The following is a 57,671-nucleotide window of genomic DNA, read 5'->3' on the forward strand; positions in this document are numbered from 1 at the left end:
CTACGTGCCCGAGGGGCCGTGGACGAACGTCCTCACCGGTGCCCGGATCACCGGCCCCCGCTGGGTCCGTGAGCGGTACGACTTCCACACCCTGCCGCTCCTCGCCCGCCCCGGCTCCGTCCTTCCGTTCGGCGCCGACGACCAGCACCCCGTCTCCGCCTGGGCGGACGGAGTCGAACTACGGGTGCACGCCTTCGCCGACGGCGCCGAGCGGACCGTCGTGATCCCGGCCGCCGACGGCCCCGGCGAGGCGGCCCGCTTCCACCTGTGCCGCCGGGGCGACCGCCTCCACGTGACCACCGGCAGCCGGCACCCGTGGCAGCTGCGCGCCGGCGGCCCGGGCGGCACCCTTCACGCCCGGCCCGCCGACACCCTGGAGGCAGTTCTCCCCTACGAGGACTGACCGTCGCGCTTGTCTGTACAAGCATGGCGGGGTCCGCCCGGCGGGCATCCCTACACCCGGTGGCCCATTTCCGATGCCGTGCGGTGGACCTCGAAGAGCTTCCGGCCGTCGCGGTTGATCCAGGTCGCCGTGAGGGTGGGGTTGCTGACGGTGGTGTCGGCGACCAGCTTGAGGAAGGTGTGCGGTTCGACGGCGCTGTGCACGAGGTGGGGGCTGGGGACGTTGAGGCTGGGGATCGTGCTGTTGTGCAGGGGGCTCACGATGTACTGCCAGAGGTCGTAGCCGACACGGGGGCCGTAGTTCAGCGCGCGGGAGACGTGGATGTCCCCGCCGATGAGGAAGCAGCCCGGGATGCGCTCGGCGGTGATGTAGTCGAGGATCGCGTCCCGCTCGTGCGCGTAGGTGCCCCAGTCGTCGGACTCGCTGTTCTGTTTGTCGTCCCAGATCATGCCGGTGGCCAGGGCCTTGAACGGGGCCGTGCTGGTCCGCAGGCCCTCGCGGAGCCAGTCCCACTGCACCCGGCCCAGACAGGTCGGCTCGGCGGGGTCGGCCCAGCTGGGTTCCGTGCGGCTGAACCAGCGGGGGTCGAGGAGGAAGACCTCGACGGGGCCGCGGCGGAAGGAGGTGTAGATGCCCTGGCCGGCCTCGCGGGTCGTCAGGAGGGTGCCGTCGGCCGCGTGGCCGAAGGTGGCGTTGGCGCGGTGGTCGACGAAGGCGGTGCGGTTGTTCGCCTTGCCGGTGTAGTCGCCGTGCTTGTCGTTGCCGCCGAAGTCGTGGTCGTCCCAGGTGGCCCAGACCGGCATGGAGCGGACGAGCCGCGAGATCTCCGGCTGGACGAGGAACTGGCGGTGCTTGCGGCGCGCGACGGCGAGGTCGGAGGTGTCCACGTACGGTGTGTCGCCGAGCATGACGAAGCTGTCGCAGCCCTCGTCCATGATGCGCGTCCAGACGCGGTCCGGGGTCGAGGGGGCGCACGAGCCCATGCCCATGGTGACGACGGCCGGCCGGCCGGGCGGGGGAGCGGTGGTGAACGAGCCGGTCAGCGGCGTGAATCCGGGCGCGGCACGGGTCGGTTCGAGGCTGAACTCGTACGTCGTGCCGGGGCGGAGGCCGTGCAGGTCGACCAGGAGGGTGTGGTCGTTGGCCGTGGACAGCTCGGCGTTGACGGTCCGCCGGGGCCGCAGCCCGGTGCGGAAGGTGCACAGCCAGCGCGGGTGGAGGGCGGGGTCGAGACCGGGGCGGGCCCAGATCCGCGCCTTGGTGGTCTCGACGTGCCCGACGAGCGGCCCGGCCGGGGCCTCGGGCGGCATGGGGGTGGGCGTGACGGCGGGCGCCGCCCCGGCTCGTACCAGGCGGACATAGCGGGCGAGCGCGGCGAAGAAGGCGGCGCTGTCCTCGACGGCCGCAGCCGGCTGCGTGACCGCGCCGGTGGCGTCGAAGCACTTGTCGACGGTGAGGCTGGAGACCAGGAACCGGCCGCTGCCGTGCCGTCCCTCTAGCAGTGCCGGCGGGAACCCGGTGGCGTCGCAGGCCATGAGCACCCGCATCGACCGCCACTCCTTGACGGTCTCCCAGCTGACCCGGACGGATGTGTTCCGGCCGGTGAACAGCAGACCGCCGCTGGTCCGAAGGCCGGCGACCAGCGGGTGGTCCGGCGCGGTGGGGTGGATGGTGTCGTAGTCGGAGTCGGTCCGTACGGCTCCGAGGGTCTCGGGCAGGTAGGCGACGGAGGCACCCAGCTGGTCGGACTGCGCCAGGTCGAGGACCACCCGGCCGTCGGCGGCGAACTCGCGCAGTGAGGTGCCGTGTTCCGCGACGTACGTACGGTAGGCCGCGTCGTTGTTGGTGAAGCTGCCGAACGCCATGAGGTCCACGGGCTCGGGCTGCCCGGTCGCCGGGCGGGTGAGGTCAAGCGGTACGACCGTGAACCCGGCCCGGCGCAGCAGCTCGGCGAGACCGGTGGCCCGGGTCCACTGGTCGGTGTACTCCAGGACGGCGGCGCGCAGCGGTGCCTCGCCGGCCGCCAGCGCGGACGCCGGGACGGCGGCGCTCAGTGCGACGGCGACGCCGCCCCCGAGCAACAGCCTTCTGTTGATGCCCTTTTCAGCCATCGGTGGTCTCCCTCGCTGAACGGTCGCGGAGTGCGTACGAGGGAAAGCTGGCAGTAGTTGTCATGGAGCGCAAGGGCTTGTATCTACAAGTTTCCGGGATGTTCATTCGCGTCGGACGGGCCCGGGAGCGCGGCGAACCGAGCCGGGTAAGGTCGCGGACATGGCAACCCCTCTGCACCAGTCCATCGCCGCCGAACTGCGCCGGCGCATCCGCCGCGGCGAGATCGAGGTGGGTCAGTCGCTGCCGTCGGAGGCCCAGCTCTGCGAGGAGTTCACCGCGTCGCGAGGACCCGTACGGCAGGCGCTCGCCGCGCTGCGCGACGAGGGCCTCATCGGCGGCGGCCAGGGCAGGCGGGCCACGGTGCTCGACGCGGTGCCCGCCCAGCCGTTCGAATCGTTCCTCTCCTTCACTCGACGCGCGGAGATGACGGGGTACGTGCCGGGGCAGCGGCTCCAGGAGATCGCCCTGCGGCGGCCCGAACCCGAGATCGCGGCGGCCCTGGAGATCGACGCCGACGACCTGGCCGTCCAGCTCCTGCGGCTGCGGCTGCTCGACGGACGCCCGGCGATGCTGGAACGCATGACCTACGTCGAGCCCATCGGGCGGCGGCTGATCGAAGCCGATCTGGACGCGGGCTCGATCTACGCGCTGCTCACGGAGCAGGGGGTGGATCTGCACTCGGCACGGCACACCTTCGACGCCGTGCCCGCCGACGCCACCGACGCCCAGCTGCTCGACGTACCCGAGGGATTTCCCCTGCTGAGGGAGCGTCGACTGACGACCGACTCGCACGGCGCGCCGATCGAATGGTCCGACGACCGCTACCGCTCCGACATCGCCACGGTGACGGTACGGAACACCCGGGGCTCCCGCACCGCCATGCTGTGACGCCTCCCGCCTCGTGCGGGCAGCGGGTAGCGGGGCAGCGGGCAGTGGGCGGCGGGCCTCGGGCAGCACGAAGCCCCGCTCCGGACTGGCGCGAGGCTCGTCCGGAGCGGGGAGTCCAGGCCCTGTGCGAGGGCAGAGGGCAGGGGGAGGGGGCAGGGGGAGGCGGGGGTTACTCGATCGACCAGCGCTGCAGCGGCCCGCCGGTGTCCGCCTGCTGTGTCACCCTGGCGCCGTCGGTGGCGGAGACGGCGGTGAGCAGGAGCCCGCTGGCCACGGAGACGATGCTGTACTCCTCGTCCCCGAGCGCGGTGACCCTCCACTGCTGGCCGGCCGCGTCCGTGCACGGCCGCTGGACGACGGCGGTACCGGCAGGGCCGGAGCCGTCGCCCGCGTCCGCGCACATCCCGGACGTCTTGTTGGCCATGGTGTAGACGCCTTCGGACCGGCGGGTGAACGTCCAGGTCTGGTTGCCGCCGCGGTTCGGCGCCCACATGACCATCGCGGTGCCGGCGCTGGTGGAGCCGCCCGGGTTGTCCAGTGCCTTGCCCCCGGTCTCGACGGTGTGCGCGCCCTCGACGACCTTGACCTTGCCTGGCCAGGGAACGCCCGGTGCGGGGTGGTAGCCGATCCCGGCCGCCGTCCAGCGCGGGCCGTGCTGGGCCAGGCGCTGGCGGAAACTGCTCCAGTCGCGGTCGGCCTGCGGTGTCCATCCGACCTCGGCGAGGGCGGGAAGACGGGGGAAGCTCATGTAGTCGGTGTAGGCGGAGGGCTCGGGCCAGCGGGTGGCCGGGGTCGGCAGGGCGTGGCTGCCCTCGTAGGCGCGGTCGGCCCACAGTGCGGCCTCGACGCCGGCGATCTGGCCGGCCGGGACGATCGAGCCGGTGCCGTCAGGCTTGGCGGTGCTGGTCTCGGGGTCCCACTCGTAGGACTTCCGCACCGGCACGTAGCCGGACCAGCTCAGCCCGTAGGGGGTGGACACGTCGTACTTCATGTCCGTGTAGGCGTGGTCGGACGGCGACATGACGAACCTGGCGCCCTGGGCCGCTCCGTTGCGGACGAAGCGTACGGTCTCGGTCTCCTTCGCCGTACCGATGCTCTGCCGGTCCTCCTCCTCGCCCCAGTACTGCATGATGCTGCCGGCCGGGATCGTGGCCTGGCCGAGCTGGTGCCAGCCCATCACGGTCTTGTTCCGCGCGGTGGCCTCCGAGGTCGCCGCCTCGACGTAGGCGGCGTACTGCTCGGGGGTGGCGTCCGGGGTCTCGTCGCCGCCGAGGTGGATGTACGGGCCGGGGCTGAGTTCGGCCACCGCCTTGATGACGGTGCTCAGGAAGCGGCTCGTCTCGGCCGTGTGCCGCTCGTCCTTCAGACAGTAGAGGCTGACGCCGACGTCGAAGCCGGAGTAGGGCGGCCTCGCCCTGTCGTCGCAGTTCAGCTCGGGCACCGAGGCCAGTGCGGACCAGGTGTGGCCGGGGCCGTCGATCTCCGGCACGACCGTGATGAACCGGGACTTCGCGTGGGCGACGATCTCCTTGTAGTCCGCCGCCGAGTAGAACCAGCCCTGGCCGCCGGTGAAGCCGCTCTGCGTGCTGGCGCCCACCTTGGTCAGGTTCGGGATCTCGTCGATGGCGATGCGCCAGCCCTGGTCGTCCGTCAGGTGCAGATGCAGGGTGTTGATCTTGTACGCGGCCGCCTGGTCGATGAACCGCTTGACCTGGTCCACGGGGTAGAAGCGGCGGGCGACGTCCAGCATCGCGCCGCGGTACGGGTAGCGGGGCGCGTCGGAGATCCGTACGGGGGCGACGGTCCAGGGACCCGTCTGCCGGGTGGGTGACTCCACTTCGGCCGGGAGGAGCTGGCGCAGTGTCTGCACACCGCGGAACAGGCCCTCGGCGCCGTGGGCCCGTACGACGACCCCGTTCTTGCCGGACGTCAGGGTGTACCCCTCGGCGCCGAGCGACTCCGGGCCGTTCGGGTCCAGGACGACGGCGTGCTTCACCGTCCGCGGCGCGGTGACGACGGGGAAGGAGAGGCCGGTGGCCGGGGCGAGCTGTCGGGCGAGGTAGGTGCCGACGCCCACCGCCGCCGGGTCCTTCGACAGGACGGCGATACGGGTGCGGTCGGTGAGCGTGAAGCCCTTGCCCTTGAGCGCCTCCTGGGAGACCGGCTGCGGTATGAGGGCCGAGGGGGCGCGGGCGGGCTCGGGGGGAGCGGCCGCCGCCTGCGAGGCCGCGGCCGGCAGGAGCGGAAGGGTGAGGACGGCTGCGGCGAGAGCGGCGAGGTGTCTGCTTCGTCGGTTCAACCAGCGCATGGTTGACTCCTTCGGACGGAAGGGCACAGGGCGGCGCACCCGGGGAGGGGCGGCCGACGGGGCGCGATGCGCGCGATATGTGCGTAAAGTTGCTTCAACTTCAGCTGTTGTGCGCAACTTCAATCAAAAGGTGGCAGGGGGTCGGGGGAGCGTCAAGACCTACCCGGCCGTAGTTTTGTGACCTTCGGTCACCATGTCCCGGGCCAGGAAGGCGGCCCCCACGCACGCCGCCATGTCCCCGAACCGCGCGAGCCTGAGGTCCGGCACGGTGGGGGAGGCGAGGCGGCGCGCGAGCGTCGCCCGGAGCGACGCGAGGCCCGACGTCCCCGCCTCGGCCGGCTCGCCGGCGATGACCACCCTTTCCGAGGCGTGACGGCGGACCTCCGTCGCCAGGGCGCCTACCAGCGCGTCCACGGCGTCCGTACAGATGACGCGGGCATGCGGATCCCCCGCGTCGGCCCGGTGGTACACCTCGCGGGCGGTGACTCCTCGCCAGCCGGTCATCCGCGCGTACCGCCGGGTGACGGCGGTGGTGGAGGCGACCGTCTCCAGGCATCCGTGACGACCGCAGTGGCAGGGGTCGCCGCCCTCCGGCCGGACCACGACGTGGCCGAACTCTCCCGCACGGGCGTCCTCGCCGGGGACGGCCCGGCCGGCGACGACGGGCGCCGCCGCGAAGTCGTCGCCCATCGAGACGTAGAGGAAGTTCCGGCAGTCGCCGCCGGCTCCCGCGCGCGCCTCGGCGAGTCCCCCCGTACGCCCGTCGTGGCCCACGGCGACGGGCAGGTCCAGGTGCTCGGCCACCCAGTCCCGGACCGGGATGCCGTGCCAGCCCAGGGCGGTGGCGCGGACCGCCCGCCCCGACGCCTCGTCGACGACACCGGGAAGGGCCACGCCCGCGGCGAGGGGCCGGCAGCGCTCGGCGAGCGAGGCGGCGGAGGCGAGGACGCTCTCGACGACGGCGTCCGGCCCCCGCTCGGGACGGGTGAACCAGCGTTCCGTGGCCCGGGGGGACCCGTCGGACCCCAGGACGCACCCCCGGATGAGGGTGCCTCCCACGTGCAGGGCGATCACGGTCCCGTGGTCCGCGCGCCGGCGTCGTACGGCTGGAGGACCCGGGCGGACCGCCGCCGCCGGCGGCTCCCGCTCCCCTCGAACTACCGTGTTCACGGCGCTACTTGACGGATCCGGCGGTGAGGCCGGAGACGACCTTCCGCTCGATGAGAGCGAACAGGATGACGACGGGCACGATGGCGATGACCGAACCGGCGAACAGGTAGTTCCACTGGACGGTGTAGTTGCCGATGAAGCTGTTGATGCCGACCGTCAGCGGCTGGCTCTCCGGAATCGTGGAGAGCGTGAGCCCCATGACGAACTCGTTCCACGCGGCGATGAAGGTGAAGATCATCGCGGTGACGACCCCCGGCATCGCGAGCGGCAGGGTGATCCGCAGCAGCGCCCCGCCCCGCCCGAGACCGTCGATCATCGCCGACTCCTCCAGCGCCTCGGGGATGGAGGCGAAGTATGCGGTGAGGATCCAGATCGCGAAGGCCAGGTTGAAGGCCGCGTTGCAGAGGATCAGGGTCCAGACGGAGTTGAGCATGTCCAGCTGGTAGAACTCGCGGTACAGACCGACGAGCAGCGAGGTCGGCTGGAACATCTGGGTGATGAGCACGAGCAGCAGGAACAGCTTCCGGCCCCGGAACCTCATCCGCGCCGTGTAGTACGCGGCGGGGACGGCGACGAGCAGGACGAGCAGGGTGGAGCCGGCGGCGACGAGCAGCGTGACCCGGAGGTTGGCCCCGAGGTGCGACTCGCGCCATACGTCGACGAAGTTCGCCCACTCGAAGGCGCTCGGCAGATAGGTCGCGTCCCGCAGTTCCTCCGCCGGCCGCAGCGCGGTGATCACCATCTCCGCGTACGGCATCAGGAACACGGCCGCGAGCAGCCAGGCGACGGCGGTGATCAGCAGGGTCCGCGGGCGCAGGGTGCGGGGGGGCCGGGGCGCGCCGGGCCGTGGCCCGCCCGCGCCGGGGCCGGGGGCCGGGGCCTTCCGGGTGGTCGTCCCCGCGGGGTCGAGGGTGTGCTGGGCCATCAGCTCTCCTCCTGGTTCCAGCGGCTGGCCTTGAGGAAGACGACGACCATGACCACGACGAGGGCGAAGTTCACGACGGACATCGCCGCGGACTGGCCGATGTCGGAGTTCTTGAGCTGGTACATGAACACGGTGGTGGTGGCGGTGTCGCTGTCCGGGCCGCCGCGGGTCATGCTCCAGATGATGGGGAACGAGTTGAAGACGTTGATCAGGTTGATGACGACACCGACGAGGAACGCCGGCCGCAGCAGCGGGAGGGTGATCCGCAGATACGTCTGCCAGGTGTTCGTGCCGTCCACCTTGGCCGCCTCGTAGATCTCGCCCGGGATCGTCTGCAATCCGGCGAGCAGGGTGTACGTGGTGAATGGCAGGGAGACGAAGACGGCGACGAACATCATCCAGGGCCAGGCAGTCGCGGGGTCGCCCAGCCAGTCCTTGGGACCGTCGACGAGCCCGAGGTCGGTCATCAGGGTGTTGAGGACGCCGGCGGTCTGGTTGAGCATCCACTTGAAGCCGATGGCGGTCATCACGACCGAGGCGGCCCAGGGCGCGATGAGCGCCCAGCGGGTGACGCGGCGGCCCGGGAACTGCTGGTTGAAGAGCTGGGCCAGGGCGAGCGAGATCACCATGGTGGCGGTGACCACGACCACCGTCCACACCACGGTCGACAGGACGACCGAGGGCAGTGACGGCTCTTCGAACAGCTGCTTGTACTTGTCGAAGCCGGCCGAGCCGCGGACGAAGCCGCTGCTGCTGATCTTCAGGAACGAGGTGCGGACCATCTCGTAGACCGGCCAGAGCACGACCAGGACGATGAGCAGGACGGCCGGGCCGATCCAGGGCAGCGGCCCCAGCCGGGCCAGGCCGCCCCGGCCCTTGCGGCGGGGGCCTTTGGTGGAGGAAGTGCTGGACACGAAGGGTGCCTTCCGTGACAGTGCGGTGCGCGGGGGCTACTGGTCGGAGACCGCGTCCTCTGCCTTCTTCTGGAGCTCGCCCAGGACCTTGGCGGGGTCGTTCACGGCTGTGCCGCCGCTCTTCTTGATCTCGGCGGAGACGGCGTCCCAGGAGGTGTCGCCCAGCGGGTAGAAGACCGCGTTCGGCAGCAGGGCGAAGAAGGGCTCCAGGTCCTTGTGCTTGCCGTTGCTCGTCATCTCCTTGAGGGTGTCCTCGGTGACCGGCATCAGGTTGTACGTCTCGTCGAACTTCAGCGTGTTCTCCTTGGAGTACGCGAAGTCGAGGAACGCGCGGACCTCTTCCTTGTGTCCGTTGTCCTTGAACGCCATCATCCAGTCGGCGACGCCGAGCGTGGACGTGAGCGCGCCCGTCTTCCCGGGGATCGGCGCGACCCCGTAGTCGACCTTGCCGTCCTTGGACATCTGGATCAGGGACGGGTGACCGTTGAGCATCGCGGTCTTGCCGGCCGCGAAGTCCGCGAACGCCGTCTTGCGGTCCGTCGTCGCCGGGTTGGCGTAGGTGAGGCCGGGGCCGACGAGGTTCGACTTCAGCCAGGTGAAGGACTCGATGTTGGCCTTGCTGTCCAGCGTGTACGCGCCCTTGGCGTCGGTGAAGCCACCGCCGTTGCCGAGCTCCCAGATCAGCGACTCGCCCTGGGCCTCCTCGGGACCGAGCGGCAGCGCGTAGGGGGTCACTCCGGGCACCTTGGCCTTGATCTTCGCGGCGGCGGCCTTGAGGTCGTCCCAGCTCTTCGGCGCCTCGGTGATGCCGGCCTTGGCGAAGATGGCCTTGTTGTAGAAGAAGGCCCGCGCCGAGGAGACGAACGGGATGCCGTACTGCGTGCCGTCGACCTCGCCGGCCTTGGCGAAGCTGTCGATCAGATTGGCGCGGGTCTTCTCCGACAGGACCTCGTCCGCCTTGTAGAGCAGGTCGTCGGCGACCTTGTCGGCGTAGCCGCCGGTCTGGAGGACGTCCGGGACGTTGCCGCTCTGGATCATCGTCTTGACCTGGGAGTCGATGTCGTTCCAGTTGATGACCTGGACATCGACCTTGATCTTCGGGTTGGCGGCGGTGAAGCGCTGCGCGACGTCCTTCCAGTAGGCCGTCGAGCTGTTCGACGCCTTGTCGCCGTAGTCGGCCGCGACCAGCTTCAGCGTCACGTCGCCGTTCTCCGACGCGCCTCCGCCGCTGCCGCAGGCCGTGAGGGTGAGGACGCCGAGAGCGCACGTACAGGCCGCCGTGATCATCCGCTTGTTCATCGTCAGAACCGCCTTGTCTCCTGACCGGTCGGAGGCGACGCGGCCGTGTGGCTGGGAACTGCAGCAGATCCGGAGCGTGTTCAAACCTGGCTTGTTTACCGTGGGTTCGCTCATTAACGAGCATCTGCTGTGGTCAGAGTAAACATGACGAAGGCGGCGCGAGACTAGGCCCGTTACGTAAAAGATGCATATGTGACCGCGTCGGCGAAGGATGCGGGCGCGGTGGGCTGCCACGGCATGCGCGAAAGGGCGCCCCCGCCGCGCGAACGGACGGGGGCGCCCTCAGTGGAACGCATGGTGAGTGGGCGGGTGGGACCTCGGACGGGGGGCCTCAGACGCTGATGACCTCGATGCCCGCCTCGGTGAGCCGCGCCGCCATGTCGGGCGCGAGGCCGGAGTCGGTGACGAGCACGTCGATCCGGTCGAGGCCGCAGATCCTGGCGAAGGCGCGCTTGCCCATCTTGGACGAGTCCGTCGCGAGGATCACCTGCCGGGCGCGCTCCGCCAGGAGCCTGCTGATGCCGGCCTCGTCCTCGTGATGGGTCATCACGCCGAGCCGCGGGTCCACGCCGTCGACGCCGAGTACGGCGACGTCGAGCACCACCTGGTTCAGGACTCCCTGGGTCAGCGGGCCCACCAGCTCGTACGTCTGGGGCCGTGCCACGCCACCGGTCACCACGATCTTGAACTGGGGCCGGACCGCCAGTTCGCTCGCGATGTTCAGGGCGTTGGTGACGACGGTGAACATCGGCCCGGTGGCGTTCTCCCCGCGCTCCGAAGGGCCGCCCGCCCGGAGGGTCAGGGCCCGCGCCACCTCCGTGGTGGTGGTCCCGCCGTTGAGACCCACGACGTCCCCCGGAGTCAGCAGGTCCGCCACCGCGCTCGCGATGCGCTGCTTCTCGGAGACCTGCCGTGAGGACTTGTACCGCAGCGGAAGCTCGTACGAGACGCCGTGCGCGATGGCCCCGCCGCGCGTACGGACGAGCAGCTGCTGCTCGGCGAGTTCGTCGAGGTCGCGCCGGATGGTCGCCGGTGACACGGCCAGCGTGGCGGCCGCGCCCTCGACCTCCAGCCTGCCGTCGACCGCGAGCAGCTCCAGCAGCTTGCTCCATCGCTCCTGCTTGGACATGCGCCGCTTCCCCTCCGTGCCCTGAAACTCCGATGCCGAGGGACATGGACCGTCTGCGCGACCGGTCGACCGGCCCCCTCGGGAGACATGCGCGGAGCTGATCGTAACGCCGAGGATCGCGCAGGCGCACGGGAGAGATCCGCGCACGCCGTCGAATTCGGGCCCCGGAGTCCTGGACGGAAAGGGCCCGGGCACGTGATACTCCAGTCACACAAGCTGCTGGAAGTTGCTCATTGCCACCGGATAATGAGCAGCTCCGATCATCGAGAGGGTTCGATACTCATGGATGCGCAGGGGTGCGTACTCGGCCTCGACGTCGGCGGCACCGGAATGAAGGGGGCCGTCCTCGACCACGGCCTGCGACCGCTGGAGACGGTGCGCCGACCGACGCCGCGCGCCGAAGGACCGCTCGCCGTCGTCGACGCCATCACCGACACCCTGCTCACCCTGAACGCCATGGCCGCCGAACGAGAACTGCCGGTGCACCACGCGGGCGTGGTGGTGCCGGGCATCGTCGACGATGAGCGGCAACGGGCCCTGTGGTCGGCGAACATCGGCTGGCGCGACCTCCCGCTCGCCGCTCTCCTGGAGGAACGCACCGGGATCCGCGTCACCTTGGGCCACGACGTGCGCGCGGGCGGCCTGGCCGAACGCGCCCTCGGGGCCGCCCGCGGCGCGCGCGACGTGCTCTTCGTGGCCATCGGCACCGGCATCGCGGCCGCCCTCGTCTGCGACGGCGAACCCATCAGCTCCGGCGGCTACGCGGGCGAACTCGGCCATGTCGCCGTCGAGCCCGGGGGACGACCGTGCGCGTGCGGCGGCACCGGCTGTCTGGAGACCGTGGCATCCGCCACCGCCGTCGCCGCCGCGTACACCGCGCGCGCCGGCCGGGCGGTGACCGGCGCCGCCGACGTCGCGGCCCTCGCCGTACGGGGCGACCCCGTCGCGCGAGCCGTCTGGCAGCGGGCGGCCGACGGCCTCGCGGACGCCCTCGCGACCGCCACCACCCTGCTCGCGCCTGAGTCGATCGTGCTCGGCGGCGGTCTCGCCGAAGCCGGCGACCTCCTGCTCGACCCCGTACGGGCCGGGCTCGGCCAACGGCTCACCTTCCAGCGCCCACCCGCACTCGTCCGGGCCGAACTGGGCGACTGGGCCGGGTGCCTCGGCGCCGGCCTCGCCGCCCTGCGGGCAGCGGGGCGCACCCCCACCACCCCGCGGACGGGAGTACCCACGCCATGATCCTCACCGTCACGCTCAACGCCGCCCTCGATGTCACCTGGGGCGTCGAGGGCCTGCGGCCCCGTACCTCCCACCGGGTCGACACCGTGCACGAACGAGCGGGCGGCAAGGGAGTGAACGTCGCCCGCGTCCTCACCACCCTCGGGTACGACCCCCTGGCGACGGGCCTCGTCGGCGGACCCACCGGCCGCCTGATCCGCGAGGAGCTGCGCGCCGCCCGCGTCCGCGAGGCGTTCCTCGACGTCGCAGGCGACTCCCGGCGCACCCTCGCCGTCGTCTCGCGCGACGACGGCGACGCCACCGTCTTCAACGGGCGGGGCCCGCACGTGGATCCCGCCGAATGGGAGCTCTTCGCCCGCCACTTCGCCTCGCTGCTCACCGGCGTACGCGTGGCCGTCCTGAGCGGCAGCCTCCCGCCCGGTCTGCCGACGGACGCGTACGCACGGCTGATCCGCACGGCCGCGGCGGCCGGAGCGCACACGGTGCTCGACGCGAGCGGCCCCGCCCTCGTCGAGGCGCTGAGAGCCCGCCCCGACGTCGTCAAGCCCAACGCCGACGAGATCGCGGCGGCGACCGGACGCGACGACCTCCCGGCGGCCGCCGCGGCCCTGCGGGACCGGGGCGCCCGGACGGTCGTCGCCTCCGCCGGCGCCGACGGCCTGTACGCGCTCACCCCCGCGGGCAGCTGGCGGGCGGCGCCCCCGGAGCGGCTCTCCGGCAATCCGACCGGCGCCGGTGACGCCTGCGTGGCCGCGATCGCGGCCGGCCTCGCGACCGGCTCCGCATGGCCGGACATCCTGCGGCAGGCGGTGGCCCTGTCCGCCGCCGCGGTTCCCTGCCCGGTCGCCGGTGACATCGACACCGCGGTCCACGACCGGCTTCTCCCAGCGGTCTCCGTGGTGGAGGAGCGCACGGCCGACCGCGTGTGAGACCCGACCTGACCTGACCCCCTTCCACGTCCCTCCGAACGTAAGGACCTCGCATGACCACCCACGAAACCTCCCTCACCTCCGTCGAGATCGCCTCCCAACCCGCGACCTGGAGGCGCGCGGCCGAGGCCGTCGCCTCGTACGCCGATGTCCTGCCCCGGCGCGGTGAACGCGTCGCGGTGGTCGGCTGCGGCACCTCCTGGTTCATGGCCCACGCCTACGCGCAGTTGCGCGAGAGCGGCGGCCACGGCGAGACCGACGCGTTCGCCGCCTCCGAGTTCCCGACCGGCCGCCGCTACGACCGGATCCTGGCCATCACCCGCTCCGGCACCACCACCGAGGTCCTGGACCTCCTTGCGAAGGTCAAGGGAACCGTCGCGACCTCCGCCCTCACCGCGGACCCGGCGACGCCCGTCATGACGGCCGCCGACGCCGTCGCCGTACTCGACTTCGCCGACGAGCAGTCGGTCGTGCAGACCCGGTTCGCGACCACGGCGCTCGTCCTGCTGCGCGCGCACCTGGAGGCCGAGCAGGCGCTGCCGGCCGGTGTACGGCCGCTCGCCCAGGCCGTAGAGGACGCTCAGCGCGCCCTCGACCTCCCCTTGGGCGCGGAGGTGACCGGCGCCGAACAGTTCACCTTCCTCGGCACCGGCTGGACCTACGGGCTCGCCCTGGAGGCGGGCCTGAAGATGCGCGAGGCCGCCGGAGCGTGGACGGAGGCGTACCCGGCCATGGAGTACCGGCACGGCCCCATCAGCATCACCGGCCCCGGCCGCGTCGCCTGGCTGTTCGGCCCGGCGCCCGACGGCCTCGCCGACGACATCGCACGCGTCGGCGGCCTCCTCGTCTCCCTCTCGGCAGACGGGCCGTCCCCCTCCACGGGCGAGGCCGCCGCACTCGACCCGCTCGCCGATCTGATCGTCGCCCAGCGCCTCGCCGTCCTCCTCGCCGAAGCTCGCGGCTACGACCCCGACCGGCCCCGCAACCTCAGCCGCTCCGTGATCCTCGCCACCGAATCCGCCTGAGCGACGCCGCCTTCGGCCCAAGAGCCGCAGGAAGCCCGCGCACCACCACCGTATTGGGGAAGACCTTCATGCCCTTGACCTCCACCGACGACATCGTCGGCCCCGCACACGCCGCCCGCCGCGGGGTCGGCGCGTTCAACGTCGTACAGATCGAACACGCCGAGGCCATCGTCGCCGGAGCCGAGCGGGCGGCGCTGCCCGTCATCCTCCAGATCAGCGAGAACACCGCCCGCTACCACGGCTCACTCGCCCCCATCGGGCTCGCCGCCCTCGCCCTCGCCCGCGCGGCCGCCGTGCCGGTGGCGGTCCACCTCGACCACGCCGAGTCCGCGGACCTCGTCACGGAGGCCGTCGCGCTCGGCTTCACGTCCGTCATGTTCGACGCGTCCAAGCTTCCCTACGACGAGAACGTCGCCGCGACACGGGTCGTCACCGAGCGGTGCCACCGCGCCGACGTCTGGGTCGAGGCCGAACTGGGCGAGGTCGGCGGCAAGGACGGGGCGCACGCCCCCGGCGTCCGCACCGACCCCGACGAGGCCCGCGCGTTCGCCGCGACGACGGCCGTCGACGCGCTCGCCGTCGCCGTCGGCAGCTCGCACGCCATGCTCAGCAGGGACGCCGTCCTCGACTTCGACCTCATCGCCCGGCTGCGGGGCGCGCTCGACGTGCCCCTCGTGCTGCACGGCTCTTCGGGCGTCGACGACGCCGACCTCGCCAAGGCCGTCGCGGCGGGCATGACGAAGGTCAACATCTCCACCCACCTCAACAAGCTCTTCACCCGGACCGTGCGCGAACGCCTGGCGGCGTCCCCCGAGGTGGCCGACCCGCGCAGGTACCTCGGCCCCGCCCGCGACGCGGTGGCAGCCGAGGTGGCCCGTCTGCTCACGGTTCTCGCGGGCCCCTGACCGGACGCCTGACCGGACGGCTGATCGGCCGCCGCCGACGGCCGGGGCGGGGGCGACTCACGGGAGGGGCGTTGGTGCGGGCCGCGGCTATCGGCTATGACTGCCCTGACCCGCACCTCGCACGGCTGGAACGCGTCTCGTGACACTCGACCTGCACCGCTTGTGGATCTTCCTGCACGTCATCGAGCAGCAGGGGTTCTCCGCCGCCGCCCAGAAGCTGTACATGAGCCAGCCGTCCGTGTCGAACCAGGTGCGGAAGCTGGAGGAGTCCCTGCGGATCACCCTCATCGACCGTTCGACCGCCCGGATCAGGCCCACGGCCGAGGGGGAGCTCCTCGCCGAGTACGCGGCCCGCGTCTTCCTCCTCGCCGACGAGGCGGTCTCCGCCGTCCAGCAGCTCAGCGGCCTGCAGACGGGACGGCTCGTGGTGGGCGGCTCGACGACCGTGGGCACCTATCTGCTGCCGGACCTGCTGGCGGAGTACCGCAGGCGGCATCCCGGCATCGAGAGCCATGTCCTCGTCGGCAACAACTCGACCGTGACGCAGCACCTGGTGAACGGGGACGTGGGCGTCGCGGTCGTGGCCGGCGCCCCGGGGGAACCGCGCCTGATCGGCGAGCCCGTCCTCCAGGACCGGATGGTGCTCGTCGCCCCGCCGGGCCACCCCCTCGACGGCCGGGGCCCCGTCACGGGAGAGATGCTCGCCGGTGAACGGATCGTCTTCCGGGAGCCCGGTTCCCAGACCCGTGAGGTGCAGGAGCTCACCCTGGCCCGGTGGGGGGTCGAAGCCCCGCCCCACACCGACGCGTGGGGCCCGGAAGTCCTCAAGCGGTGCGTACGGGCCGGGCTCGGCATCACCCTGATCTCCGAGCACGCGGTCGCCGACGAACGACGGGCGGGCACCCTCGTCGTCCTGCCGACGGAGCAGCCGACGGAACCCCGCGTCATCTCGCTCGTACGCCGCCGGGACCGCATCCTCTCCCCGGCCGAGAACGCCTTCATGGAGCTGGTCCGGGAGCAGCAGAGCTGGCCCGGTGCCACCCCGCCCCACGGCTGAGCTGCGACTTCGCGGCGTCGTGCGTACAGGCAGCGTGCCGAATAGTCCTCATAGCCGAAACGGGGGTTCCCCCTCCGCGACCGGCCCCGCAGGCTCGTTGCCGGGAACCACCCGAGCGACGCACCGAGGAGCACGCGTGACCGCAGAGACGTTCGCAGTCAACGGCAGGACCTACACCAGGCCCTCCGCCCCCGTGGTGGTGATCTGCATCGACGGCAGCGAGCCCGACTACCACCTGGAGGCCATGGCGGCCGGGAAGATGCCCTGGCTGAGCAAGGTCCTGGACGGCGAGGGGACGTCGTGGCCCGCGCACTGCGCCATGCCCGCCCTGACCAACCCCAACAACGTGTCGATCGCGACGGGCCGGCCGCCCAGCGTGCACGGCATCAGCGGCAACTACATCTTCGACACCGGACTCGGCGAGGAGGTGCTGATGAACGACAAGCGCTTCCTGCGCGCGCCGACCGTCTTCGCCGCCGCCAACGAGGCCGGGCTCGACGTGGTCGTGGTGACCGCCAAGGACAAACTGCGCCGCCTTCTCGGGGCCGGTCTCGTCGAGGAGGGCCCCGCGCTCGACGGCTCCTCCGGACCGTTCGTCGCCCCGTCCCGGCGCGGCATCTGCTTCTCGGCGGAGAAGGCCGACCTGGCCACCGTCGAGGAGAACGGCATCGGTGACGTCCTGGACCTGGTCGGCAGGCCGCTGCCGACCGTCTACTCGGCCGACCTGAGCGTGTTCGCCCTCGCGGCCGGCGTGAAGATCCTGGAGACGCGCGGCGCGGACCTGATGTTCCTGTCCCTGACGGACTACATCCAGCACAAGAACGCGCCCGGTACGGAGGCCGCCAACGACCTCTACGAGCAGATCGACCACTACGCCGGGAAGCTGGCCGAACTCGGCGCGACCGTCGTGCTCACCGCCGACCACGGCATGAGCGCCAAGACCGACGAGTCCGGCGTCGCCCAGGTGATCTACGTGGAGGAGGAGGTCCGCCGGATCCTCGGCATCGACGCCGACACGGAAGCGGAGGACCTGCGGGTCATCCTGCCCATCACCGACCCGTACACGGTGCACCACGGCGCCCTCGGCTCCTTCGCGAGCGTCTACCTGCCGGAGCGCGCCGACCGCGCGGCCGTCATCGCCGCGCTCCGCGACCTCGTCGGCGTGGAAGAGGTCCACGGCCGGGAGGAGGCCGCCGCACGCTTCGCCCTGCCGGCCGACCGCATCGGCGACATCGTGATCCTCGCCGAGGCCGGCACCGCCCTCGGGCGCTTCGCCGCCTGGCACGACCTGAGCGGCCTCGACGCGCCGCTGCGGTCGCACGGCGCCCTCGGCGAACTGCAGATCCCGTTCCTGGTCAACCGGCGCCTGCCGGAGCCGGAGCCGCTCGACACCCCCTTCGGCGACCTCGCCCGTATCCACAACTACGACGCCTTCTGGGTCGCCACCACGCTGGCCGCCCGCGAGGAGGACCGGTACGCCGTCTGACGTCCGGGGCGGCCGCCGACGGGTCCGACCGGGTCCGACCGGCGGCCGCACGGCCCCTGGCGCCGCCTCTCCCGCCGCGCCCCCCAACCACCCAGGGTGGATCGCGTAGTCTCTTCGCAGATCGGTTGGCATCCATGTCCAACTCAGGAAAGACCATGTCAGGGACCGGAAGTCCCCAGCCCCTCACGGAACACGCGTACACGCGGCTCAAGTGGCGCATGCTCCTCGCGGCCATGTTCTGCTACTTCTTCTTCTACACGGGCCGGCAGACCTTCGGCTTCGCCATCCCGGGCATCGAAGAGGACCTCGGTCTGAGCAAGGCCACCCTCGGCGCGATCAGCGGCATCCTGCTCTGGTCGTACGCCGCCGGGCAGATGATCAACGGCAACCTCGCCGACAAATGGGGCGGCCGGCGCATGATGAGCGCCGGCGCGATCCTGTCCACCCTCCTCAACTGGTGCACCAGCTTCTCCGTGGGCGCCAAGTCGCTCGCGCTGTTCTGGGGCGCCAACGGCTTCGCCCAGTCCTTCGGCTGGCCGTCGGGCGGACGGGTCATCTCCACCTGGTGGTCCCACAACGAGCGCGGCCGCAGCTTCGGCTTTTACACCTTCGCCGCGGGCATGGCCTCCGTGCTCGCGTTCGTCACGTCGACGATCGTCGTGGACACCCTCGACCTCGACTGGCAGTGGATCTTCCGAGTTCCCGTCCTGCTGATGCTGGTGGGCGGCATCACCTTCTACCTCGTCGCCCGGGACAGTCCGGCGAAGGCCGGCGTCACCCCGCCCGCCTCCCACGCGCCGAGCGCCGAGGAGGCCGCCGAGGACGCGGCGGCCGCCGCCGGCGGCGAGAACAGCCTCCAGCGGTACAAGGCGGTGCTGCGCAACCCCAGGATCTGGTCGGCCGGCATCGCCATCGGCTTCCAGAACGCGGCCCGGTACGGCCTGCTGATCTGGGTGCCCGTGTACTTCCTCGGCGAGGACTGGAAGAAGGCCGACACCGGCGTCAGCCCGCTGTGGATCTCGGTCGCGCTGCCCGTCGGCATGGCCGCCGGCGCCCTGGTCAACGGCCAGATCTCCGACCGCCTGTTCGGCGCCCGCCGGGACCGGCCCATCATCCTGTTCATGGTCGTCGGCGCGCTCATGGCGATGACGATGTACGCGGCTCCGCTCGGCACGACGACCGGCATCGTGCTCCTCTTCCTGACCGGATTCTTCGTCTACGGCCCGCAGTCCTCCTTCTGGGCCCTCTGCCCGGACATCGCGGGCAAGCGCATGGCGGGCACCGCGACGGGCGTGGTCAACTGCTTCGCCTATCTCTTCGCCGGCGCGGCCGAGCCCCTGATCGGCGGTCTCATGGACAGCACCGGCGACACCAGCCTCATCTTCCCGATCGTCGCAGGAGCCTGCGCGTGCAGCGCCCTGACGGCCCTCACCATCCGACGCTAGGCGGAGACCGACATGACAGATCCGAGCGCGCTTCCCCTCGCGGCCGTCTGGTCCGGCCCCGAAGGCGGCTTCGCCCTCGAACCCCAGCCACGGCCGGAACTGGCGCCCGGCGAGGTGCTGGTCCGCATCGAACTCGCCACCATCTGCGGCAGCGACCTCCACACCATCGCCGGCGACCGGCCGACCCCCCTGCCGACGGTCCTCGGTCACGAGGCGGTGGGCGTCGTCGAGGACGTGTCCGGCACCGTCCGCACCCGGGACGGGAAGCTCGTGGAGCCGGGACAGCGCGTCACCTGGACGATAGGGACCGCCTGCGGCTCCTGCCGGCGGTGTGTCCGGGGCGTGCCGCAGAAGTGCACCGGCGTCCGCAAGTACGGCCACGAGGCGATCACCGACCGGTGGCGGCTCAACGGCGGCCTCGCCACCCACTGCCACCTGGTCGCCGGCACCGGCCTGGTGTCCGTACCCGAGTCGCTGCCCGCCGCGGTCGCCGCACCCGCCAACTGCGCGACGGCCACCGTGGTCTGCGCCGCCCGGCGGGCCGGCCTCGACGCCGGCGACTCCGTGGTCGTCATCGGCTGCGGCATGCTCGGTCTCACCGCCGTCGCCTACGCACGCGAGCTCGGGGCGGAACACGTCATCGCCTGTGACGTGGACGAGAGCCGGCGGGAACTGGCGCGCGCCTTCGGGGCGCACGCCGTGGGCGGCCCCGACGAACTCGCCGAGTACGCGCAGAAGTACGGCGCCGACGTCGTGATCGAGCTGTCGGGCAACCACCGGGCCGTCCAGGCGGCGCTCGACATCGTCGGGACGGACGGCAGCGTGGCCCTGGTCGGCTCCGTCTCCCCGGGCCCCGAGGTGAGCTTCGAACCCGACACCTTCGTGCGCAACCTCTCCCGTGTCGTCGGCAGCCACAACTACACCGTCGACGACCTGGCCGAAGCGGTCCTGTTCCTGGCGGAGACCCCGGCGCAGGCCCTCTTCGCCGACCTCGTCCCCGACGCGCTGCCGCTCCACGACATCGACGCGGCCGTCGCCGCCGCCCGCGAGGGCACCGCACCGCGCATCGCCGTACGCATGGACTGACACGCCGGTCGGACCGCCGCACCTTCCTCCGGCCGCACCGGCCGAACCCCAGCTAGGGAGTCCCTCATGGCAGAGCCGCGCCCTGAACACCTCCTCAACCACATCGACGGTGCCTGGGTGCCGTCCTCGACCGGCGCGGTACGCGCCGACCTGAACCCGGCCGACACCGACGACGTCATCGGCGAGTTCGCGGAGTCCGGCGCCAAGGACGCCGCCGCGGCGGTGGACGCGGCGGCGGCCGCGCAGGGCGCTTGGGACGCGCTCGGCCCGATCGAACGCGCCACGTTCCTGACCGCCGCGGCCAGGCTGATCGAGGAACGCCAGGAGGTGTTCGCCGCGGCGATCACCCGCGAGCAGGGCAAGCGCCTGTCCGAGGCCAGGGGCGAGGTGACGCGCTCGCTCGCGATCCTCGACTTCACCATCGGCGAGGCGCGCCGGATCAACGGCGTCACCACCCCGGCGGAGGAGCCGCGGACCCTCGCGATGACGTTCCGCCGACCGCTCGGCGTCGTCGGACTCATCACACCGTGGAACTTCCCGGTCGCCATCCCCATGTGGAAGGCCGCTCCGGCCCTGGTCGCCGGCTGCACCGCCGTACTGAAGCCGTCCCCGCTGACACCCTGGACCTCGGCCCTGCTCGTCGAGGCCTTCGCCGACGCCGGGCTGCCGCCGGGCGTGCTCAACCTGCTCCAGGGCGACCGGGAGCCGGGCGAGGCACTCGTCTCCGACCCGCGCGTGGCCGGGATCTCCTTCACCGGCTCGCTGCCGGTCGGGCGGGCCATCAACAAGGCGGGCGCGGGCCGCCTCATGCGTACGCAGCTGGAACTCGGGGGCAAGAACGCCCTGATCGTCCTCGCCGACGCGGACCTCGACGCGGCTGTCGACGCCATCGTCCACGGCGCGTTCGGGCAGAGCGGCCAGCGCTGCAGCGCGACGAGCCGCGTGATCGTCGACCGTCCCGTCCGGGACCAGCTCCTCGACCGGCTCGTCCCCCGGGTGCGGGCGATGCGGATCGGCCGGGGCGACCAGGACGGGGCCGACATCGGCCCGGTCGTCAACGAGGAGCGGATGCGCGCCTGCCTCGACGCCGTCGATTCGGCTGTCGCCGCCGGCGCCACGGTCGCCTGCGGCGGCGGCGCGGCGGACCCCGGCACCCCGGGCTACTTCGTGAACCCCACGGTCCTGACCGACGTGGCCTGGGACAGCGAGATCGCCCAGGAGGAGGTCTTCGGCCCCGTCCTCTCGGTCATCGACTGCGACGGGTACGAGGACGCCATGCGGATCTCGAACTCGGTGAAGTACGGGATGTCCGGGACGATCTTCACCCGGAACCCCTCCCTGATGTTCCAGGCGCTCCAGGACTTCCAGGCCGGCATGCTGCACGTCAACCGGCCGGGCGTGGGCGCGTACTCCCACCTGCCGCACATGGGCGCCAAGGCCTCCCAGCTGGGCGCGCCCGAATGCTCGCCCGACGTCTGGGACTTCTACACCGACCTGCGGTCCGCCTGCATCCGGTACTGAAGCACCGAAGCACCTCAGAACAGAGCAACAGAAGGGCACAGCGGTGGAGTGCGCCGTCGGAGCGACCGTCGTACGCCGGGGCCCGTACCCCGACGGCAGGGTCGCCCATCTGCAGAGCGGCCGGGTCGTCTCCGACGACGAGGCCCCCGAGGGGTGAGCCTCTAGGATGTCGGCCGCGCGACGCCCCGCGGGGGTGACGGTTCGCGCGGTAGCCGTATCTACGGGGGAGAACTTCTGTGTTCGGAATCATCAGGCCCTGCCGTCATCGCCTGGGCGGGACCATGCGTACCGAGTGGATGGCGCATCTGTGCGGGCTGTGCCTGGCGCTGCGCAGCGAGTACGGGCAGTTCGCGCGGGTGGCCACCAACTACGACGGCCTGATCGTCTCGGTGCTGACCGAGGCGCAGTCGGAGCGTTCCGGCGACTGGCGGCGGGGCGCCGGCCCGTGCCCGCTGCGCGGGATGCGGTCGGCGGACGTGGCGCGGGGCGAGGGCGCGCGGCTCGCGGCGACGGTGTCGCTGGTGCTCGCCGCGGCGAAGATACGTGACCATGTGGCCGACGGCGACGGCCTGTTGGGGCGCCGTCCGGTGACGCTGGCGGCCCGCAGGATCGCCCTCGGCTGGGACCGTGCGGGCGCCGCGGGCGGCGACCGGCTCGGCTTCGACACCGCGGTGCTGATCGGGGCGGTCGAACGGCAGCAGGACATCGAGCGGACGATTGGCCCCCGTGGCTCGCTGCTCACGGTCACGGAGCCCACGGAGACGGCGACCGCCGCCGCCTTCGCCCACACCGCGGTCCTCGCTGGCCGCCCGGGCAACGCCGAACCGCTGGCGGAGGCGGGCCGCCTGTTCGGACGGCTGGCACATCTCCTCGACGCGGTGGAGGACCTGGACGTGGACGAGGCGTCCGGCGCGTGGAATCCGATCGCCGTGACCGGCGCCGACCGCGCCGAGGTACGCCGGCTCTGCGACGATGCCGTCCACGGCATCCGACTCGCCCTGGCCGAGGCGGAGTTCGTCGACGACCGGCTGGTACGGGCACTCCTCGGCGACGAGTTGGATCACGCCGTCGACCGGGTCTTCGTCCCCCGGCAGGGCCGCCACCACCAGCACGGCCCCCGGACGCGGGGCGCGGGCCCGCGCATGCTGCCCTGGCTGGGACGCCGTACGGCGACGGACACGTCCTCGGAGAGCTGCGGTGTCGGGGCGCTCGCGGCCCCGGAGGGCGTCTCGACGGCGTCGGGCCGGCCGTCGGAGGGGCAGTGCGGACGGTGCAACCAGTGGCGTCCGCTGTGCCGCTACTGCCGGTGGTGCTCCTCCTGCTGCACCTGCGCCGAGGACGCCATGGAGGGCGCGGAGCCCCCGCAGTACGGCGGCTCGGACAGCGGCGGCTCGGGCGGGGGCAACTCGGGCGGTTCTTCCGGTGGTTCGGGCGGCGGCAACTGGGGTGGTGGCTCCGGCGGTTCGGGCGGCGGAGGCCGTGGGTCCGGTGGCTCCGGCGGTGGCTCGGGTGACGGCTGCTGCGGTGGCGGTGGCTGCTGCAACCCGTGCAACTGCTGCTGCGACTGACCGACGACCTCTCCAACTCCAACATATTCCAACACCCCTGCTGGGCGCGTGACGGATATGGCCTGCGCGGTAAGCGGTTGCTGCGCAGGCCTATGCCCCGGGCATCGGTAACGGCGACGTATCGATCCGAAACCTCCTAGGCACTCTGTTGACTTTTGATGGAAACGGCGATTTTCTGTGTTGCATCGAGTTGATTAACCACTGACCACGGCAACTTCAGCACCCCTGAAGCGCCCGGTCGCCCGCTCTCGCAACATCGTCGGACAGGACCGGAACCGTCGTTCCCCCTTCCTCGCCACGATCCCCCGCGAGTCTCCAGATTCCGTGCCTCACCGGTCGGCCGTGTGCGGCCCGTCCAAGCAAGGGGAATGACATGTTCACTGAACTCAACCGGCGGCCGGTGGCGGCAGTCGTCCTGGGCCTGGCCTCCGTCCTCGCGCTGACCTCCTGTTCCAGCGGCCAGCAGGCGGCCGGCAAGGGAGGCGCCGAGGACGTCGCCAAGGTCGACGGCAAGATCTCCGTCACCTACCTGCAGAAGCAGGGCGACCAGGAGTACTTCATCGGTGAGGCGGCCGGCGCCAAGGCCAAGGCGGACGAACTCGGCATCGACCTGAAGGTCGTCAACCTCGGCACCGACGCCAACAAGACCATCAGCGAGGCCCAGGCGGCGATCTCGCAGAAGAGCAACGGTCTGATCGTCGTCGTCCCGGACCCGGCCGTCGGACCCCAGGTCGCCCAGATCGCCAAGGACGCCAAGGTCGCCCTGCTCACCTCCGACGACCAGATCTGCACGACGGGACCGGACCCGTCCTCCTGCCCTGCCGACGCCCTGGTGCCCCGGATCGGCTTCAGCGGCGCCCAGATGGGCGGCGAGGTCGGCAAGCGCGCCGCCGCCGAGTTCAAGAAGGCCGGCTGGAACCCCGCCGAGACCCGCACCATCTCCGCCTGGAAGCAGGACGTGACCGTCTGCACCGACCGCGTCAAGGCCTCCAAGGACGCCTTCGCCGCCGGCGCCGGTGCCAAGGTCCAGAACATCGACGTCCCCACGGACAACAGCCCCACCGGCGCGCAGGACAAGATCGCCGCCACCATCACCGCCAACCCGAGCGTCAAGCACTGGGTGGTCTGGGGCTGCAACGACGAGAACGTCCAGGGCGGGGTCACCGCCCTCGAGAACGCCGGCTTCAAGGCCGACGACGTCATCGGCGTGGGCCTCGGCGCCTACCTGGCCTGCAAGAACTGGAGCTCCGGCAAGCCGTCCGGCATGAAGGCCGCCCTCTTCATCAACGGCAAGGACGTCGGCGCCCTCGCCGTGCAGACGATGTTCGACAAGCTCAAGAACGGCAAGGCCTTCCCCAAGGAGGCCTTCGCCCCGACCACCATGGTCGACGCCTCCACCTGGAAGTCCGCCGGAGTCACCTGCGGCTGAGCCGCGGCCCCTCGACGCCGGTGCGGCGGCCCGTCCCGCCCGCCGCACCGGCCCCTCCAGGTCGCCCGCCGCACCGCCGTACCGGCGCTCCCGCCGTACGACGCCCCGTCGGCCCTTCCCCGTCCCTCCAGCCCGTGAGGCCACCATGACCACACCCGGCACCCAACCCCCCACGCCGGCGACTCCCGTCTCTCCGCCAGGTGCCGGTGTCGCCGTCGAGAACATCACCAAGCGCTTCGGCGCCGTCCAGGCCCTCGGCGGCGTCACCCTGACCTTCCTCCCGGGGCAGGTCACCGCCCTCATGGGCGAGAACGGCGCGGGTAAGTCCACGCTCCTGAAGATCCTCACCGGCGACCACCAGCCCACCGACGGACGGGTCCTCCTCGACGGGACGCCCGTCTCGTTCGCCTCGCCGCAGGACGCGCGCAAGGCCGGGATCCGCATCATCCCGCAGGAACCGGAGATCATCCCGCACGTCTCCGTCGCGGAGAACGTCTACGCCGGATCCCTCCCGCGCAAGGCCGGCCGGCGCCTCGACCGCGCCGAGCTGCGCCGCAGGATCACCGCCGACCTGGCCCGGCTCGGCTTCGAGAAGGTCATCGACCCCGACCAGCTCGGCTCCGAACTGACCGCCGCACAGCGCCAGTTGGTGGAAATCCTGCGCGCCCTCACCGGCGAGGCCAAGGTCATCGCCTTCGACGAGCCGACCTCCTCCCTCGCGGAGAACGAGGCCGAGGCCCTGTTCGCCCTGATCGACCGGCTGCGGGCCCAGGGCATCGCGATCATCTACGTCTCCCACCGCATGAAGGAGATCTTCCGGCTCGCGGACCGCATCGCGGTGCTCCGGGACGGAGCCTCCGCCGGCGTCCTCGACGCCGCGGCCACCACCGAGAGCGAAGTCGTCCGGATGATGGTCGGCCGCGACCTCTCCACGCTGTTCGTACGCCAGGACGTCGCCCGGGACGAGGTCGTCCTGGAACTCGACGGCGTCACCACCGACGACGTCAGCGACATCAGCCTCCAGGTCAGGGCCGGAGAAGTGGTCGCCCTCGCCGGGCTGATGGGCGCCGGACGCTCCGAGCTGGCACTCGCGCTCGCCGGTGACCGGCCCCTGCGCGCCGGGCGGATCTCCCTCAACGGCAAGCCGCTGCGGCTGCGCAGCCCGAAGGACGCCATCCGGGCCGGCATCGGCCTGGCCCCGGAGGAACGCAAGGCCCAGGCCCTCTTCCTCCAGCGCTCCATCCGCGACAATACCTCCCTGGTCAGCCTGGAGCGGCTGCGCCGGATGCGCTTCGTCCGCAGCGGCGACGAGAAGGCCGTCGCCCAGGAGTTCTCCGACCGGCTCAGGGTGCGCACCCCGTCCATCGAGCACGAGGTCCGCAAGCTGTCCGGCGGCAACCAGCAGAAGGTCGTCCTCGCCCGGTGGCTGCTGCGCCGGCCGAAGGTCCTGATCCTCGACGAGCCCACCCGCGGCATCGACATCGGCGCCAAGGCGGAGATCTACCGGATCATCGCCGACCTCGCACGGGACGGCGTCGCCCTGCTCGTGATCTCCTCCGAGCTCCCCGAGGTGCTCGGACTCGCCGACCGCGTCGTGGTGATGCAGAACGGCCGCATCACCGGCGAACTCGCCCGCGCCGAGGCCACCGAGGAGTCGATCCTCAACCTCGCCATGGCCGACGACCTCGCCACCGTGGACGCCGCCCCCACCCCGGCCGCCGCCCGGCCCCGTACCGACTCCGCCCATGGAGGCCCCCGATGACCACCGCCACCACCTCCCCGGCCGAGACCGAGAAGGCCCCGGAACCGGCCCGCAAGCGCTCACCGCTGGCGGCCCTCGGCGGGCAGAACCTCAGCCTCATCGGTGCGCTCGTCGTGGTCCTCGGGCTGTTCGGCGCCCTCAACGAGAACTACCTCAGCCTCTCGAACATCCAGGTGATCGCCGAAGCGGCCACCATCACCGGCCTCCTGGCCATCGTCCAGACCGTCGTCATCATCTGCGGCGGCCTCGACATCTCCGTCGGCTCCCAGGTCGGCGTCGCCTCCGTGGTCAGCGCCATGGTCTTCACCAGCACCGGCTCCAGCGCGTTCCTCGGCATGCTCGCCGCCGTCGGCGTCGGCATCCTGGTCGGCGTCCTCAACGGCCTCGTCATCGTCTACGGCCGCGTCAACCCGACCATCGCGACCCTCGCCGGACTCGCCGCCTACAAGGGCCTCGCGCAGCTCCTGTCCGACGGCCGCGCCCAGGGCTACGTCCTCAACGACCCGTTCTTCGTGTTCCTCGGCCGCGGCAAGATCGCCGGTCTGCCGGTGATGGTCTGGATCCTCATCGTCGTCGCGATCGCCGTGCACGTGATGCTCAGGTACACGGACATCGGCCGCAACCTCTACGCGATCGGCGGCAACGACACCGCCGCCCGCCTCGCCGGCATCAACATCAACAAGTACCTCGTCGCGGTCTACGCCCTCATCGGCGTCGTCGCCGCCATCGCCGGCATCCTGCTCACCGCCCGCACCGGCTCCGGCCAGCCCGTCTCCGGCAGCGAGGGCCTGGAACTCAAGGCCATCACCGCCGCCGCACTCGGCGGCTGCGCCCTCAAGGGCGGCAAGGGAGGAGTCGGCGGCACGCTCCTCGCCGTCGCCCTCCTCGGCGCCCTGGAGAACGGCCTGACGGTCGAGGGCATCAACACCTTCTGGCAGAACGTCGCCCAGGGCGCGCTCCTCGTGGCCGCCGTGGTGATCCAGCAGCGCCGTAACGGGGAGAGGGCCGTCGGCCTTCCACACTGACCCGGCGCACGGACGAGGCCCGCCCCCTTCGGGGAGCGGGCCTCTCGGCGTATGCCGGCCGCTGTCAGGAACGGATCAGGGGTGGATGGTGAGCGCGGTGTCGTCGAGCAGGAAGTAGGTCGGGGTGGCGAGGTCCTCCTTGGCCGTGAACTTCAGCGTCACGTACCGCCCGGCGACGGCCCCGAGGTCGACGGTCTTCTGGACGTAGCCGGTGCTCGCGTTCAGGTTGGAGTACGTCGCCAGGGGCGTGCTGTCGGCCTCGACGGTCAGCTTGTCGTACGCGACGGTCTTGGACGCCTCGTTGGTGAGGACCCGCAGCCAGAAGGTGGCCGTGGCCTTGCAGCCGTAGGGGACGTACACGGTCTGCGTGATCGCCTCGGTGGACGTGTTCCCGTTGCCGCCGAGCAGGGCCTTCCACGAGCCGGTGCGCGAGGGGAGCCACGAGTTGTCGTCGGTGATCACGCGGGTGGAGCCGCTGGTCTTCCACGCGGCCGAACTCCCCGACTCGAAGCCGGGGTTGCCGAGCAGCTGCGTCGAGGTGCAGTTGCCCGGGGTATACACGAGCCAGGAGAACGAGACGATGTCGTGGGCGCCGGTGGAGTCCTTGACGGTGAGGGTGACGGCGGAGTTCGCGTTCGTCGTCGGTGTACCGGTGATCTTGCCGGTCGAGGCGTTGAGGGTGAGCCCGGCGGGCAGTCCGGTGGCCGTGTAGGTGAGGGCGGCTCCGGGATTGCTGGTGACGGCCTGGATCTGGAGGGCGACCGCCGCGGTCGTGGTGGACACCTGGTCGCCGGGGCTGGTCAGGGTGACGCCCTGGACCACGCGGGGGCCGACGTTGACGGCGGCCCAGGCGTTTCCGACGTTGTTGTGGACGACGCCGTTCGCCCCGTACAGGTCGGCGGCGGCCTGGAGGGTGGCGGTGCGGGCGCCCGCGTAGTCGGTGCTCGACGTCATGTACGTCGTCAGGGCCCGGTACCAGATCTTCGCGGCGGCCTCGCGGCCGATCGGGTTGACCGGCTTGCCGTCGTACGTCGGGGAGTTGTAGGAGACGCCGTTGACGAGCTTGGCACCGCTGCCCTCGGACGCCAGGTAGAACCAGTGGTTGGCGGGCCCGGAGGAGTAGTGGACGTCGAGCAGGTCGAGGTTCGGGTACCAGTGGTCGGCGGAGTCGCCGTCTCTGGAGGGCCTGTCCATGTAGCGCAGGGGAGTGCCGTCGCCGTTGATGTCGACCTTCTCGCCCTCCAGGTAGTCACCCGGGTCGGACGGGTTGTTCGCCCAGAACTCCACCGCGGCGCCGAAGATGTCGGACGTGGCCTCGTTCAGGCCGCCGGACTCTCCGCTGTAGCGCAGACCTGCCGTGTTCGACGTGACGCCGTGGGTCATCTCGTGGGCGGCGACGTCGATGGAGGTCAGCGGGTTGGCGTTGTAGGCGCCGTCGCCGTACGTCATGCAGAAGCAGTAGTCCCACCAGTAGGCGTTGGAGTACGCGTTGCCGAAGTGGACCCGGCTGCGGGCGGCGACGCCGTCGTTCCTGATGCCGTTGCGGCCGTGGACGTTCTTGAAGTAGTCCCAGGTCAGCTGGGCGCCGTAGTGGGCGTCCACCGCGGCCGTCTGGTGGTGGCCGGGGGTGCCGTCGCTCCAGACGTCGTCGGCGTCGGTGAAGGGGGTCTCGGGGCCCTCGTCGTCCATGGAGTGGCCCATGTCCACGGTCTTGCCGCCGCCTCGGCCGGCGTCCTGGAGGAGGTACGAGCCGGCGGACCCCGAAGTCCCGAGGGTGACCTGGCCGTTGTACTGGCCGTGGCCGGTGCCGTTCATGACGGCCTGGTACTCGAAGAGCGTGCCGCCGGTCCTCGCGTCGGTGATGACGTGCAGCTCGTTGGGGGTGCCGTCCTTCTGGACGCCGCCGACGACCGTCTCCCAGGCCAGGGTGGGCCGGCCGGTGGCCGCCCAGACCACCTTGCGCGCGGAGTCGGCCTTCGGGGCCTCGGTGCCCTCGGCCGTGGCCCGGCCGACGGCGTGGGACTTCGCGGCGGCGGCCGTGACCGTGGCCGTGGTGGAGGGGACGGAGACGGTGGCGCGGGTCGCCTTGGTGACGCTCTTGACGGCCCCGCCGGGGGCCGTGTGGACCACGAGGTCGCCGCCGAGGACGGGCAGCCCGGCGAAGGTGCGGTCGTAGCGCGTGTGCAGTGTGCCGTCGGCGTCCTTCAGGACGGACTTGGGCACGAGCGCTTCCTGGTCGCCCAGGCCGATCCTCTCGGCGGTCGCCTGCCGGTCGGCTCCGGCTTCGGCGAGGAGGGCGGCGTGGCCGCTGGGGCTGAGCGCGACGGGGGAGGCGCCGGCGCGGGCCTTGGGTGCGACGGGTGCGACGGGTGCGGCCGCCGTGGCGGCGGGTGCCGCCGGGTGGGCCGCGGCCGCGCCGGTGGTGGGGAGGCCGACGGCGAGCAGCGCGGCGCACGTCGTGAGGGCACCGGCGGCTGTCGCCGCACGGAGGGAACGTCTCAACGGGACTCCAGGTGGGGGGTCGGCCGGGGACACCGGCCGGAGCGGCCCGGGGGACCGGAGATGGTCCGCCCGGGTGGAGCTGGCCGTGCTGAGTGTGTGGGTGCGAACTGCCGCTGGACGCAAGGCAGTTGGAACGATCAGCCCCGCTTCCGGCGTGAGGAAGTCTGGCATGTTTGCGTGAACATGCCAGATGCCGTCGGAGGGTTGACCGGAATTGGCGCTCGGAGGTGGCCCCGTGGCCGGATGGTTACGTAATCATCCCCGCTCGGCAAGATGCCGGCCGTCCGCACCGCGGCGGAAACGCGCACAGCCCTCCCGGAAGCCGGGAGGGCTGGGACGGCGGAGAGAGGAGCCGGGCCCGGGCGCGCACGGGGGACGCGCCAGGGCCCGGCGGCGCGGGGAGGAGTTCCTACTCCTCGGTGGGGCCCAGGTCGGGCGTCTCGCGGAAGTCGACGGTACGGGCCCGGGGGCCGGCGTGGAGCTCGAGCACGACGATCTCGTTCGTACCGGCACGCAGGACGGGAGCGGGGACGTACAGCGACCGCTGCGGGCCGCGGGACCAGTAGCGGCCGAGCGCGAAGCCGTTCACCCAGGCGTTGCCCTTGGTCCAGCCGTCGAGGTGCAGGAAGGTGTCCGCCGCCTCGGCGAGCTCGAAGGTGCCGCGGTGGAAGACCGGGCCGACGGGCGTCGTCGTGGTGGTCGCGAAGGGGATGTCCTCAAGGGAGGTGAGCGGCAGCGGGCGGCTCGTCCAGGCGACCGGCTCGACGCCGTCGAGAAGGACCTTGCCGAGCAGTCCCTTGCGGTCGTGGATGCCCTGCCCGTAGTTCACCCGGCCCTGGTTCTCCACCAGGATCGACAGCACACTGCCGGCCCCGGGGGCCGTGAAGGCCAGGGCGTGCTCGTGGTTCTCACGCTCCAGGACGCCCACCGGCTGCCCGTCGACGAAGACCTGGGCCCGGTCGCGGACGTGCTCGATCTCGAGGAGGGCCGGACCCCGCAGCGGCAGGGTGGTCTCGTAGAGGACGAAGCCGAAGTCCTGCTCCAGCTCCTCCATGGTCAGCGGCCGCCGGGAGTCGATCCCCGGCGACAGCGCGGCCGCGCTCGGCAGGAGCTCGGCGCTCTGCGTCAACGCGACCGCGGGGACGGCCAGTTTGGCCCCGGGGGCCGGAACGGGCTCGCTCGGCACGGTCGCGTACTTGGCGATGACGTCGCGGAAGGCGGTGTACTTCTCCGTCGGGTCCCCGGCCTCGTCGAGCGGCGAGTCGTAGTCGTAGGAGGTGACGGTGGGCCGGTAGGTGTGCTTGTCGTTGGCGCCGTTGGTGAAGCCGAAGTTGGTGCCGCCGTGGAACATGTAGAAGTTGACCGAGGCACCGGCGGCGAGGACCTCGTCGAGCTCGCGGGCGGCGTCGTCGGGATCGCGGACGACGTGGCGCGCGCCCCAGCGGTCGAACCAGCCGATCCAGAACTCCGTCGTCATCAGCGGCCCCTCGGGGCGCTGCGCGCGCAGGGCGGCCAGATGGTGGGCCGAGCGGCTGCCGAAGTTGGCGGTGGCGAGGACGCCGGGCAGGGAGCCCCGCTCCAGGTCGACCGGCTGGTCGCAGGTGAACAGGGGGACGTCGATCCCGCAGCCGCGCAGCGAGTCGGCGATGTGCTCCAGATAGGCGGTGTCGTCGCCGAAGGCCCCGTACTCGTTCTCCACCTGTACGGCGAGGATCGGGCCGCCCCGCGAGGCGAGGTAGGGCTGGAGGGGGGTCAGCAGGCGGTGGAAGAAGTCGTCCACGGCCGCCAGGAAGCGGGGGTCGCGGGTGCGCAGCCGTATGTCCGGCTCGGCGAGCAGCCACGAGGGCAGGCCGCCGCCCTCCCACTCGGCGCAGATGTACGGGCCGGGGCGCAGCAGGACGTGCAGTCCCTCGGCGGCGGCGAGGTCGAGGAAGCGGGGGAGGTCGAGTCCGCCGTCCATCACGAACCGGTCGGGGCGCGGCTGGTGGAGGTTCCAGGGGACGTACGTCTCGACGGTGTTGAGTCCCATGAGCCGGGCCTTGCGGAGCCGGTCCTGCCACTGCTCGGGGTGGACCCGGAAGTAGTGCAGGCCACCGGACAGGAACCGGAAGGGCTGACCGTCGAGCAGGAATCCGGCCGTGTCTGTCTGGAGAACGGGCATGCGCTGCTTGCTCCTGTACGTGAAGGTCGTGCGGGTGGAGACGTCGACCCCCTATGTTTACGCAAACATGGGGATCATGGCAAGCCCTTTCTGCGGGCTTGCGGGGGCGGAGTCGCGATACGGCTCCGCCCCGCGGGCCAACGGGCTACTTGTTGACGGTGAAGCCCTGGTCCTTGCCGTACTTGACGCTGGCGTCCTGCCAGGCCTTCAGGCCGTCGGCGAGCTTGGTCGGGGTGACGTACGCCTTGCCGGCGGTGTCGTTGAAGATCGAGTTCGCGTAGACCTGGAAGGGCAGGTAGGACCAGTCGGCGCCGACGTTGCGGGCGGACTCGGCGAAGATCCGGTTGGCCTGCTGGCCGCCGAAGTAGGGGAACTTGGTGTCGAGGAACGCCTTCGACTCCAGGTCCGTGCGGGTGGCGGGGAAGGCGCCCTGGGCGACCCGGGTGCTCGCGCCGGCGCCGGTGGTGGCGAACTCGGTGAAGGCATAGGCGAGTTCCTTGTTCTTGGCGGCCTTCGGGACGGCGAGCGAGCTGCCGCCGTTCTCGGCGGTGGTCTTCTCGCCCTTCGTCCACTGCGGCAGCGGGGCGACCCGCCAGTCGCCGGACGCGGAGGCGACACCGGAGGTGAGGTTGGCGGGCATCCAGGCGCCGATGGAGAGGGTGGCGATGGAGCCGTCCGCCAGACCCTTGTACCAGGCGTCGCTCCAGGAGCTGGTCGGCGCGACGAGCTTCTCGTCGAGGAGCTTCTGCCAGGTGGCGGTGTACTTCTTGGTGCCCTCGTCGTCGAAGTTGACGGTGACGTCGGTGCCGTCGGTGCGGTACGGACGTCCGCCGGCCTGCCAGATGAGGCTGGTCGTGGCCCCGGCGTCACCGGTGTCGTTGGTGATGAAGATCTTCGGGTCGGCCTTGTGGAGGGTACGGGCCGCCTCCACGTACTCGTCCCAGGTCGTCGGCACCTTGACGCCGTGCTTGTCGAAGACCTTCTTGTTGTAGAAGAACGCCATCGGACCCGAGTCCATCGGCAGGGCGAAGATCGCCTTGTCCTCGGAGACCGCGTTCCACGGGCCGGGCGTGAAGGTCGTGCCGAACTTCTGGGCGCCGTAGGGGGAGAGGTCCTCGACCGACTTGCCGATGGCGAACTGGCCGAGCGCGTAGTACTCGATCTGGGCCACGTCGGGGGCGCCGTTGCCGGCCGCGATCGCGTTCTGCAGGGCGGTGTACTGCTTGTCGCCCGTGCCCGCGTTGACCAGCTCGATGTCGACCTTCGGGTACTTCTTCTCGAAGTCCTCCGCCACCTTCTTCAGCGTGGGCTCCCACGCCCACACCGTCACCTTTCCGCCCTTCTGGAGCGCGGCGTTGATGTCCTTCGGGGCGCCGCTGCCGGCGCCGGCGTCCTCGCTGTCGGAGCCGCAGGCCGTGGCGGTCAGCGAGAGCGTGGCGAGAACGGCGAGTGCGCCGAGCAGTCTGCGGGTGGTGTGCGTACGCATGGGAGGTGCTCCTGGTCGGTGGTGCGGGTGGGGAGGGACTTCCGGGAGGGGGCGGGTCAGGGGTGGGCTGTCATTCCTTGACGCTGCCGGCGGCCAGGCCGGACTGCCAGTACCGCTGGAGCAGCAGGAAGACGGCCACGATCGGGACGATCGTCAGCAGGGAACCGGTGACGATGAGGTCGAAGACGGCCTCGCCGCCTGCCGTCTGGGCCTGCTGGTTCCAGGCGTTGAGGCCCAGGGTCAGCGGGTACCAGTCAGGGTCCTTGATCATGATCAGCGGCAGGAAGTAGTTGTTCCAGGTCGCGACCATGGAGAAGAGCAGCACGGTGACGGTGCCGGGCACGAGCAGCGGCAGCGCGATGGTGAAGAAGGTGCGCAGCTCGCCGGAGCCGTCGATGCGCGCGGCCTCCAGGAGCTCGGTGGGGACCGCCTCGGCGGCGAAGACCCACATGAGGTAGAGCCCGAAGGGGGAGATCAGGGAGGGGATGATGACGGCCCAGGGGGTGTTCGTCAGACCCATGTTGCTGAACATCAGGAAGGTGGGCACCGCGAGGGCGGTGCCGGGGACGGCCACGGCTCCGATGACGACCGCGAAGACCGCCTTGCGGCCGGGGAAGTCGTACTTCGCGAGGGCGTAGCCGCCGAGGACGGCGAGGACCGTGGCGCCGCCCGCGCCGGCGAACACGTACAGCAGCGTGTTGAGCAGCCAGCGGACGAAGACGCCGTCGTCGTAGGTGAGCGTGCGGGTGATGTTGTCCCACAGGTTGAAGTCGTCGGCGAACCACAGCCCGAACGAGTCGAGCAGTCCCCGCTGGCTCTTGGTGGCGTTGATGACCAGCCAGGCGAGCGGGAGCAGGGTGTAGACGAGGACCAGGCCGGTGACGAGGGTCAGCGGGATGCTGCGGCGCGGGTTGAGCGGGGTGTGCGGGAGCCGCTTGCGGCGTCCGGCAGCGGCGGGGCGGGCGGCGCGGTGCGAGGCGGCGGCGGCGCCGGTCCGGGGCTCCGTGGGGGAGGGGGTGGGCTCGGCCGCCGCGGTGGTCATGGAGGTGGTCATGGCTCAGCCCTTCCGCATGCCGCGCAGCTGGACCGCGTAGGCGATGATCGCGGTGATCACGCCCATCACGATCGCCACGGTCGCCGCGTAGTTGTGCTGCTGGCCCGCGAAGGACAGCGAGTACGTGTAGAGGTTGGGAGTGAGGTCGTTGGTGATGGCGTTGGGGGCGAGCTTCTGCAGGATGCTCGGCTCGTTGAAGAGCTGGAAGCTGCCGATGATCGAGAAGATCGTGGCGATGACCAGTGCGCTGCGGATGGCCGGCAGCTTCACCGAGGCCACGATGCGCCACTCCCCGGCGCCGTCGATCGACGCCGCCTCGTAGAGCGAGCGCGGGACGACCTTCAGGGCGGAGTAGAAGATCAGCATGTTGTATCCGACGAACTCCCAGGTGACGATGTTGCCGATCGAGGCGAGCACCAGGGAGGGGGAGAGCGGGTTGGGGAGGGAGACCCCCAGCGCGTCGTTGATGTTGCCGACGAGACCGAACTGGTCGCCGTACATGAAGCCCCAGATGAGGCTGGCGACGACGGCGGGCACGGCGTACGGGAGGAAGATCGAGACCCGGAAGAAGGTCTTGCCGTAGAGACGGCCGCTGTCGATCGCGAGGGCGGCGAAGAGCGCGATGCCCAGCATGATCGGCACCTGGATCAGCAGGAAGAGGCCGACCCGGATCAGGCCGTCCCAGAAACGGGGGTCCGTGAGGGCCTCGCCGTAGTTGTCGAGACCGACGAAGGAGGTGCCGCCGATGAGCCGGTCCTGGAACAGGCTCAGGTATCCGGCGTACCCGATCGGTGCGATGAAGACGAGGCCGAAGACCGCGACGAACGGGCCGGCGAATCCCCAGCCCACGAGGGCCTCCTTGCGGAGGCGGAAGCGGGCTCGTGGGCGGGGCGGTGGTGCTGCCGTAGCGCGCGTCGACAAGAGCGTCATGGCTTTGGGTCCTAGCGTCGGTGACCGAGCGGTCCGGAGACGGGGAGCGATGTTGGGGGCCTGAGGCCGAGAACCGACCCTGCGAGAGGGCTGGCCGACGAGAAATGTTTACGTAATCATCGGTAGCGTGATGGTGACATTCCCGCTGAGGGGCGTCAAGCACGAAGTGGCAGCGAATGAGAGGGAATCGGGTGACCGAGCAGAACGCGACCGGTCGGTCGGCGTCGGCCGTGAACGGCGGCCGGCGGGGGGCGCGGACCGGGCCGCGCCGTGTTTCGATGGCGGACGTGGCCCAGCGGGCGGGGGTCTCGTCGCAGACGGTGTCCCGTGTTTCCAACGGCGACGCGGCCGTCGTCGAGGCCACCCGGCAGAAGGTCCTCGACGCGATGAAGGAGCTGGGATACCGTCCCAACAGCGCGGCTCGCGCCCTCAAACGGGGTGAGTTTCGAGCCATAGGCGTCATCACGATGGGGCTCACCAGCACGGGCAACGTCCGGACTCTGGACGCCATCGCCGGCTCGGCGTCCCGCGCCGGCTACGCGGTCACGCTGATCCCGCTCGACGCGCCCACGCAGGACAACGTCAAGGGTGCGTTCACCCGCCTCGACGAGCTGGCGGTCGACGCGGTCGTGCTGATCATGGAGGTGCACCTGCTCGACGCCGCAGCCCTCACCCTGCCGCCGCACGTCAAGGTCGTCGTGGTCGACTCCGACGCCACGGGGCGCTTCCCGGTGGTGGACACCGACCAGCGGCAGGGCGCCCGCGCCGCGGTACGGCACCTGCTCGGCCTCGGCCACGGCACGGTGTGGCACATCGCGGGACTGGAGGAGTCCTTCGCCGCGGGCCGCCGCGCCGAGGCGTGGGAGGCGGCGCTGCGGGAGGAGGGGTGCGCGGTGCCTCCCGTACTACGCGGGGACTGGACCCCGGAGTCGGGTTACGAAGCGGGCCTGAGACTCGCCGACGAGCCCGACTGCACGGCGGTCTTCGCGGCCAACGACCAGATGGCCCTCGGCCTGCTGCGGGCCCTGCACGACCGGGGCGTACGCGTCCCCGAGGACGTCAGCGTCGTCGGCTTCGACGACATTCCGGAGTCGGCCTCCTTCATCCCGCCCCTGACCACGGTCCACCAGGACTTCGCCCAGGTCGGAGCGCTGTGCGTCGACGCGGTCCTGCGGGAGCTGGCGGGCGAGACGGTGACGGGGGTACAGCTGGTGCCGACGACCCTGGTGGAACGGAGCAGCACGGCGCCCGCGGGCGCGGGGGGACGGGGGCGCTGAGGCGTCTGTGCGCCCTGGGGGCGGCGCAAGGAGGCCACGCAAGGCCGGGGGCGATCGGGGCGACGGCCCGCCGGGCACGCCAGGGACGGCGCGGGCAAGCCGCCCAAGGCCGGCCCGCCCGGGGCGACGGCAGGAAAGTCCCCGTCGGCCGGGCATGACCGGGCGGAGGCTGGACCGCCCCGCCGCCGGCCGGTCGGCTACGGCGCGACTGTCGACGGCTGTCGACGGCAATGAGCTGGGCCGGACCGGTCACCGAAGGCTGGAGGCCTCCGCCGCCGGGCGGCTACGGCCGCGCGCCGGGCGGCTACGGCGCGGCCGGCGGCGGCGGGGTGCCGGGCGGCGGGTGCCGGGCGGCGGGGCTGGCGGCCACAGGGGGCCGGGCCCGTGTCAGGTCACCGCGCCCGGGCGCGGTGGGGCCGTGCTCGAGCGCACCACGAGGACCGGTTCCACCGCCCTGCGTCGGGGCCCGTCCGTGCGGCCCTCGATCTGGTCGAGCAGCAGGGCGACGCAGTGCTTACCGACCACCTCGAAGTCCTGGTGGACCGTCGTCAGGGGCGGATGGAAGTACGCCGCCTCGGCGACGTCGTCGAATCCGGCCACGCTGACGTCCCCGGGCACGCTCTTGCCCGATTCGTGCAGCGCCCGCATCAGACCCATCGCCATCTGGTCGTTCGCGGCGAAGACGGCCGTGACCTCCGGCCGCCGGGCGATGTCGAGCCCGGCCCGGTAGCCCGATCTCGCCGACCAGTCCCCGTATACCAACGGCGGTACGGGCGCGCCCGCGTCCGTCAGCGTCCGGCTCCAGGCCTCGGCGCGCCGGCGCGCCGCGAACGAGTCGCGCGGACCCGCGAGGTGCCAGACCGTGCGGTGGCCGAGGCCGAGCAGGTGGGACACCACGCTGTGGGAGCCGTGGGCCTGGTCGAAGTCGACGTTGGGGTACTCGTGTCCGGTGTCGCCGTCGGCGACGACCACCGGCATGGACGGGGGCAGGCGCAGCGACGGGGTGTCGAGCATCTGCGACTCGACCAGCACGATGCCGTCGACGGACTGCAGCATCAGATGCTGGAACGCGTGGCGGACCGCGGCCTCGGTCTGGGCCCGTACGCCCATGAAGTTCACGGAGAAGTCGGCCTCGCGTGCGGCGTCGGCGATCGCGCCGAGCGTACGGGCGTTGCCGTGCGCGCCCACGTCGAAGCTGACCACGCCGAGCGCTCCGAACCGGCCGGTGACCAGCGCGCGGGCCGCCGTGTTGGGGCGGTAGCCGAGCGCCTGCATGGCGGAGAGCACCTTCTCGCGGGTGGCGGCGTCGACGTTCTGCCGGTTGTTCGCCACCCGTGACACCGTCTGCGAGGAGACGCCCGCCATCGTGGCGACGTCCGCCATGGACGGCCACTGCCGGGCCGGCCGTGAGCGAGGCGACCGCGTTCTGTTGTCCGTCGCCATGGACGCGACCTTCCGTCAAGACACATCGTGGCCGACCGCGCGGAGGGCCCTCAACATGTTGGCGTAAACATACCGGCCGGTCAAACTTCGGCGGATCCTGTCCGAATCCTTGACAGCCCTCGCCGCCCCTCCCAAACTCTCGTCCCAAGCGCTCGTGTTAACGCGAACATCGCAGGGTGTCACCTCTGTGTAACACGGTGGTCACCTTCCATCGGCGGCACCGGACCCCACCCGGCGGTCGTCTGCCGCACGACACGCGTCCCACCGGCGCGCCCTCCCCGTCTCCGCAGGCACCCCCGCACCGAGGTGCGCCCACGCCTGCCCCGATCCGCCCCACCCGCCACTTCATCCCCCCAGACCACGAGGTACGCGATCATGCGACGCACATCCTCGGGGACGGCCACCGTGCTCACCGCGCTCTGTGCCGTTCTCCTGTCCCTGCTCGGAACCGCCGGCACCGCCCACGCCGCAGCGGCGACCGTCACCAACGCCACCCAGTTCACCGACCCGGCGGGCAACCCCGTCCACGCCCACGGCGGCGGGGTCGTCAAGGTCGGCTCGTACTACTACTGGTTCGGCGAGAACCGCCACGCCGACAACAGCTTCCGGTACGTCTCCGCCTACCGCTCGACCGACCTGAAGACGTGGGAGTTCCGCAACCACGTGCTGACGGAGGCCACCCACCCCGAGCTGGCGGGCGCCAACATCGAGCGGCCCAAGGTCATCTACAACGCCGCCACCGGCAAGTTCGTGATGTGGATGCACAAGGAGGGCAGCGCGACCGACTACAGCGAGGCCCGGGCCGCCGTCGCCGTGGCGGACACCGTCGACGGCGACTACACCTGGCGCGGCAGCTTCCGCCCCGAGGGCCACATGTCCCGGGACATCACCACCTTCGTCGACACCGACGGCACCGGCTACATGATCTCCGCGGCCAACGAGAACCGCGACCTGCACGTCTACCGTCTGACCTCGGACTACACCGCCATCGACGTCCAGGTGAACAAGCTGTGGGCCGGGGAGTCGCGGGAGTCGCCCGCGATGTTCAAGCGCAACGGCGTCTACTTCCTGCTCACCTCCTGGGCCACCGGCTGGGCTCCCAACCAGCAGAAGTACGCCACCGCCACCAGCATCACCGGCGAGTGGAGCGGTCTGAAGGACATCGGCGACTGGACCACCTACGGCTCCCAGACCGCGTACGTCCTGCCCGTCCAGGGCACCTCCGGCACCTCGTACCTCTACATGGGCGACCGCTGGGGCAACTCGATGGGCGGCATGGTCAACGACTCCCAGTACGTCTGGGCGCCGCTGAAGTTCCCCACCCCGACCACCATGACCATGGACTACTTCCCGCAGCTCACCATCGACACGGCCGCCGGCACCGTGCAGGGCGTCGGGACCTGGGAGACGCTCAAGGCGAGCCACAGCGGCAAGTGCGCCGACGTCGCCGACCGCTCCACCGCCGACGGCGCCGCCCTCATCCAGTGGGGCTGCGGCAACACCGTCAACCAGCAGTTCTGGCTCAAGCCCGTCGCCAACGGCCGGGTGCAGATCGTCGCCCGCTACAGCGGCAAGTGCCTCGCCCCCCGGGACGGCTCGACCGCCGACGGCGCCGCGATCGCCCAGTACACCTGCAACGGCACGACCGCCCAGCAGTGGAAGGTGACCGGTTCCGGCGGCACCGTGCAGCTGTCCGGCGTGCAGAGCAACAAGTGCCTCGACGTGATGAACACCGCCACCAGCGACGGCACGCCGCTCATCCAGTGGAGCTGCAACAGCAGCGCCGCCAACCAGAAGTGGCTCCGCGCGGCTGTCTGACCGTCGTCCGGACCGCACCGGGCAGGCCCCGTCCCCCCGTCGGGGCCTGCCCCACCCATGACCACTGGATCGAAGAACGACGATCACTCAGGGAGATCGAGCATGCGTTCCACCCGTGAACGACCGGCCCCGACCCGTGTGCGCAGGAGCGGCGCGGTCCTGGGAACCGCCGCCGTGGCCGCGCTCCTCGCCACCGGCCTCACGCCGATGACCTCCGTGGCGGCCGAGGGCGAAGGGCAGGCGGTGACCGTCCGCCCCGACCCGAGCTACCAGCAGCAGCCGTTCCAGGGCTGGGGCACCGCACTCGCCTGGTTCGCCAACGTGACCGGCGGCTGGCCGGAGGCCCAGCGCGACGCGCTCGCCGACGCCCTCTACGGCTCCGACGGCCTCGGCTTCACCATCGCCCGCTACAACATCGGCGGCGGGGACAGCCCCGAGACCACCCCCTACATGCGGGCCGGCGGCGCCGTCCCCGGCTGGTGGAACCGCCCCGGGCCCGAGTCCCCCGACTGGTGGGACCCGGGCAACCCCGCCCACTGGAACCCGAACGCCGACGCCAACCAGCGCTGGTGGCTCACCGCCGCCAAGGCGCGCGGCGCCGACAAGTTCGAGGCCTTCTCCAACTCCGCGCCCTACTTCATGACCCACAGCGGTCTCGTCTCGGGCAACTGGAACGCCTGGCACGACAACCTCCGCTCGGACCAGTACGAGCGGTTCGCCGCGTACCTCTCCGGCGCCATGAAGCGCGCGCAGGACGCCACCGGTGTCACCTTCGACACCCTGTCGCCCATCAACGAACCCAACACGAACTACTGGGGCGCGGGCGGCCGGCAGGAAGGCTCGCACTGGGATCCCGCCTCCCAGGCACGCATGTTCACCACCATGCGCGCCAAGCTGAACGCCGACGGCGTCTCCACGCGCATCGCCGCCATGGACGAGACCAACCCGAACACGTTCCGCACCAACTGGGACACCTACGACACGGCGACCAAGGCCGCGCTCGGCCAGCTCAACACCCACACGTACAGCACCGGCGGCCGTACCGGAGTCCGTGACATAGCCAAGGGGACGGCCACCCCGCTGTGGATGTCCGAGGTGGACCTCGGCGGCAGCGTCGGACAGAGCTTCACCGACATGAGCCCCGCCCTCGACCTCACCCAGCGCGTCAACGAGGACTTCCGTGAGCTGGAGCCCCGCGCCTGGGTCCTGTGGCAGGCCGTCGAGGACTACGAGAACATGACGCCGGGCCGCGAGAACTCCAACTGGGGCCTCATCCAGACCGACTTCACCCCGGCCGACGCGGCCACCGAGCCGATCCGCAAGAACAAGAAGTACTGGGCGATGGCGAACTACACCAAGTTCGTCCGTCCGGGCGCCCGCGTCATCAACACCGACAACGCCGACACCTTCGCCGCCCTGCGGCCGGCCGGCCAGGGCGCGGTCGTCGTCCACACCAACCCCACCGGCGAGCCCCAGCGGCTCACCCTGAACCTCGGCGGGTTCCAGAACGTCGGTACGGGCGCCGTCCAGCGCTACACCACCGACGGCACCAAGAACCTCCAGCGCGAGACCGACCTCACCCCCGCGGGCAAGACGCTCACCGCCACCGTGGGCGCGGGCTCCGTCACGACGTTCGTCCTCCCCGCCGCGACGGGCGTGAACATCTCCGACACCACCGCTCCCACCGGCGCCCCGCGCCAGCTGCTCAACGACAACAGCGGCAAGGCCCTGGCCGTCGCCACGAGCAACGGCCAGACCTCCCTGGTCCAGCGCACCTCAAGCCCCGGCACCACCTCGCAGCAGTGGAGGTTCACCAAGCTCGCCTCGGCCGACTGGGGCAACACCGCGGCCTACCGCATCACGAGCGTCGCCAACGGCAAGGCGCTCGCGGCCCAGGGCGACGGCCTCGCCCTGGTGACCTCGGGCACCTCCGCCGAACAGAAGTGGATGCTGTCCACCACCGGCGACGGCCACCACACCCTCGTCAACAGCGCAAGCGGCAAACTCCTCGACGTCGCAGGCGAGTCCACGAGCGACGGCGCGCCCGTCGGCGTCTACCGTCCCACCACCGGATCCAACCAGTCCTGGACCTTCCGTTCCGTCGCGGCCGACACCTGGGCCCCCCTGCGCATGCGGCACAGCGGCAAGTGCCTGGACGTGACCGGAGCCTCCCTCGCGGACGGCGCGCAGGTCGTCCAGTACACCTGCGGCGGCGCGACCAACCAGCAGTGGTCCCTGCGTCCCACCGGCGGCGGCTACGTCAACGTCGTCGCCCGGCACAGCGGCCGGTGCCTCGACGTCACCAACGAGTCGACCGCCGACGGCGCGATCGCCTTCCAGTACGCCTGCAACGGCGGCACCAACCAGCAGTGGTCGGTGCACAGGTCCGCCGACGGCTTCGTCACCCTCCTGGCCCGCCACAGCGGCAAGTGCCTGGACGTGAGCGGCCTCTCCACGGCGGACGGCGCCGAGGTCGTCCAGTACACCTGCGGCACGGCCCCCAACCAGCAGATCACCCTGTCCTAGCGGCCCCCGGGCCGGCCCGGAAGCCACCCGGCCTCCGGGCCGGCCTGGCCGCGTGGACCCGGCAGGGTGGCGCCCGCCACCCCCTCAGACGGAGGAATGTATCCTGTTCGAATGTGATGGCTTCGGTGGGCTTCACGTCGACCCGTTCCCACCCGAGACGGACGACACGGGGACGGGGGATCCGGTGCTGGCGCTTCAGCGACGAGCGGTGATCCTCGACCTCGTACGCCGTGAAGGCGCCGTGCGGGTGGCCCACCTCGTGGAGCGCCTCGGGGTCTCGGACATGACCATCCGGCGGGACCTGGAGGCGCTGGCCAGGTCCGGCTCCCTGGAGAAGGTGCACGGCGGAGCCGTCGCGACCTCCACGACCACCACCGGCGAGGAACCCGGCTTCGAGGCCAAGACCAACCTGGAGTCCAGGGCCAAGGCCGCCGTGGCCACGGCGGCCGCCGCCCTCGTGAAGCCGGGCAGCGTCGTCGCCGTCTCCGGCGGCACCACCGCCTTCGCGGTGGCGTCCGGACTCCGCTACACCCCCGGTCTCACCGTGGTCACCAACTCGCTGCCCGTCGCCGAGCTGCTGCGCGGATTCGCCGAGGAGCCGGACGTGGGCGCCCCGACGGTGCTCCTGACCGGCGGCGCCCCGACGAGGTCGGCGTCGCTCGTGGGCCCGCTGGCCGACCAGGCGATCCGCTCGCTCCAGGTCGACCTCGTGATCATGGGCGCCCACGGGGTGTCGGAGCGCGCCGGCGTCACCTCTCCGAACCTCGCGGAGGCGCAGACCAACCGGGCGCTCATCGACTCCGCGACGCAGGTCGCCGTGGTCGCGGACCACACCAAGTGGGGTGTGGTCGGCCTCAGCCGGTTCGCCGCACTCTCCGAGATCGACTACTTCGTCTCGGACGACGCCCTCGGCGAGGAGGCCCGGTCGGTCCTGAGCCGCGAGGTGGGACGGCTGGTCCTGGCCGACAATATGGAACATGAGCGGAGAAACGGGCCAGGAGCGAGGTGATCCGCGCGCAGGCCCCGCCCGGGGTCCGAGGCGCATCGGATCCTGGCTGACCACGCGCAGCGTCGCCCGCGAGGTCTTCCTCCTCCAGCTGGTGCTCGTGATCCTCCTCGTCGCCGCCGCGGTCGTGGCCATCGTCGTGCAGGCACGCCGCGACACCATGACCGACGCCCGGCACCGGACCGTCGCCGCCGCCCAGTCGTTCGCGCACGCCCCGGGCCTCGTGGAGGCACTGCGGGACGACTTCCCGACGGTCGTACTCCAGCCCCTCGCCGAAGGCGCGCGCAAGGCCGCCGGCATCGACGCCCTGATCGTGTACGAACTCGACGGGATCACCCTCACCCACAGCGACCCCACCCAGCTCGGCAAGCACGTCATCGGTCCGTACGCCGAGGCGGCGGCGGGCCGGCCCTTCACCCGTACCTTCCAGGGCGCCCTGGGCCTCTCCGTGGTCTCGGCGGCCCCCGTCAGGGACGCCAGGGGAGAGGTGGTCGCCATCGTGTCCGCGGCGGTGACGGTCGAGAAGGTCCAGGACTCGGTCGACCAGCAGCTGCCCGTCTTCCTGGGCAGCGCGGCCGGCGCCCTCGCCCTCGTCGCCCTCGGCACGGGCCTGGTGAGCCGCCGCCTCCGCCGCCAGACCCACGGCCTGGGCCCGGCGGAGATGACCCGGATGTACGAACACCACGACGCGGTCCTGCACGCCGTCCGCGAGGGCGTGCTCATCACCGGACGCGACCACCGGCTGCTCCTCGCCAACGACGAGGCGCGCCGGCTCCTCGACCTGCCCGCGGACGCCGAGGGCCGCCGCGTCACCGACCTCGGCCTCGACGCCTCCCTCGCCGCCCTCCTGGAATCGGACCGCATCGCCACCGACGAGGTGCACCTGGCGGCGGACCGGCTCCTCGCCCTCAACAAACGCGTCACCCTGCCCCTCGGCGGCCAGCAGGGCAGCGTGGTGACCCTGCGCGACACCACCGAGCTGCGCTCCCTCTCCGGGCGGGCCGAGGTGGCACGGGAGCGGCTCACCCTGCTCTACGACGCCGGGGTACGCATCGGCTCGACCCTGGACGTCGTGCGTACCGCCGAGGAACTGGCGGAGGTGGCGGTCGCCGGGTTCGCGGACGCCGTCACCGTCGAACTCCTGGACCCCGTCCTGCGCGGCGAGGAACCGGCCGGGGCGAGCACCGAGCTGCGCCGGGCGGCCGTCGCGGGACTCACCGAGGACCACCCCCTCTACCCCTCCGGAGAGCTGATCCGCTTCGTGCCCGGATCGCCGGTGGAGACCAGCGTCAGCGAGGGCCGCTCCGTCGTGGTGGCCGACCTCGCCTCCTCACCCGGATGGCGCGCCCAGGACGAGGAACGCGCCGGTCGGATCCTCCACTACGGCATCCACTCGCTGGCGGTCGTACCGCTGCGCGCGCGAGGCGTGGTCCTGGGCGTCGCGAACTTCTGGCGCGCGGACGACTCCACACCGTTCTCCGACGAGGACCTCTCCTTCGCCGAGGAGCTGGCGAGCAGGGCCGCGGTCTCCATCGACAACGCCCGCCGCTACACCCGCGAGCACGCGATGGCCGTCACCCTGCAACGCAGCCTGATGCCGCGCAGCCTCCCCGAGGACGCGGCTCTCGACGTGGCCTCCCGCTACCTGCCCGCGGAGTCCGGCGTCGGCGGCGACTGGTTCGACGTCATCCCGCTGCCCGGCGCCCGGGTCGCGCTCGTCGTCGGCGACGTCGTCGGCCACGGCCTGCACGCCGCCGCCACCATGGGCCGGCTGCGCATCGCCGTACACAACTTCTCGGCCCTCGACCTCTCGCCGGACGACCTGATCGGGCACCTGGACGAGCTCGTGGCCCTCATCGACGTCCAGGACGAGTCGACCGAGAACGGCGGCGAGATGATCACCGGGGCCACCTGCCTCTGCGTCGTCTACGACTCCGTCTCCGGCGAGGTCACCGCCGCCACCGCCGGCCACCTGCCGCCGGCGGTCGTCAGCCCCGACGGAAGCGTGGAGTTCCTCGCGGCCCCCGTCTCCCCGCCCCTCGGCCTCGGCGCCGGCATGCCCGTCGAGACGATCCGGACGACCCTGCCCGAGGGCTCCCGGCTCGTGCTCTACACCGACGGCCTCCTGGAGGACCGCAGCCGGGACCTCGACGCCAGCCTCGACGCCCTCCGCGCCGCCCTGACCGGGCCCGAGCGCACACCCGAGGAGACCTGCGCCGCCGTCATCGACACGATGCTGCCCGCCGGATCGGGCGACGACGTCGCACTCCTCGTGGCGCGCGTCCGCCGCCTCGACCCCGACCGGGTCGCCGAATGGGACGTACCGCGCGACCCGGCGGCCGTCGGGCCGGTCCGCAACGCCTGCGCCCGCAGACTGGCCGAATGGGGCCTCGAGGACATCGCCTTCGGCACCGAACTCATCCTCAGCGAACTCATCACCAACGCCGTCCGCTACGGCATCGAGCCCATCCGGGTGCGGCTCCTGCACAGCAGCTCCCTGATCTGCGAGGTCTCCGACGGAAGCAGTACCTCCCCGCACATCCGGCGCGCCAGCGACACCGACGAGGGAGGCCGCGGCCTCTTCCTCGTCGCCCAGTACGCCGAGAAGTGGGGCACCCGCTACTCACCCCGGGGCAAGACCATCTGGGCCGCCCAGGCGACCGGCCCCGGCGCGGGGCCCGACCCGGACCAGCTGGGGGAGGACGACATCCTCAGCCAGTGGGACGACGTGGAGCTGTGAGGGCCGTGGCGGGCGCGGTCCGCACGGACACCACGGGGAGGCCCGAGTAGGCTGGTGAACACCCCCGCCGTTGCCCCTCGCCCTTGTGGAGACGCCGTGGTCGGACCTCCCAGGAAGCACGCCGTCGCTCTCGCCGCCTGCCTCTGCGCCGTGGCGCTGGGTCTCGGTGCCTGCGGGGAGGAGAGCAAGCCGGTACGGGTGGTGTCCCCGTCCGTCGCCTCCTCCGCGGAGGAGGCCGGCGGTATGGACGCGCTGGTCAAGGCGGCGAAGAAGGAGGGAACCCTCCACACGACGACCCTGCTGCGCCACTGGGCGAACTACGGCGGCCTGATGGACGGCTTCGAGAAGAAGTACGGCATCAAGATCGTCAACAGCAACCCGTTCGGCTCAAGCCAGCAGGAGATCGACGACATCAAGCGGAACCGCGGCAAGGCGAGCGCCCCCGACGTGCTCGACCTCGGCGACGCCTTCGCCCAGTCCGCCGCCCGCGAGGGCCTGCTCGCCCCCTACCGGGTCGCCGACTGGGACAGGATCCCGCCGAACCAGAAGGACCCCGACGGCGACTGGGTCAACAGCTACGGCGGCTATGTCTCCATCGGCTGCGACGAGACCCGGGTGCAGGTCTGCCCCGTCTCCTTCGCCGATCTCCTCAAGCCCGAGTACCGGGGCATGGTCGCGCTCAACGGCAACCCGACGACGGCCGGGTCGGCCTTCGCCGGTGTGTACGCGGCCGCCCTGGCCAACGGCGGCTCGTTCGACGACATCCAGCCGGGCATCGACTTCTTCGCGAAGCTCGACGACGTCGGCAACTACAACCGCGGCAACCCCAACCCGGAGGCGATCAACCGCGGTGAGACGCCGATCAGCATCGAGTGGGACTTCCTCAACCTCCGGCACGTCGACGAGCTGAGGGGCACCGACGTGCGCTGGAAGGTGTCCATCCCCTTCGACGGCAGCTTCTCGCAGTACTACGCCCAGGCGATCAACAAGTACGCCCCGCACCCGGCCGCGGCCCGGCTGTGGCAGGAGTACCTCGCCGGCACGGACGGCCAGAACCTGCGCCTCGGCGGCTACGCCCGCCCCGTCCTCATGGACGTGATGGCGAAGGACGGGACGCTCGACGAGGAGAAGGCCGCACGGCTGCCGACCATCGAGGGCGCCACGCCGGTCTTCCCCACCGACGCGCAGCTGAACAAGGCGCTCCAGGTCGTCGAGGCCAACTGGACCAAGGCCATCGAGGGGTGAGCGGGCCCGCTGGGGCGCCAGGGGCGACAGCGGGCTCTTGACAGACACCCGCCGGGCTTTCAGACTCTCTCCCAACACCCCGCGTTAACGTAAACATGAAGAAGTGACACGTCGCCGTAACACGGCGGCCACCCCCTTCTCCGTGTACGGGCCGCGACATCCCGACCATCACCTCCGCACAACGAGGGCCCGGTCGGCCGTCGCCTTCGCGTACGTCCTCCTCCGTACGCAGTCACTCTCCCCACCCCTCACAGTCACGTCCGGACCGCCGCGAGCGCGCGAAACGGACGTGAAGGTTCCGCACAGCAAGAGGTACGTGTCATGTCGCGTAGAAGAACAGGGGCAACAGCGGTCGTCGCCGCTCTGTCCGCTCTCCTCCTGTCCCTCGTGGGCGCCACGGGCACCGCCCAGGCGGCCCCGGCGAGCATCGCCAACGCCACCCAGTTCACCGACCCGGAGGGCAACCCGGTCCACGCCCACGGCGGCGGGGTCGTCAAGGTCGGCGAGTACTACTACTGGTTCGGCGAGAACCGCAACGCCGACAACAGCTTCCGTTACGTCTCCGCCTACCGCTCCACCGACCTGAAGACATGGGAGTTCCGCAACCACGTCCTCAAGCAGGAGACGGACCCGGAGCTCGCGGGCGCCAACATCGAGCGGCCCAAGGTCATCCACAACGAGGCCACCGGCCAGTTCGTGATGTGGATGCACAAGGAGGGCAGCGCGACGGACTACAGCGAGGCCCGCGCGGCCGTCGCCGTGTCGGACACCGTCGACGGTGACTACTCCTGGCGCGGCAGCTTCCGCCCCGAGGGCCACATGTCGCGTGACATCACGGCCTTCGTCGACACCGACGGCACCGGCTACATGATCTCGGCGGCCAACGAGAACGCCGACCTGCACGTCTACCGCCTCACCGCCGACTACACCGGCATCGACAAGCAGGTGAAGAAGCTGTGGGCGGGGGTGTCGCGGGAGGCTCCCGCGATGTTCAAGCGCAACGGCGTCTACTTTCTGCTCACCTCCGGCGCCACGGGCTGGGCCCCCAACCAGCAGAAGTACGCCACCGCCACCAGCATCACCGGCACTTGGAGCGGTCTGAAGGACATCGGCAACTCCACCACGTACCGCAGCCAGACGGCCTACGTCCTCCCGGTGCAGGGCACCAGCGGGACGAGCTACCTCTACATGGGTGACCGCTGGGGCAACTCGATGGGCGGAATGGTCAACGACTCCCAGTACGTCTGGCTCCCGCTGAAGTTCCCGACCAAGACCACCATGACCATGGACTACTCGCCCAAGGTCACGATCGACGCGGCGGCCGGAAAGGTCACCGGCATGAACGTGATCTGGGAGACGCTGTCGGTCCGGAGCAGCGGCAAGTGCGCCGACGTCTCCAACTTCGACTCCGCCGACGGCGCCCGGATCCTCCAGTGGGGCTGCGGCGGGGACCTCAACCAGCAGTACTGGTTCAAGAACGTGGGCACCAGCGGCTACGTCCAGATCATGGCCCGCAACAGCGGCAAGTGCCTTGAGGTCGACGGCGCCTCCATGGACGACGGCGCCGTGGTCGTCCAGAAGACCTGCGGCACCGCGAAGTCCCAGCACTGGAAGGTCGAGCCCTCGGGCGACGCCGGCCACAGCCAGCTGGTCGCGCGGCACAGCGGCAAGTGCCTGGACGTCGCGGAGTACTCGTACGCCGACGGCGCGGCGCTCGACCAGTGGACCTGCAACGGCGGTCAGAACCAGCAGTGGGAGCGGACCATCGTCTGACGGTGGCACTCCCTCCAGGGCGCCCCTCCACCCTCGCGGTGGAGGGGCGCCCTCCTGCATTTGGCATCACGAGAAGATAACGGGTCTGAACCAGACGTCGCTGGCTGTTCACCTGCGAGGGACTTTGTGTAAATCTGTTGATCCTCGGTCGGGCGCAGGCTCATCAACGCCCGGCCGCGACGGCCGTGCACCCCCCCAACAGGTCCTCCCAAGGAGATCCCGTGCACCTGTCCCGTTCCCTTCGCGCCGCCCTCGCGGTCACCGCCGCGGCAGCCGTGCTGCCGCTCGCCGCGGCCGCCCACGCCGACGCCGCGGGCAAGAAGGAGGAGCTGCCCTCCCTCGCCACCGCGGCCGCCAAGACCCCCAAGTCGCTGGTGATCGGCGTCGACGGCGCGACCTTCGCCAAGTTCGAGAAGGCGAAGATGCCGAAGGTCAAGGGCCTCATGGCGGGCGGGATGACCGCCACCAGCAACCTGTACGCGAACCCGATGGCCCCCACCTCCTCGGGCCCCGGCTGGTCGAGCATCGCCACCGGCGCCTGGCCCGACAAGCACAAGGTGATCGACAACAGCTTCGCCGGCGCCCGCTACGACCTCTACCCCGACTACGCCACCCGCCTGGAGAGCGCCGACCCCGCGTTCGACACCCTGGTCGTCGGCACCTGGAGCCCGATCCGCGACACCGTCTTCGGCCCCGCCGTCGACACCCGCCTCGGTGGTCTCAGCGACGCCGACACCACGTCGACCGCCGTCTCGAAGCTGAAGACCACCGACGCGGACGCCACCTTCGTCCACCTCGACGAGGTCGACGGCGCCGGCCACTACTACGGCACCGAGCACCGCGCCTACCTCACGGCCCTCGCCACCGCCGACACCCAGATCGGCCAGATCCTCGACGCCGTCGCCTCCCGCGCCACCTACGCGAACGAGGACTGGCAGATCATCGTCACCGCCGACCACGGCCACCTCCCGGGCGGAGGCCACGGCGGCAACTCCCCGGGCGAGCGGCAGTCGTTCGTCATCGCCAAGGGCACCGGCTTCACCCCGGGCTCGGTCCGCCACGACGTCAAGGTCACTGACATCGCCCCGACCGTCCTCTCCCACTTCGGGATCAGCCCCGACCCGGCGTGGCAGCTCGACGGCAAGGCGATCAGCACCCTGACCCCCGACGCCTTCGACGCCCTGCGCCCCTCCCTGAACACCCGGGTCGACGAACTCGCCCTGCCCTCCACCCTCAAGGGCTGGACGACCACCGCGCCCGCCGGCTGGACCATCGACAACTCGGCCATGCCCACCGGCGGTGTCACCGAGTGGCGCGGCTGGTCCTTCGCGACCGACGAGTTCTGGACCAACAGCGACCTGGGCCAGAGCCGCGAGACCAACGTCCGGGCGCGTGACGTCTTCGCCGTCGCCGACTCCGACGAGTGGGCCGACAAGACCCACGGCGCCGGGCAGTTCGACTCCACCCTCGTCAGCCCGGCCTTCGCCGTGACCGGCGGCGCGTCGGCGACCGTCTCGTACGCCACGAACTACAAGGTGGACGGCTCGCAGACCGGTGACGTCTACGTCTCCTTCGACGGCGGCGCGCCGCAGCTGCTGCAGTCCTACCGCGCGGACCGCAACGCCTACGAGAAGCTCACCGTCGCCGTCCCGGCCGGCGCCACCACCGCCCAGCTGCGCTTCCGCTACACGGGCACCAACAGCGCGTTCTGGACGGTCGACCAGGTGAACGTCACCTCCTGACCACCCACCTGAGGCGTGGGGCACCGGCGGGCGCGCGGCGTCTCGCCGGTGCCCTGCTCCTCCCGGCCGGGTGGTTGACGTGCGCTGGCCTCAATTCGCTTGCGAATGACCAGGTCAGCCGAGGCAGGATGCTCCCATGGACGTGGAAAGCAGTGTGGCCGAGGTCATCGAGCGGGAGTTGCGGTTGCTGAGTCCGGCCGGGCGGTCATCCCGGGCCTTGGCGGATCAACTCCTCGATCCGGAGTTCGTGGAAGTGGGTGCCTCGGGGCGTCGGTGGGACCGCCGGTCGATGCTCTCGGCGCTGCCGCTCATGCAGGGGGCGTCCGACGACGGCCCGCAGTACGTGCCCACCGAGATGACGGGCACCGTACTGGCGCCGGGGATCGTGCATCTGACGTTCGAAACCGTGCTCGACGGCCGACGAGCCCGGAGGAGCTCCCTCTGGCGGAAGACGGATGAGGAATCCGGGTGGCGTATGTACTACCACCAGGCCACCCCTGTGCCGGACGCCTGAGGCGCAGAGCCTGTTCAGGCCACTGGTGCTGACCGCGACCTGAAAAGCCCTGCGCGACAGGGGAGTTCACCCCAGGGTCTCGGTCCCGGGGCCCCGGCGTCGTACCCCGACGACGGCGAGCAGAGCACCGAGGACGCACAGCGCCCCCGCGACGAGCACCGAGGTGTGCACGCCGTTCATGAAGGCCTGGTGACTGCCCTCGGTGACGGCGTCCCTGAGGGCGGCGGGCATGTCGGCGGTCACGGGGGCGACGCCCATGGCCACGGCGTCCTTGGCCTCGTACAGACCTGTGGCCACGGGCGCGGGCACCCCGGCCGAAGTGAGCTCGCCGGTCAGGGTCGTACCGACGCGGCTGCTGATCAGGGAGACGAGCACGGAGGTGCCGAGCGCCCCGCCGATCTGGAGGGCGGTGGCCTGGAGCCCGCCGGCGACGCCGCCGTCCTTGACGGGGGCGTTGCCCACGATGGCGTCGGAGGAGGAGGCCATCACCATGCCGACGCCGAGCCCGAGCGCGACGAACGGCGGCCACATCACGGCGGGGGAGGACTCCGGGCTCCAGCCGAGCATCGCGAAGCACGCGGCTGCCTGGAGGACCATGCCGAGCGGCATGGTGAGCCGGGGTCCGAAACGCTCGGTGAGCGCGGCGCCCAGCGGTGACGCGACAACCGACGCCAGGCTCAGCGGCAGCGTCCGCACGCCCGCCTCGACGGGGGAGAGGCCGCGGACGTTCTGCAGGTAGATCATGACGAAGAAGATCACGCCGAGCAGGACGAAGAAGTTGAGAGCCGTGATGACCGTGCCGATGGCGAGCGCCCGGTGCCGGAACAGACGCATCGGCAGCAGCGGTGAGGCGACACGCGTCTCGTGCCGGCCGAAGACCAGCAGGAGCGCCACGCCGGCGGCCATGGCGCCCAGCGTCCCGGCCGAAGTCCAGCCCCAGGTCTCGCCCTTGACGACGCCGAACACGACGGCGAGCAGCCCCGCGGCGAGGAGGACGACACCGGCCAGGTCGAACCGCTCCCGCGCGGCGGAGGAGTTCCGGCTCTGCGGCAGGACGGCCATGCTGAAGACCAGCGCGAGCACGCCGATGGGGGCGTTGATGTAGAACACGGACTCCCAGTTCACCCGTTCGACGAGCAGACCGCCGACGATCGGCCCGAGAGCCGTGGACACGGACGAGACCATGGCCCAGATCCCGACGGCCATGCCGAACTTCCTCGGGGGGAAGACGGCGCGGAGCAGGGCGAGGGTGTTCGGCATGAGCAGGGCGCCGAAGAAGCCCTGGACGGCACGGAAGGCGATGACACCCTCGATGGATCCGGCCAGGCCGATGGCGACGGACGCGAGGGTGAACCCGGCGACGCCGATCAGGTAGAAGGTGCGGCGGCCGAACCGGTCTCCCAGCTTGCCGCCGAGGATCAGCGCGGCGGCGAGCGCGAGGAGGTAGGAGTTGGTGACCCACTGCAGATCGGTCGTGGAAGCGCCCAGATCGCGCCCGATCTCCGGGTTGGCGATGGCGACGACCGAACCGTCGAGGCCGACCATGAACAATCCGAACGCCACGGCGACCAAGGTCAACCACGGGTTGGAGCGTGGGCCGCCGGTCGGGGCGGCGGCAGGAGGCGCGTGGGTCGGCGGAGCGGCTGAGGGTGCGGAGGGCATGGCAGGGTCGGTCCTTGCGTGTGTGGGAGGGGAGTTGGGAGGGGGAGCGAGGGGCGCATGAGCGTCGGCGCTCGCGGGAGCCCGAGGGCACAGGGCCGCTGTCCAGAGGGTCAGGCTCCGACGTACTCGGGCAGCCAGGCTCCGACGTATCCGGACAGCCGGGCTCCGGCGTGCTCGGACAGCCGGGCTCCGGCGTGCTCGGACAGTCGGGCTCCGGCGTGCTCGGGCGGCCAGGGCCCGGCGTGCCTGATCAGCGCGACGGGCGGTGAAGCTGCTGGTTGAGTGAGCCGAGGGCGCCGAGCGCGGAGCCGAGAGCGTCCAGCTCGCCGTCGCTGAGGGCACGCAGCGCGCGCGCCACATGGGTGCCCATGAGGTGCTCCACCTCGGCGATCTCACGCCGCGCGGTCGCGGTGAGATGCAGGTGCGCGACCCGCTTGTCGGCCGGGTCCTGCCGGCGTTCGAGCAGTCCCTGCTCGGTCAGCTGCCTGACCAGCGTGCTGACGTTGTTGGGCTTCATCAGCAGCGCCTCGGCGGCATCACGCACGGTGATGCCGTCGCACGACGCGACGTGCCGCAGCAGCGCGAGCTGCGCCTCGGACGGCTTGGCGGGCTTGGGGTACGTGTCGTCCAGGTCCACGCGCCGCTCGACGGCCCGGGAGAGCGCCGGAAGGCACGCCACGAGCCCGGAGGCTACGCGGCGGATGTCCTCGTCGGACGCACTGTTCTCGGGCACGCCGGTACTTTACGTATGCGTTGATAGCTATGTCAACATACCTATCTCTCGCCCCGCTCCCGCCTGCGAGACTGGCCGCCGACGTACACGCGTACGTACGAGCTCGGGTTCGCCGATCCCGACGACTCCTACGTCTGCAACGGCTGGGTGCGGTTCGAAGCCCGCCGACTCGCGGAGCTGACACCCAGAGCGGTCCTGACCCTCCGAGGCACCATGACGAAGCCTTCGAGGACCTCACCGCCGAGGCGTGCTGACCGGACCGGAACCGGCCGTGGCGTGGGTTCCTGACGCCTGGGCAGGCGGGTACCCGTAAGCCCCGTACGGAGGGCGGTGGGCAGAGCACGGTGTGCCGGGGCCCGGCGGCGGGGGGAGGGGTGGCACGCTCGGGTGGAGCGGGACACCGTGAGCGAAGCGAGGTAGCACGTGACGCAACGCAGCATCCGGAGCGCCCGGTACGCCCGGCTGGAGCGGCGGCTGCGGCGGGATCCGTTCGTCGTACAGACGGTACGGTCCACGGCGGCGGCGACCCTCTCGTACGTCGTCGCGCTGCAGCTCAGCAGCGAGGCGGCGCCCCTGACCGCACCGCTGACCGCGCTCCTCGTCGTGCAGGTCACGCTCTACTCGACCCTCACCACGAGTCTGCGCCGGGTCAACTCCGTCGTCGTCGGCGTCCTCATCGCCATCGGGTTCAGCGTCCTCGTCGGCCTCTCCTGGTGGAGCCTCGCCCTCATCATCCTCGCCTCCCTCCTCGTGGGGCGGCTCGTGAAGGTCGAGGAGTTCGTCCCCGAGGTCGCCATCAGCGCGATGCTGGTGCTCGGCGTCACCCAGGTCGCCCACACGGCGTGGGACCGCGTCCTGGAGACCCTGATCGGCGCCACCGTCGGGATGCTCTTCAACCTGGTGCTCGCCGCGCCCCTCTGGGTGGACACGGCGGGGGAGTCGATCGAGGACCTCGCCCGGCGCATGCGGAGGCTGCTGCTCGACGTCGCGGAGGAGTTCGCCGAGGCGCCGGCCGTCGAGCGGGCCGCCGCGCGGCTCCACGAGGCTCGACGGCTCGACAACGACGTGGCCGACGTGGACGGCGCACTGCGCACGGCCGAGGACAGCCTCCGCCTCAATCCGCGCGTCAAGGAGGGCCTCCTGCACCGCATCGTGCTGCGCACGGGGCTCGACACCCTGGAGATCTGCGCCGTCGTCCTGCGCGTCCTCACCCGTACCCTCACCGACCTGGCGAAGCAGCGCGACGGCGAGGAGCTGCTGCCCCGTCAGACCGCCCTCGCCCTCCAGGAGACCGCGCAGCACACCGCCGACGCCTTCGTCAGCTTCGCCGTGCTCGTCACGGCCCCCGGCAGCGAGGCGTCCGAGGCCGCCGAGGACCGGCTCGCGGGCGAGCTGCGCGCGGCCCGCGCCTGCCGCGGCGGGGCCGCCGACCTGCTGCTCGCCCTCGCCCTGCGGGAACCCGAACGCTGGCAGCTCTACGGAGCGCTGCTCACCGAGATCGACCGCGTCCTCGACGAGCTGGACCCCGAGCACCGCGGCCGACGCCTCATGGAGGAGCTCGACCGCCACACCCGCGAGCGCCGGCGCCGGCTGAGGCCCCGGGACCGGCACGCCCACGCGGAGGCCTGAGCGCCACCGACCCGCCTCCGCCCCGGTTCGGCGCGGGATAGCGGGGCAGACGGAGGGCCACAGGTTCTCTGGAGAGGAGAGGAACGCCATGGGCATCATCGGCTGGATCCTGATGGGGCTGATCGTCGGAGTCATCGCGAAGGCCCTGATGCCGGGACGGGACCCCGGCGGCTGCATCGTCACCCCCCTCATCGGCATCGCAGGCGGCCTGCTCGGCGGGTGGCTCGGCAAGGTCATCTTCGGCGTCGACTCCATCGACGGCTTCTTCGAGATCTCGACCTGGGTCGCCGCGATCGTCGGCGCCCTGATCCTCCTGGGCCTCTACCGTCTGGTGGTCCGCCCCAAGAACTGACGCCACGACCGGCGGGCCGCTCAGTCCCGGGGCAGCAAGGGTCCGAGCGGGCCGAGGTCGAGGTCCTCAAGCGCGTAGCCGTGCTCGGCACACAGGTCGGCAAGGCTGTCGTGGAGGGCGAGGAGGGACGCCCCGAGCTCCTCCTCCTGCCCGTCGGTGAGGTCCCCCGCGTCCACGCGGCGCAGGGCCTGGCGCTCGATGAGCTGGCGCAGGAGCTCGACGACGGTGAGGACGAGTCTGAGCAGGTCCTCTTCGACGGTCTCGCGGTCGGCGCGCACGCGGTGGGCGGGGCGGCCCGGTCGGCCCTCGTGGGCGGCGGGGGGCGCCTGAGCGAGCCGGAAGGCCCGCGACATGGCGGCGCCGACGTCCTGGAGGCCGTCGCGCCGCGAGGAGGGGTCGGTACTCACGCGGCCCGCCGTCCCGCCCTGGCGAAGGGCCCGTCTCGGAGCTGACGGACACGATGAGCGCGCGCAGAGATATGCGCACCAGGTCGATGTCCGCGATGGACAGGACGATGTCGCCGGTGATCACCACTCCGCCGCTGAGGAGTCGGTCGAGGAGGACGACCAGGGCGACCTGCCGACCGGGTAGCGGTTCGCGCTGCTCCGCGAGGCTCATGGCGCCGGCTCCTGTACGTCCGGGTCGCCGGTGGCGGTGCCCTCGGCCGCCGGCATGGCGAACGAGTACGGCGGTAGGTGTCGACGCTGGCCACCACGATGCGCGCGTCGATCTTGATGAGTTCGATGCCCACCACGGAGACCCGGACGAAGACAGGACGGTGCCGTCTGGACCTCCGAGGGCGCCAAGGGAACCACCCGCGGATGCGTCAGCTTCCATGAGCTGGCCCCTTCGCTGACCCGCGTGGTGGTCGTCGTCGAGTACCACCCGTCGGGATTCTTCGAGAAGACCGGCAACATCTGGCGGGCCCAGGGCCGTCGGCTGCGTCTGGACCTCAAGCACTTCCTCCGGTACGCCACGCTGAGCACCGACGAGCCGGAGGGCTGGCGCGGCGAGATCCGGGACGGCGAAGAGGAACCGGCCGACGAGAACGACTCCGGCTACGCTGGAGGAGAGGCGGAGGAGTACGAGGACGGCGACGAGGACGAGAGCGACGAGGACGGCGAAGCCGAGGACGAGGACGAGTACGAGACCCCGCCTCGCCGCCGACGTCGGCGACAGGCCGCTTGAGCCCGCTTCCGGCATCAGGAGGTTCTCGTGGGATCCACCTTCAGACGGAGTCGGTACCTCGCTCGCTGGACCCCTCCGGCCGTCGCCCGCCGCGTGCTCCTGGGGCTGGCGCTGTGGGGCGCACGCCGGGTGCTCCGGCGGGTGCTGCGCCGGGCGGTCCACGCCCGGTGACCCGACCCCGCCCCGGGGGCCGTCGTCGGTCCAGGTGGCGTGGAGAGGCGATCACCGGCGAGTCTGCGTAGCCTGAGTCCCACCCCCCGAGGGA

43 protein-coding genes and 3 pseudogenes (1 of these 46 cut by a window edge) are annotated in these 57,671 nt (G+C 71.3%); 28 read left to right on the forward strand and 18 right to left on the reverse strand.

Going from position 1 to position 57,671, the window contains the following annotated elements; all coding sequences use genetic code 11:
* Positions 1–403: the final stretch of an alpha-xylosidase gene (yicI, locus tag ABT034_RS07955; RefSeq protein WP_351212447.1), read on the forward strand. Its footprint begins 1,880 nt before the window's first position; only the last 403 of its 2,283 coding nucleotides appear in the window; its start codon lies beyond the left edge, outside the window; the stop codon is at positions 401–403.
* Positions 404–453: 50 nt separating this feature from the next.
* Here the strand turns inward: yicI and ABT034_RS07960 are convergent, their stop codons facing one another.
* Positions 454–2,514 carry an alkaline phosphatase D family protein gene (locus ABT034_RS07960; RefSeq protein WP_351212449.1) on the reverse strand — a complete coding sequence of 687 codons (2,061 nt, stop codon included), beginning with the start codon at positions 2,512–2,514 and terminating at the stop codon, positions 454–456.
* A gap of 160 nt (positions 2,515–2,674) precedes the next feature.
* On the opposite strand from ABT034_RS07960, the gene ABT034_RS07965 reads away from it, so the two are divergent.
* A complete protein-coding gene (locus tag ABT034_RS07965; RefSeq protein ID WP_351212451.1) occupies positions 2,675–3,403 on the forward strand; it encodes a GntR family transcriptional regulator in 729 nt (242 codons plus the stop codon).
* A gap of 169 nt (positions 3,404–3,572) precedes the next feature.
* On the opposite strand, the gene ABT034_RS07970 is transcribed toward ABT034_RS07965, so the two are convergent.
* From ABT034_RS07970 to ABT034_RS07995, 6 genes are all read right to left on the reverse strand, one after another.
* Entirely contained in the window at positions 3,573–5,711 is a 2,139-nt protein-coding gene (locus ABT034_RS07970) for a family 20 glycosylhydrolase (RefSeq protein ID WP_351212453.1), read from the reverse strand.
* Positions 5,712–5,870: 159 nt separating this feature from the next.
* The gene (locus ABT034_RS07975; RefSeq protein WP_351212455.1) at positions 5,871–6,785 is read right to left on the reverse strand and encodes an ROK family protein; all 915 of its coding nucleotides are present in this window, start codon (positions 6,783–6,785) and stop codon (positions 5,871–5,873) included.
* Positions 6,786–6,885: 100 nt separating this feature from the next.
* Positions 6,886–7,806: a carbohydrate ABC transporter permease gene (locus tag ABT034_RS07980; RefSeq protein ID WP_351212457.1), complete on the reverse strand. Its 921-nt coding sequence runs from the start codon at positions 7,804–7,806 to the stop codon at positions 6,886–6,888.
* Positions 7,806–8,720, reverse strand: coding sequence for a carbohydrate ABC transporter permease (locus tag ABT034_RS07985; RefSeq protein WP_351212459.1), 915 nt, complete (start codon positions 8,718–8,720; stop codon positions 7,806–7,808). Before ABT034_RS07985 ends, ABT034_RS07980 begins: the two co-directional genes overlap by 1 nt.
* A gap of 36 nt (positions 8,721–8,756) precedes the next feature.
* Positions 8,757–10,019: an extracellular solute-binding protein gene (locus ABT034_RS07990; RefSeq protein WP_351212461.1), complete on the reverse strand. Its 1,263-nt coding sequence runs from the start codon at positions 10,017–10,019 to the stop codon at positions 8,757–8,759.
* Positions 10,020–10,350: 331 nt separating this feature from the next.
* Positions 10,351–11,148: a DeoR/GlpR family DNA-binding transcription regulator gene (locus tag ABT034_RS07995; protein ID WP_351212463.1), complete on the reverse strand. Its 798-nt coding sequence runs from the start codon at positions 11,146–11,148 to the stop codon at positions 10,351–10,353.
* A 282-nt stretch (positions 11,149–11,430) separates the two neighbouring features.
* Here ABT034_RS07995 and ABT034_RS08000 point away from each other — a divergent pair, with 282 nt between their 5' ends.
* The 13 genes from ABT034_RS08000 to ABT034_RS08060 all read left to right on the forward strand — a co-directional run bounded on the left by ABT034_RS08000 (position 11,431) and on the right by ABT034_RS08060 (position 27,625).
* Complete coding sequence (locus tag ABT034_RS08000) at positions 11,431–12,387, forward strand: ROK family protein (protein WP_351212465.1); 957 nt, start codon at positions 11,431–11,433, stop codon at positions 12,385–12,387.
* A complete protein-coding gene (locus tag ABT034_RS08005) occupies positions 12,384–13,316 on the forward strand; it encodes a 1-phosphofructokinase family hexose kinase (RefSeq protein WP_351212467.1) in 933 nt (310 codons plus the stop codon). The genes ABT034_RS08000 and ABT034_RS08005 overlap by 4 nt, the downstream gene beginning before the upstream one ends.
* 53 nt (positions 13,317–13,369) lie before the next feature.
* Entirely contained in the window at positions 13,370–14,341 is a 972-nt protein-coding gene (locus tag ABT034_RS08010) for an SIS domain-containing protein (protein WP_351212469.1), read from the forward strand.
* A gap of 68 nt (positions 14,342–14,409) precedes the next feature.
* The gene (locus ABT034_RS08015; RefSeq protein ID WP_351212471.1) at positions 14,410–15,246 is read left to right on the forward strand and encodes a class II fructose-bisphosphate aldolase; all 837 of its coding nucleotides are present in this window, start codon (positions 14,410–14,412) and stop codon (positions 15,244–15,246) included.
* Positions 15,247–15,385: 139 nt separating this feature from the next.
* Positions 15,386–16,303 (forward strand): LysR family transcriptional regulator, encoded by a 918-nt coding sequence (locus tag ABT034_RS08020; protein ID WP_351212473.1) that lies wholly within the window; start codon positions 15,386–15,388, stop codon positions 16,301–16,303.
* Between the two features lie 136 nt (positions 16,304–16,439).
* Positions 16,440–17,789, forward strand: a complete 1,350-nt coding sequence (locus ABT034_RS08025) for an alkaline phosphatase family protein (protein WP_351212475.1) — start codon at positions 16,440–16,442, stop codon at positions 17,787–17,789.
* A gap of 155 nt (positions 17,790–17,944) precedes the next feature.
* On the forward strand, positions 17,945–19,234 hold the full coding sequence (locus tag ABT034_RS08030) for an MFS transporter (RefSeq protein ID WP_351212477.1): 1,290 nt from the start codon (positions 17,945–17,947) through the stop codon (positions 19,232–19,234).
* A 12-nt stretch (positions 19,235–19,246) separates the two neighbouring features.
* Positions 19,247–20,320: a zinc-binding dehydrogenase gene (locus ABT034_RS08035; protein ID WP_351212479.1), complete on the forward strand. Its 1,074-nt coding sequence runs from the start codon at positions 19,247–19,249 to the stop codon at positions 20,318–20,320.
* Positions 20,321–20,386: 66 nt separating this feature from the next.
* Positions 20,387–21,841 carry an aldehyde dehydrogenase family protein gene (locus ABT034_RS08040; RefSeq protein ID WP_351212481.1) on the forward strand — a complete coding sequence of 485 codons (1,455 nt, stop codon included), beginning with the start codon at positions 20,387–20,389 and terminating at the stop codon, positions 21,839–21,841.
* A gap of 281 nt (positions 21,842–22,122) precedes the next feature.
* On the forward strand, positions 22,123–23,409 hold the full coding sequence (locus ABT034_RS08045; protein WP_502972832.1) for a DUF5685 family protein: 1,287 nt from the start codon (positions 22,123–22,125) through the stop codon (positions 23,407–23,409).
* Between the two features lie 373 nt (positions 23,410–23,782).
* The gene (locus ABT034_RS08050; protein WP_351212485.1) at positions 23,783–24,838 is read left to right on the forward strand and encodes a substrate-binding domain-containing protein; all 1,056 of its coding nucleotides are present in this window, start codon (positions 23,783–23,785) and stop codon (positions 24,836–24,838) included.
* A gap of 145 nt (positions 24,839–24,983) precedes the next feature.
* Complete coding sequence (locus tag ABT034_RS08055) at positions 24,984–26,600, forward strand: sugar ABC transporter ATP-binding protein (protein WP_351212487.1); 1,617 nt, start codon at positions 24,984–24,986, stop codon at positions 26,598–26,600.
* Positions 26,597–27,625, forward strand: a complete 1,029-nt coding sequence (locus ABT034_RS08060; protein WP_351212489.1) for an ABC transporter permease — start codon at positions 26,597–26,599, stop codon at positions 27,623–27,625. The genes ABT034_RS08055 and ABT034_RS08060 overlap by 4 nt, the downstream gene beginning before the upstream one ends.
* A gap of 75 nt (positions 27,626–27,700) precedes the next feature.
* On the opposite strand, the gene ABT034_RS08065 is transcribed toward ABT034_RS08060, so the two are convergent.
* From ABT034_RS08065 to ABT034_RS08085, 5 genes are all read right to left on the reverse strand, one after another.
* Complete coding sequence (locus tag ABT034_RS08065; protein ID WP_351212491.1) at positions 27,701–30,127, reverse strand: M4 family metallopeptidase; 2,427 nt, start codon at positions 30,125–30,127, stop codon at positions 27,701–27,703.
* Between the two features lie 409 nt (positions 30,128–30,536).
* On the reverse strand, positions 30,537–32,288 hold the full coding sequence (locus tag ABT034_RS08070; RefSeq protein ID WP_351212493.1) for a glycoside hydrolase family 35 protein: 1,752 nt from the start codon (positions 32,286–32,288) through the stop codon (positions 30,537–30,539).
* A gap of 145 nt (positions 32,289–32,433) precedes the next feature.
* Positions 32,434–33,774, reverse strand: coding sequence for an ABC transporter substrate-binding protein (locus ABT034_RS08075; RefSeq protein WP_351212495.1), 1,341 nt, complete (start codon positions 33,772–33,774; stop codon positions 32,434–32,436).
* Positions 33,775–33,844: 70 nt separating this feature from the next.
* Positions 33,845–34,828, reverse strand: coding sequence for a carbohydrate ABC transporter permease (locus tag ABT034_RS08080; RefSeq protein ID WP_351212497.1), 984 nt, complete (start codon positions 34,826–34,828; stop codon positions 33,845–33,847).
* A 3-nt stretch (positions 34,829–34,831) separates the two neighbouring features.
* Positions 34,832–35,758 carry a carbohydrate ABC transporter permease gene (locus ABT034_RS08085; protein WP_351212499.1) on the reverse strand — a complete coding sequence of 309 codons (927 nt, stop codon included), beginning with the start codon at positions 35,756–35,758 and terminating at the stop codon, positions 34,832–34,834.
* Between the two features lie 278 nt (positions 35,759–36,036).
* Here ABT034_RS08085 and ABT034_RS08090 point away from each other — a divergent pair, with 278 nt between their 5' ends.
* Positions 36,037–37,035 (forward strand): LacI family DNA-binding transcriptional regulator, encoded by a 999-nt coding sequence (locus ABT034_RS08090; protein WP_351212647.1) that lies wholly within the window; start codon positions 36,037–36,039, stop codon positions 37,033–37,035.
* A gap of 387 nt (positions 37,036–37,422) precedes the next feature.
* Here ABT034_RS08090 and ABT034_RS08095 read toward each other — a convergent pair whose 3' ends face one another.
* Positions 37,423–38,418, reverse strand: coding sequence for a LacI family DNA-binding transcriptional regulator (locus tag ABT034_RS08095; RefSeq protein ID WP_351212501.1), 996 nt, complete (start codon positions 38,416–38,418; stop codon positions 37,423–37,425).
* 435 nt (positions 38,419–38,853) lie between these two features.
* Between ABT034_RS08095 and ABT034_RS08100 the strand changes: the two genes are divergently transcribed.
* The 8 genes from ABT034_RS08100 to ABT034_RS08135 all read left to right on the forward strand — a co-directional run bounded on the left by ABT034_RS08100 (position 38,854) and on the right by ABT034_RS08135 (position 51,842).
* Positions 38,854–40,296 (forward strand): RICIN domain-containing protein, encoded by a 1,443-nt coding sequence (locus ABT034_RS08100; RefSeq protein ID WP_351212503.1) that lies wholly within the window; start codon positions 38,854–38,856, stop codon positions 40,294–40,296.
* A gap of 102 nt (positions 40,297–40,398) precedes the next feature.
* Positions 40,399–42,822, forward strand: a complete 2,424-nt coding sequence (locus ABT034_RS08105) for an RICIN domain-containing protein (RefSeq protein ID WP_351212505.1) — start codon at positions 40,399–40,401, stop codon at positions 42,820–42,822.
* Positions 42,823–43,006: 184 nt separating this feature from the next.
* Entirely contained in the window at positions 43,007–43,831 is an 825-nt protein-coding gene (locus ABT034_RS08110) for a DeoR/GlpR family DNA-binding transcription regulator (RefSeq protein WP_351212507.1), read from the forward strand.
* The gene (locus tag ABT034_RS08115; protein ID WP_351212509.1) at positions 43,800–46,568 is read left to right on the forward strand and encodes a SpoIIE family protein phosphatase; all 2,769 of its coding nucleotides are present in this window, start codon (positions 43,800–43,802) and stop codon (positions 46,566–46,568) included. Before ABT034_RS08110 ends, ABT034_RS08115 begins: the two co-directional genes overlap by 32 nt.
* A 96-nt stretch (positions 46,569–46,664) precedes the next feature.
* Entirely contained in the window at positions 46,665–47,813 is a 1,149-nt protein-coding gene (locus ABT034_RS08120) for an ABC transporter substrate-binding protein (protein WP_502972834.1), read from the forward strand.
* 321 nt (positions 47,814–48,134) lie between these two features.
* Positions 48,135–49,586 carry an RICIN domain-containing protein gene (locus tag ABT034_RS08125; protein WP_351212511.1) on the forward strand — a complete coding sequence of 484 codons (1,452 nt, stop codon included), beginning with the start codon at positions 48,135–48,137 and terminating at the stop codon, positions 49,584–49,586.
* A gap of 221 nt (positions 49,587–49,807) precedes the next feature.
* Positions 49,808–51,328 (forward strand): alkaline phosphatase family protein, encoded by a 1,521-nt coding sequence (locus tag ABT034_RS08130; RefSeq protein WP_351212513.1) that lies wholly within the window; start codon positions 49,808–49,810, stop codon positions 51,326–51,328.
* Positions 51,329–51,464: 136 nt separating this feature from the next.
* Entirely contained in the window at positions 51,465–51,842 is a 378-nt protein-coding gene (locus ABT034_RS08135) for a nuclear transport factor 2 family protein (RefSeq protein ID WP_351212515.1), read from the forward strand.
* Between the two features lie 66 nt (positions 51,843–51,908).
* On the opposite strand, the gene ABT034_RS08140 is transcribed toward ABT034_RS08135, so the two are convergent.
* Positions 51,909–53,504 (reverse strand): DHA2 family efflux MFS transporter permease subunit, encoded by a 1,596-nt coding sequence (locus ABT034_RS08140; protein ID WP_351212517.1) that lies wholly within the window; start codon positions 53,502–53,504, stop codon positions 51,909–51,911.
* A 250-nt stretch (positions 53,505–53,754) separates the two neighbouring features.
* Positions 53,755–54,237 (reverse strand): MarR family winged helix-turn-helix transcriptional regulator, encoded by a 483-nt coding sequence (locus ABT034_RS08145; protein WP_351212519.1) that lies wholly within the window; start codon positions 54,235–54,237, stop codon positions 53,755–53,757.
* Between the two features lie 423 nt (positions 54,238–54,660).
* Between ABT034_RS08145 and ABT034_RS08150 the strand changes: the two genes are divergently transcribed.
* The gene (locus ABT034_RS08150) at positions 54,661–55,866 is read left to right on the forward strand and encodes an FUSC family protein (RefSeq protein WP_351212521.1); all 1,206 of its coding nucleotides are present in this window, start codon (positions 54,661–54,663) and stop codon (positions 55,864–55,866) included.
* A gap of 88 nt (positions 55,867–55,954) precedes the next feature.
* Positions 55,955–56,218 (forward strand): GlsB/YeaQ/YmgE family stress response membrane protein, encoded by a 264-nt coding sequence (locus ABT034_RS08155; protein WP_351212523.1) that lies wholly within the window; start codon positions 55,955–55,957, stop codon positions 56,216–56,218.
* 20 nt (positions 56,219–56,238) lie between these two features.
* On the opposite strand, the gene ABT034_RS08160 is transcribed toward ABT034_RS08155, so the two are convergent.
* From ABT034_RS08160 to gvpJ, 3 genes and pseudogenes are all read right to left on the reverse strand, one after another.
* Positions 56,239–56,571, reverse strand: coding sequence for a gas vesicle protein K (locus ABT034_RS08160; RefSeq protein WP_351212651.1), 333 nt, complete (start codon positions 56,569–56,571; stop codon positions 56,239–56,241).
* A gap of 73 nt (positions 56,572–56,644) precedes the next feature.
* Positions 56,645–56,836, reverse strand: a pseudogene (locus ABT034_RS08165) (gas vesicle protein); the annotation flags it as partial.
* 46 nt (positions 56,837–56,882) lie between these two features.
* Positions 56,883–56,990: pseudogene (gvpJ, locus tag ABT034_RS08170) on the reverse strand (gas vesicle protein GvpJ); the annotation flags it as partial.
* An 11-nt stretch (positions 56,991–57,001) separates the two neighbouring features.
* On the opposite strand from gvpJ, the pseudogene ABT034_RS08175 reads away from it, so the two are divergent.
* Positions 57,002–57,406: pseudogene (locus tag ABT034_RS08175) on the forward strand (SRPBCC family protein); the annotation flags it as partial.
* A 27-nt stretch (positions 57,407–57,433) separates the two neighbouring features.
* Positions 57,434–57,577, forward strand: coding sequence for a hypothetical protein (locus tag ABT034_RS08180; RefSeq protein ID WP_351212525.1), 144 nt, complete (start codon positions 57,434–57,436; stop codon positions 57,575–57,577).
* Positions 57,578–57,671: the final 94 nt, after the last annotated feature.

The organism is Streptomyces sp. NPDC002773 (assembly GCF_040295605.1).
In the GTDB taxonomy this organism is placed as follows: domain Bacteria; phylum Actinomycetota; class Actinomycetes; order Streptomycetales; family Streptomycetaceae; genus Streptomyces.

What these genes read in the sequence shown, in the direction of transcription:
- ABT034_RS08015 (WP_351212471.1), top strand. Translation starts at nt 14,410, where the DNA reads ATGCCCTTGACCTCCACCGACGACATCGTCGGCCCCGCACACGCCGCC.
- ABT034_RS08155 (WP_351212523.1), top strand. Translation starts at nt 55,955, where the DNA reads ATGGGCATCATCGGCTGGATCCTGATGGGGCTGATCGTCGGAGTCATC.
- ABT034_RS08040 (WP_351212481.1), top strand. Translation starts at nt 20,387, where the DNA reads ATGGCAGAGCCGCGCCCTGAACACCTCCTCAACCACATCGACGGTGCC.
- ABT034_RS07980 (WP_351212457.1), bottom strand. Translation starts at nt 7,806, where the DNA reads ATGGCCCAGCACACCCTCGACCCCGCGGGGACGACCACCCGGAAGGCC.
- ABT034_RS08135 (WP_351212515.1), top strand. Translation starts at nt 51,465, where the DNA reads ATGGACGTGGAAAGCAGTGTGGCCGAGGTCATCGAGCGGGAGTTGCGG.
- ABT034_RS08055 (WP_351212487.1), top strand. Translation starts at nt 24,984, where the DNA reads ATGACCACACCCGGCACCCAACCCCCCACGCCGGCGACTCCCGTCTCT.
- ABT034_RS08060 (WP_351212489.1), top strand. Translation starts at nt 26,597, where the DNA reads ATGACCACCGCCACCACCTCCCCGGCCGAGACCGAGAAGGCCCCGGAA.
- ABT034_RS08085 (WP_351212499.1), bottom strand. Translation starts at nt 35,758, where the DNA reads ATGACGCTCTTGTCGACGCGCGCTACGGCAGCACCACCGCCCCGCCCA.
- ABT034_RS07960 (WP_351212449.1), bottom strand. Translation starts at nt 2,514, where the DNA reads ATGGCTGAAAAGGGCATCAACAGAAGGCTGTTGCTCGGGGGCGGCGTC.
- ABT034_RS08115 (WP_351212509.1), top strand. Translation starts at nt 43,800, where the DNA reads ATGAGCGGAGAAACGGGCCAGGAGCGAGGTGATCCGCGCGCAGGCCCC.
- ABT034_RS08160 (WP_351212651.1), bottom strand. Translation starts at nt 56,571, where the DNA reads ATGTCGCGGGCCTTCCGGCTCGCTCAGGCGCCCCCCGCCGCCCACGAG.
- ABT034_RS08050 (WP_351212485.1), top strand. Translation starts at nt 23,783, where the DNA reads ATGTTCACTGAACTCAACCGGCGGCCGGTGGCGGCAGTCGTCCTGGGC.
- ABT034_RS08075 (WP_351212495.1), bottom strand. Translation starts at nt 33,774, where the DNA reads ATGCGTACGCACACCACCCGCAGACTGCTCGGCGCACTCGCCGTTCTC.
- ABT034_RS08030 (WP_351212477.1), top strand. Translation starts at nt 17,945, where the DNA reads ATGTCAGGGACCGGAAGTCCCCAGCCCCTCACGGAACACGCGTACACG.
- ABT034_RS08125 (WP_351212511.1), top strand. Translation starts at nt 48,135, where the DNA reads ATGTCGCGTAGAAGAACAGGGGCAACAGCGGTCGTCGCCGCTCTGTCC.
- ABT034_RS08080 (WP_351212497.1), bottom strand. Translation starts at nt 34,828, where the DNA reads ATGACCACCTCCATGACCACCGCGGCGGCCGAGCCCACCCCCTCCCCC.
- ABT034_RS07970 (WP_351212453.1), bottom strand. Translation starts at nt 5,711, where the DNA reads ATGCGCTGGTTGAACCGACGAAGCAGACACCTCGCCGCTCTCGCCGCA.
- ABT034_RS07965 (WP_351212451.1), top strand. Translation starts at nt 2,675, where the DNA reads ATGGCAACCCCTCTGCACCAGTCCATCGCCGCCGAACTGCGCCGGCGC.
- ABT034_RS08005 (WP_351212467.1), top strand. Translation starts at nt 12,384, where the DNA reads ATGATCCTCACCGTCACGCTCAACGCCGCCCTCGATGTCACCTGGGGC.
- ABT034_RS08095 (WP_351212501.1), bottom strand. Translation starts at nt 38,418, where the DNA reads ATGGCGGACGTCGCCACGATGGCGGGCGTCTCCTCGCAGACGGTGTCA.
- ABT034_RS08105 (WP_351212505.1), top strand. Translation starts at nt 40,399, where the DNA reads ATGCGTTCCACCCGTGAACGACCGGCCCCGACCCGTGTGCGCAGGAGC.
- ABT034_RS07995 (WP_351212463.1), bottom strand. Translation starts at nt 11,148, where the DNA reads ATGTCCAAGCAGGAGCGATGGAGCAAGCTGCTGGAGCTGCTCGCGGTC.
- ABT034_RS08090 (WP_351212647.1), top strand. Translation starts at nt 36,037, where the DNA reads ATGGCGGACGTGGCCCAGCGGGCGGGGGTCTCGTCGCAGACGGTGTCC.
- ABT034_RS08045 (WP_502972832.1), top strand. Translation starts at nt 22,123, where the DNA reads ATGCGTACCGAGTGGATGGCGCATCTGTGCGGGCTGTGCCTGGCGCTG.
- ABT034_RS07990 (WP_351212461.1), bottom strand. Translation starts at nt 10,019, where the DNA reads ATGAACAAGCGGATGATCACGGCGGCCTGTACGTGCGCTCTCGGCGTC.
- ABT034_RS08070 (WP_351212493.1), bottom strand. Translation starts at nt 32,288, where the DNA reads ATGCCCGTTCTCCAGACAGACACGGCCGGATTCCTGCTCGACGGTCAG.
- ABT034_RS08000 (WP_351212465.1), top strand. Translation starts at nt 11,431, where the DNA reads ATGGATGCGCAGGGGTGCGTACTCGGCCTCGACGTCGGCGGCACCGGA.
- ABT034_RS08010 (WP_351212469.1), top strand. Translation starts at nt 13,370, where the DNA reads ATGACCACCCACGAAACCTCCCTCACCTCCGTCGAGATCGCCTCCCAA.
- ABT034_RS08100 (WP_351212503.1), top strand. Translation starts at nt 38,854, where the DNA reads ATGCGACGCACATCCTCGGGGACGGCCACCGTGCTCACCGCGCTCTGT.
- ABT034_RS08140 (WP_351212517.1), bottom strand. Translation starts at nt 53,504, where the DNA reads ATGCCCTCCGCACCCTCAGCCGCTCCGCCGACCCACGCGCCTCCTGCC.
- ABT034_RS08035 (WP_351212479.1), top strand. Translation starts at nt 19,247, where the DNA reads ATGACAGATCCGAGCGCGCTTCCCCTCGCGGCCGTCTGGTCCGGCCCC.